Annotated in this window: 62 protein-coding genes and 5 pseudogenes (2 of these 67 running past the window's edge); 52 read left to right on the forward strand and 15 right to left on the reverse strand. The window is 52.0% G+C overall.

Translation table 11 applies throughout. The features are described from left to right. From E6P06_RS02185 to E6P06_RS02210, 6 genes are all read left to right on the forward strand, one after another. Positions 1–76, forward strand: the 3' portion of a protein-coding gene (locus tag E6P06_RS02185; protein WP_131777513.1) for a hypothetical protein. It extends 293 nt beyond the left edge of the window; the window shows 76 of its 369 coding nt (coding positions 294–369); its start codon lies off the left edge, out of view; it ends in the stop codon at positions 74–76. A gap of 129 nt (positions 77–205) precedes the next feature. Further along, entirely contained in the window at positions 206–655 is a 450-nt protein-coding gene (locus tag E6P06_RS02190; RefSeq protein WP_058662811.1) for a hypothetical protein, read from the forward strand. Further along, positions 637–945: a hypothetical protein gene (locus E6P06_RS02195; protein ID WP_000383038.1), complete on the forward strand. Its 309-nt coding sequence runs from the start codon at positions 637–639 to the stop codon at positions 943–945. Before E6P06_RS02190 ends, E6P06_RS02195 begins: the two co-directional genes overlap by 19 nt. Before the next feature lie 176 nt (positions 946–1,121). Next, on the forward strand, positions 1,122–1,907 hold the full coding sequence (locus E6P06_RS02200) for a ParA family protein (protein WP_001151303.1): 786 nt from the start codon (positions 1,122–1,124) through the stop codon (positions 1,905–1,907). Between the two features lie 3 nt (positions 1,908–1,910). After that, positions 1,911–3,089 carry a ParB/RepB/Spo0J family partition protein gene (locus E6P06_RS02205; RefSeq protein ID WP_058662810.1) on the forward strand — a complete coding sequence of 393 codons (1,179 nt, stop codon included), beginning with the start codon at positions 1,911–1,913 and terminating at the stop codon, positions 3,087–3,089. A 48-nt stretch (positions 3,090–3,137) separates the two neighbouring features. Beyond that, positions 3,138–3,410 (forward strand): helix-turn-helix domain-containing protein, encoded by a 273-nt coding sequence (locus E6P06_RS02210; RefSeq protein ID WP_000703826.1) that lies wholly within the window; start codon positions 3,138–3,140, stop codon positions 3,408–3,410. A 68-nt stretch (positions 3,411–3,478) separates the two neighbouring features. Here E6P06_RS02210 and E6P06_RS02215 read toward each other — a convergent pair. Together E6P06_RS02215 and E6P06_RS27570 are read right to left on the reverse strand one after the other, a co-directional pair. Then, positions 3,479–3,685 (reverse strand): annotated as a pseudogene (locus tag E6P06_RS02215) (restriction endonuclease subunit M); the annotation flags it as partial. Between the two features lie 87 nt (positions 3,686–3,772). Then, positions 3,773–3,916: a hypothetical protein gene (locus tag E6P06_RS27570; RefSeq protein WP_000939032.1), complete on the reverse strand. Its 144-nt coding sequence runs from the start codon at positions 3,914–3,916 to the stop codon at positions 3,773–3,775. A 317-nt stretch (positions 3,917–4,233) separates the two neighbouring features. On the opposite strand from E6P06_RS27570, the gene E6P06_RS02220 reads away from it, so the two are divergent. Genes E6P06_RS02220 through E6P06_RS02240 form a run of 5 tightly spaced genes read left to right on the forward strand, consistent with a single transcriptional unit; the run spans position 4,234 to position 7,426 of the window. Continuing rightward, positions 4,234–4,668, forward strand: coding sequence for a hypothetical protein (locus tag E6P06_RS02220; protein ID WP_039272498.1), 435 nt, complete (start codon positions 4,234–4,236; stop codon positions 4,666–4,668). A gap of 29 nt (positions 4,669–4,697) precedes the next feature. Next, entirely contained in the window at positions 4,698–5,372 is a 675-nt protein-coding gene (locus E6P06_RS02225; RefSeq protein WP_000344152.1) for a hypothetical protein, read from the forward strand. Next, positions 5,365–5,871 carry a hypothetical protein gene (locus tag E6P06_RS02230; RefSeq protein ID WP_001553030.1) on the forward strand — a complete coding sequence of 169 codons (507 nt, stop codon included), beginning with the start codon at positions 5,365–5,367 and terminating at the stop codon, positions 5,869–5,871. Before E6P06_RS02225 ends, E6P06_RS02230 begins: the two co-directional genes overlap by 8 nt. A 5-nt stretch (positions 5,872–5,876) precedes the next feature. After that, entirely contained in the window at positions 5,877–6,200 is a 324-nt protein-coding gene (locus E6P06_RS02235; RefSeq protein WP_001553028.1) for a hypothetical protein, read from the forward strand. Then, positions 6,197–7,426, forward strand: coding sequence for a DNA cytosine methyltransferase (locus tag E6P06_RS02240; protein WP_246862881.1), 1,230 nt, complete (start codon positions 6,197–6,199; stop codon positions 7,424–7,426). The genes E6P06_RS02235 and E6P06_RS02240 overlap by 4 nt, the downstream gene beginning before the upstream one ends. On the opposite strand, the pseudogene E6P06_RS27845 reads toward E6P06_RS02240, so the two are convergent. The 3 genes and pseudogenes from E6P06_RS27845 to E6P06_RS02255 form a co-directional block, all read right to left on the reverse strand. Beyond that, positions 7,347–7,535, reverse strand: a pseudogene (locus tag E6P06_RS27845) (hypothetical protein); the annotation flags it as partial. The gene E6P06_RS02240 and the pseudogene E6P06_RS27845 overlap by 80 nt on opposite strands. Then, a complete protein-coding gene (locus tag E6P06_RS02250) occupies positions 7,535–7,768 on the reverse strand; it encodes a hypothetical protein (RefSeq protein WP_039272424.1) in 234 nt (77 codons plus the stop codon). The gene E6P06_RS02250 and the pseudogene E6P06_RS27845, both read right to left, overlap by 1 nt. Further along, a complete protein-coding gene (locus E6P06_RS02255) occupies positions 7,750–8,367 on the reverse strand; it encodes a hypothetical protein (RefSeq protein ID WP_012766323.1) in 618 nt (205 codons plus the stop codon). Before E6P06_RS02255 ends, E6P06_RS02250 begins: the two co-directional genes overlap by 19 nt. Positions 8,368–8,534: 167 nt before the next feature. On the opposite strand from E6P06_RS02255, the gene mobH reads away from it, so the two are divergent. The 22 genes and pseudogenes from mobH (at position 8,535) to E6P06_RS02360 (ending at position 26,514) form a co-directional block, all read left to right on the forward strand. Then, positions 8,535–11,498 carry a MobH family relaxase gene (mobH, locus tag E6P06_RS02260; protein WP_058662807.1) on the forward strand — a complete coding sequence of 988 codons (2,964 nt, stop codon included), beginning with the start codon at positions 8,535–8,537 and terminating at the stop codon, positions 11,496–11,498. Beyond that, positions 11,495–13,360, forward strand: a complete 1,866-nt coding sequence (gene traD, locus E6P06_RS02265) for a conjugative transfer system coupling protein TraD (protein ID WP_000178858.1) — start codon at positions 11,495–11,497, stop codon at positions 13,358–13,360. The genes mobH and traD overlap by 4 nt, the downstream gene beginning before the upstream one ends. Positions 13,361–13,409: 49 nt before the next feature. Further along, positions 13,410–13,955, forward strand: a complete 546-nt coding sequence (locus E6P06_RS02270; RefSeq protein ID WP_023356350.1) for a hypothetical protein — start codon at positions 13,410–13,412, stop codon at positions 13,953–13,955. Further along, positions 13,912–14,541: a DUF4400 domain-containing protein gene (locus tag E6P06_RS02275; protein WP_000743448.1), complete on the forward strand. Its 630-nt coding sequence runs from the start codon at positions 13,912–13,914 to the stop codon at positions 14,539–14,541. The genes E6P06_RS02270 and E6P06_RS02275 overlap by 44 nt, the downstream gene beginning before the upstream one ends. 10 nt (positions 14,542–14,551) lie before the next feature. Next, entirely contained in the window at positions 14,552–14,998 is a 447-nt protein-coding gene (locus E6P06_RS02280) for a hypothetical protein (protein WP_039272421.1), read from the forward strand. A 9-nt stretch (positions 14,999–15,007) separates the two neighbouring features. Beyond that, positions 15,008–15,385, forward strand: a complete 378-nt coding sequence (locus E6P06_RS02285; RefSeq protein WP_000869260.1) for a hypothetical protein — start codon at positions 15,008–15,010, stop codon at positions 15,383–15,385. Further along, a complete protein-coding gene (locus tag E6P06_RS02290; protein WP_039272419.1) occupies positions 15,385–16,047 on the forward strand; it encodes a hypothetical protein in 663 nt (220 codons plus the stop codon). The genes E6P06_RS02285 and E6P06_RS02290 overlap by 1 nt, the downstream gene beginning before the upstream one ends. 178 nt (positions 16,048–16,225) lie before the next feature. Continuing rightward, positions 16,226–16,369 carry a hypothetical protein gene (locus E6P06_RS27575; RefSeq protein ID WP_168199038.1) on the forward strand — a complete coding sequence of 48 codons (144 nt, stop codon included), beginning with the start codon at positions 16,226–16,228 and terminating at the stop codon, positions 16,367–16,369. A 12-nt stretch (positions 16,370–16,381) separates the two neighbouring features. Next, on the forward strand, positions 16,382–16,729 hold the full coding sequence (locus tag E6P06_RS02295) for a hypothetical protein (RefSeq protein ID WP_039272417.1): 348 nt from the start codon (positions 16,382–16,384) through the stop codon (positions 16,727–16,729). Between the two features lie 142 nt (positions 16,730–16,871). Continuing rightward, on the forward strand, positions 16,872–17,153 hold the full coding sequence (gene traL / locus E6P06_RS02300) for a type IV conjugative transfer system protein TraL (protein WP_000805626.1): 282 nt from the start codon (positions 16,872–16,874) through the stop codon (positions 17,151–17,153). Continuing rightward, positions 17,150–17,776: a TraE/TraK family type IV conjugative transfer system protein gene (locus E6P06_RS02305; RefSeq protein ID WP_039272415.1), complete on the forward strand. Its 627-nt coding sequence runs from the start codon at positions 17,150–17,152 to the stop codon at positions 17,774–17,776. Before traL ends, E6P06_RS02305 begins: the two co-directional genes overlap by 4 nt. Beyond that, the gene (locus E6P06_RS27850) at positions 17,760–18,380 is read left to right on the forward strand and encodes a hypothetical protein (RefSeq protein ID WP_246862882.1); all 621 of its coding nucleotides are present in this window, start codon (positions 17,760–17,762) and stop codon (positions 18,378–18,380) included. Before E6P06_RS02305 ends, E6P06_RS27850 begins: the two co-directional genes overlap by 17 nt. Positions 18,381–18,452: 72 nt before the next feature. After that, entirely contained in the window at positions 18,453–19,007 is a 555-nt protein-coding gene (locus tag E6P06_RS02320; RefSeq protein ID WP_001093866.1) for a hypothetical protein, read from the forward strand. Positions 19,008–19,239: 232 nt separating this feature from the next. Continuing rightward, positions 19,240–19,626 carry a hypothetical protein gene (locus tag E6P06_RS02325; RefSeq protein WP_000042273.1) on the forward strand — a complete coding sequence of 129 codons (387 nt, stop codon included), beginning with the start codon at positions 19,240–19,242 and terminating at the stop codon, positions 19,624–19,626. A gap of 85 nt (positions 19,627–19,711) precedes the next feature. Then, complete coding sequence (locus E6P06_RS02330; RefSeq protein WP_058662802.1) at positions 19,712–22,165, forward strand: hypothetical protein; 2,454 nt, start codon at positions 19,712–19,714, stop codon at positions 22,163–22,165. A gap of 231 nt (positions 22,166–22,396) precedes the next feature. Beyond that, positions 22,397–23,329 (forward strand): annotated as a pseudogene (locus tag E6P06_RS02335) (toprim domain-containing protein); the annotation flags it as partial. Then, positions 23,316–23,594 (forward strand): hypothetical protein, encoded by a 279-nt coding sequence (locus E6P06_RS02340; protein WP_001144046.1) that lies wholly within the window; start codon positions 23,316–23,318, stop codon positions 23,592–23,594. The pseudogene E6P06_RS02335 and the gene E6P06_RS02340, both read left to right, overlap by 14 nt. Positions 23,595–23,666: 72 nt before the next feature. Beyond that, positions 23,667–23,906, forward strand: coding sequence for a hypothetical protein (locus E6P06_RS02345; RefSeq protein ID WP_000714161.1), 240 nt, complete (start codon positions 23,667–23,669; stop codon positions 23,904–23,906). Positions 23,907–23,915: 9 nt separating this feature from the next. After that, positions 23,916–24,032 carry a hypothetical protein gene (locus tag E6P06_RS27580; protein ID WP_000991086.1) on the forward strand — a complete coding sequence of 39 codons (117 nt, stop codon included), beginning with the start codon at positions 23,916–23,918 and terminating at the stop codon, positions 24,030–24,032. A 266-nt stretch (positions 24,033–24,298) separates the two neighbouring features. Beyond that, a complete protein-coding gene (locus E6P06_RS02350; RefSeq protein ID WP_058662801.1) occupies positions 24,299–24,910 on the forward strand; it encodes a hypothetical protein in 612 nt (203 codons plus the stop codon). A gap of 370 nt (positions 24,911–25,280) precedes the next feature. Beyond that, positions 25,281–26,006: a hypothetical protein gene (locus tag E6P06_RS02355; protein ID WP_001553093.1), complete on the forward strand. Its 726-nt coding sequence runs from the start codon at positions 25,281–25,283 to the stop codon at positions 26,004–26,006. A 55-nt stretch (positions 26,007–26,061) separates the two neighbouring features. Next, entirely contained in the window at positions 26,062–26,514 is a 453-nt protein-coding gene (locus E6P06_RS02360; protein WP_001553092.1) for a hypothetical protein, read from the forward strand. Positions 26,515–26,529: 15 nt separating this feature from the next. Here the strand turns inward: E6P06_RS02360 and E6P06_RS02365 are convergent, their stop codons facing one another. Then, a complete protein-coding gene (locus tag E6P06_RS02365) occupies positions 26,530–27,108 on the reverse strand; it encodes a hypothetical protein (protein WP_139934931.1) in 579 nt (192 codons plus the stop codon). Between the two features lie 337 nt (positions 27,109–27,445). Here E6P06_RS02365 and E6P06_RS02370 point away from each other — a divergent pair, with 337 nt between their 5' ends. Beyond that, positions 27,446–28,708: an IS1380-like element ISEcp1 family transposase gene (locus E6P06_RS02370; RefSeq protein WP_000608644.1), complete on the forward strand. Its 1,263-nt coding sequence runs from the start codon at positions 27,446–27,448 to the stop codon at positions 28,706–28,708. A 334-nt stretch (positions 28,709–29,042) separates the two neighbouring features. Further along, positions 29,043–29,918: an extended-spectrum class A beta-lactamase CTX-M-3 gene (locus tag E6P06_RS02375; RefSeq protein WP_011091028.1), complete on the forward strand. Its 876-nt coding sequence runs from the start codon at positions 29,043–29,045 to the stop codon at positions 29,916–29,918. 46 nt (positions 29,919–29,964) lie between these two features. Here E6P06_RS02375 and E6P06_RS02380 read toward each other — a convergent pair whose 3' ends face one another. The 3 genes from E6P06_RS02380 to E6P06_RS02390 form a co-directional block, all read right to left on the reverse strand. Next, positions 29,965–30,441 carry a WbuC family cupin fold metalloprotein gene (locus E6P06_RS02380; protein ID WP_013023839.1) on the reverse strand — a complete coding sequence of 159 codons (477 nt, stop codon included), beginning with the start codon at positions 30,439–30,441 and terminating at the stop codon, positions 29,965–29,967. Between the two features lie 258 nt (positions 30,442–30,699). Beyond that, positions 30,700–31,560 carry a broad-spectrum class A beta-lactamase TEM-1 gene (locus E6P06_RS02385; protein ID WP_000027057.1) on the reverse strand — a complete coding sequence of 287 codons (861 nt, stop codon included), beginning with the start codon at positions 31,558–31,560 and terminating at the stop codon, positions 30,700–30,702. 182 nt (positions 31,561–31,742) lie between these two features. Next, positions 31,743–32,300: a recombinase family protein gene (locus tag E6P06_RS02390; protein ID WP_001235713.1), complete on the reverse strand. Its 558-nt coding sequence runs from the start codon at positions 32,298–32,300 to the stop codon at positions 31,743–31,745. A 163-nt stretch (positions 32,301–32,463) separates the two neighbouring features. Here E6P06_RS02390 and E6P06_RS02395 point away from each other — a divergent pair, with 163 nt between their 5' ends. The 7 genes from E6P06_RS02395 (at position 32,464) to E6P06_RS02425 (ending at position 40,064) form a co-directional block, all read left to right on the forward strand. Continuing rightward, positions 32,464–35,469, forward strand: coding sequence for a Tn3-like element Tn3 family transposase (locus E6P06_RS02395; protein ID WP_001143760.1), 3,006 nt, complete (start codon positions 32,464–32,466; stop codon positions 35,467–35,469). Positions 35,470–35,769: 300 nt separating this feature from the next. Continuing rightward, positions 35,770–36,051 (forward strand): hypothetical protein, encoded by a 282-nt coding sequence (locus E6P06_RS02400; protein WP_000575656.1) that lies wholly within the window; start codon positions 35,770–35,772, stop codon positions 36,049–36,051. An 18-nt stretch (positions 36,052–36,069) separates the two neighbouring features. After that, entirely contained in the window at positions 36,070–36,633 is a 564-nt protein-coding gene (locus E6P06_RS02405; RefSeq protein WP_001132404.1) for a hypothetical protein, read from the forward strand. Positions 36,634–36,635: 2 nt separating this feature from the next. Continuing rightward, entirely contained in the window at positions 36,636–37,640 is a 1,005-nt protein-coding gene (locus E6P06_RS02410; protein ID WP_039272368.1) for a tyrosine-type recombinase/integrase, read from the forward strand. 364 nt (positions 37,641–38,004) lie between these two features. Beyond that, a complete protein-coding gene (locus E6P06_RS02415) occupies positions 38,005–38,256 on the forward strand; it encodes a helix-turn-helix domain-containing protein (RefSeq protein ID WP_039272366.1) in 252 nt (83 codons plus the stop codon). A 9-nt stretch (positions 38,257–38,265) separates the two neighbouring features. Further along, positions 38,266–39,573, forward strand: a complete 1,308-nt coding sequence (locus E6P06_RS02420; protein ID WP_024134513.1) for a type II toxin-antitoxin system HipA family toxin — start codon at positions 38,266–38,268, stop codon at positions 39,571–39,573. Further along, positions 39,570–40,064, forward strand: a complete 495-nt coding sequence (locus E6P06_RS02425) for a hypothetical protein (RefSeq protein WP_039272364.1) — start codon at positions 39,570–39,572, stop codon at positions 40,062–40,064. The genes E6P06_RS02420 and E6P06_RS02425 overlap by 4 nt, the downstream gene beginning before the upstream one ends. A gap of 174 nt (positions 40,065–40,238) precedes the next feature. On the opposite strand, the gene E6P06_RS02430 is transcribed toward E6P06_RS02425, so the two are convergent. Continuing rightward, entirely contained in the window at positions 40,239–41,177 is a 939-nt protein-coding gene (locus E6P06_RS02430) for a hypothetical protein (protein ID WP_044596315.1), read from the reverse strand. Positions 41,178–41,420: 243 nt separating this feature from the next. On the opposite strand from E6P06_RS02430, the gene E6P06_RS02435 reads away from it, so the two are divergent. Then, positions 41,421–43,016, forward strand: coding sequence for a PAAR domain-containing protein (locus E6P06_RS02435; protein ID WP_230122784.1), 1,596 nt, complete (start codon positions 41,421–41,423; stop codon positions 43,014–43,016). 371 nt (positions 43,017–43,387) lie between these two features. Here E6P06_RS02435 and E6P06_RS02445 read toward each other — a convergent pair whose 3' ends face one another. Next, the gene (locus E6P06_RS02445; protein ID WP_031611417.1) at positions 43,388–43,690 is read right to left on the reverse strand and encodes a hypothetical protein; all 303 of its coding nucleotides are present in this window, start codon (positions 43,688–43,690) and stop codon (positions 43,388–43,390) included. Between the two features lie 271 nt (positions 43,691–43,961). Between E6P06_RS02445 and E6P06_RS02450 the strand changes: the two are divergent. Next, positions 43,962–44,783 (forward strand): annotated as a pseudogene (locus E6P06_RS02450) (hypothetical protein); the annotation flags it as partial. A gap of 34 nt (positions 44,784–44,817) precedes the next feature. Here the strand turns inward: E6P06_RS02450 and E6P06_RS02455 are convergent. From E6P06_RS02455 to intI1, 4 genes and pseudogenes are all read right to left on the reverse strand, one after another. Further along, positions 44,818–47,784, reverse strand: a complete 2,967-nt coding sequence (locus E6P06_RS02455; protein WP_001138014.1) for a Tn3-like element TnAs1 family transposase — start codon at positions 47,782–47,784, stop codon at positions 44,818–44,820. Between the two features lie 3 nt (positions 47,785–47,787). Then, positions 47,788–48,348, reverse strand: a complete 561-nt coding sequence (locus E6P06_RS02460; RefSeq protein WP_001161490.1) for a recombinase family protein — start codon at positions 48,346–48,348, stop codon at positions 47,788–47,790. Between the two features lie 175 nt (positions 48,349–48,523). Beyond that, positions 48,524–48,874, reverse strand: a pseudogene (locus tag E6P06_RS02465) (DUF3330 domain-containing protein); the annotation flags it as partial. A 202-nt stretch (positions 48,875–49,076) separates the two neighbouring features. Continuing rightward, the gene (gene intI1, locus E6P06_RS02475) at positions 49,077–50,090 is read right to left on the reverse strand and encodes a class 1 integron integrase IntI1 (protein ID WP_000845039.1); all 1,014 of its coding nucleotides are present in this window, start codon (positions 50,088–50,090) and stop codon (positions 49,077–49,079) included. A gap of 166 nt (positions 50,091–50,256) precedes the next feature. Here intI1 and E6P06_RS02480 point away from each other — a divergent pair, with 166 nt between their 5' ends. The 8 genes from E6P06_RS02480 to E6P06_RS02520 all read left to right on the forward strand — a co-directional run. After that, the gene (locus E6P06_RS02480; protein WP_013263789.1) at positions 50,257–51,057 is read left to right on the forward strand and encodes a subclass B1 metallo-beta-lactamase VIM-1; all 801 of its coding nucleotides are present in this window, start codon (positions 50,257–50,259) and stop codon (positions 51,055–51,057) included. Between the two features lie 107 nt (positions 51,058–51,164). Further along, positions 51,165–51,719 (forward strand): aminoglycoside N-acetyltransferase AAC(6')-Ib4, encoded by a 555-nt coding sequence (locus tag E6P06_RS02485; RefSeq protein ID WP_003159191.1) that lies wholly within the window; start codon positions 51,165–51,167, stop codon positions 51,717–51,719. Between the two features lie 70 nt (positions 51,720–51,789). Beyond that, the gene (aph(3')-XV, locus tag E6P06_RS02490) at positions 51,790–52,584 is read left to right on the forward strand and encodes an aminoglycoside O-phosphotransferase APH(3')-XV (RefSeq protein WP_019407932.1); all 795 of its coding nucleotides are present in this window, start codon (positions 51,790–51,792) and stop codon (positions 52,582–52,584) included. A 116-nt stretch (positions 52,585–52,700) separates the two neighbouring features. Next, a complete protein-coding gene (aadA1, locus tag E6P06_RS02495; protein WP_001206317.1) occupies positions 52,701–53,492 on the forward strand; it encodes an ANT(3'')-Ia family aminoglycoside nucleotidyltransferase AadA1 in 792 nt (263 codons plus the stop codon). A gap of 52 nt (positions 53,493–53,544) precedes the next feature. Beyond that, positions 53,545–54,177 (forward strand): type B-2 chloramphenicol O-acetyltransferase CatB2, encoded by a 633-nt coding sequence (locus tag E6P06_RS02500; RefSeq protein ID WP_012477387.1) that lies wholly within the window; start codon positions 53,545–53,547, stop codon positions 54,175–54,177. Between the two features lie 168 nt (positions 54,178–54,345). Continuing rightward, a complete protein-coding gene (locus E6P06_RS02505) occupies positions 54,346–54,693 on the forward strand; it encodes a quaternary ammonium compound efflux SMR transporter QacE delta 1 (RefSeq protein ID WP_000679427.1) in 348 nt (115 codons plus the stop codon). Continuing rightward, complete coding sequence (sul1, locus tag E6P06_RS02510) at positions 54,687–55,526, forward strand: sulfonamide-resistant dihydropteroate synthase Sul1 (protein ID WP_000259031.1); 840 nt, start codon at positions 54,687–54,689, stop codon at positions 55,524–55,526. Before E6P06_RS02505 ends, sul1 begins: the two co-directional genes overlap by 7 nt. A 127-nt stretch (positions 55,527–55,653) precedes the next feature. Further along, on the forward strand, positions 55,654–55,782 hold the 5' portion of the coding sequence (locus E6P06_RS02520; RefSeq protein WP_000376623.1) for a GNAT family N-acetyltransferase. 372 nt of this gene lie beyond the right edge of the window; only the first 129 of its 501 coding nucleotides appear in the window; its start codon is at positions 55,654–55,656; the stop codon falls past the right edge of the window.

Here is a 55,782-nt window from a genome sequence, read left to right on the forward strand (position 1 = left end):
TTCGATGACCCCAGCGGACATGAAAGCCGCTCTGTCTGACATTGAGGACGAGATCTCCGCAGCCGAACTGCTGTGAGCGCGATATACGACCTATGGCTGAGGCAAAGCTTAGGGAGTTGCAGAAAGGAATAACCGGCGCTGGATAGCCTGTGACATCTTTCTTGTACTGTGGGTGGTGGAACGCTCAATTAAGAGAAGAATACCTATGAGTTTAAGTTTTATAGCAAGAGTCTTGCGCCAATTGGCAATTATGTTTGTCTTCACCGTGCTGGTGGGGGCCGGTTTTATCTACTATGTCGGTAAACAGCATCAGCAGGCAGCAATTGACTTTTGGGGGGAGCAATACCAGCCTGATGCCATCTCTACCCAAATTGATTGGGGGTTTATCGGTAACTTGGTTATTCCTCGCGGGGGGCCAATTATTTCTCCGAGCATTGCTGGAGTGTGCCCTAATACACCACTTCCCGTAGTGCCTCTTAAAATCGGTCCTGATGGCCGGAGCTACGTTCTTTGCGGCATTGGAAGTGAGGCCGTAGCTACCAGCTTTGATGTCAATGCCATCGAAGATGAAGAGATGCGGAAAACATTAAGAACGATGTTTGAGGAAGAATTAGAGAACGGCGTTAAGGGGGATAGATGGACGTCCAAGAGCTGAACCGGATGATAGCTGAGGCCTACAGCCGAGATCAGCAAAAGCCTGAGCTGGTTTCGTTCAAAGAAGTGAGTCGCTGGGGGCGTAAGTACGGTTTCCCCGTCGTATGCACACTAGCCGATCAAAGTGAGGAAAAGCAGATTCACTGGGCTGCCAGTTTGCTCATTCAAGTCGCCGGTACTTGGCCGCGTGAAGATATGCCGGAATTGCTAACACCGGAACGGGGGTCCGCCCTATTCAACGATGCCGAGCAGTTATTGGCGAACGGGCTTGGGGCAGCAAATCAATTGTAATGACAGCACAAACCTTGTCATCAAGCGGCCTTTATGGCCGTTTTTTTGTTTCAAGTTTGTTTTGACAGAACCATAATTAGATATTGCAGCATCATTTTATGATCGCTACAATCTTTCACATGTGAAAGTTTGGGGGTGGTCTGGATCACCTGCGAGAAACCAAAATAGAGGTGGGTATGGCAAAAGTAATCAGCTTCGCCAACCAGAAAGGCGGGGTGGGTAAGAGTACCCTCTGTATCCAGCAGGCCTTTTATCTGGCGTTACAGAAGAAAAAGAAAGTGCTGGTCTTGGATATGGATGGTCAGGGGAACACATCCTCTCGACTGGCCCCCAGACGAGAGCTTGAGGATGACGACTATGAACCAATCCTCACTGGAACCAAAACCGCAGAGCTGTTCGCTTACGAGCTGGATGGTATTGAGGTCATGCACTGTCCTTGCGGGGCTGACCTCATTCACACGCCGAAGAACGATCCGGATCTGTTTGAGATGGAGGCTGTGCCTCTTGACCAGGCTATGAATCCGGCTCGCCATTTGGCTGAGCTGTTTGAGAACTACGACTACGTGCTGATTGATTGCCCGCCTAGCCTTGGCAGAAAGCTGGTGGCTGCATTGGTGATGTCTACCCATGTGGCATGTCCAGTAAAACTCTCTGGCTTCGCTGTGGACGGCGTAGAAGGTCTCCTAAACACGATTATCGGTGTGCGCGAGGCATACAACCAGGATTTGGAGATCCTGGGCATTGTGATCAACGACATGGATCGCTCTGTCAATCACGACAAGGCCCTCAAGGCGCTGGAGAACACAGTTCCGGATCTGCTGTTTGAGAACAAAATTATGCACCGGCCTCCGCTCGATACGGCGACCACGGATGGCGTCCCTGTCTGGGAGCTTCGCTATGGACATGTCGCGGCCAAAGAGGTTGAGGCGGTGTTGGAAGAACTATTAGAGAAGGTGGGCTAAGCGATGGCATTGAACAATTTAAAAGGCCTGTCCGAACTTGCTAAAGCCGCCAAAGGCAAGAAAGGCAAAGAGGTTCTTACCGTCCCTGTTGACGACGTTGTTTCCAAGGTACAGGTGCGTAAGCGCTTCCGTAACATTGAAGATCTGGCGGCCACCTTGCTGACCGAAGGGCAGCAGTCTCCGATCATCGTGTTTCCGAAGAACGAAGAAGGCAAGTTCGTTATCCAGAAAGGGGAGCGGCGTTGGAGGGCTTGTAAACACGCTGGTATTGAGACTATCGACCTGGTGGTTAATGATAAGGTCCAGAACAACCTGGACGAGACTGCTGGTGAGTTGATCGAAAACATCCAGCGGGATGATTTGACTCCGGTAGAGATTGCCGAGGCGTTAAACCTGTTTGTTGAAGAAGGTTGGAAACAAAAGGATATTGCTGATCGTCTTGGTAAGAATATCACTTTCGTATCTACGCATCTGTCGTTGCTCAAGCTACCTGACTGTGTGCGCGAGTTGTACGATAATGAAGTATGTTCTGATACAGAAACCTTGAACAATCTCCGTCTTCTGTTTGAGCTTAACGAAGAAAGATGTCGCGCCGTCTGCGCTGTAGCTATGTCTGACGGGATTACCCGTAAACAAAGCCGTGAGATGTTGAATGATGCCAAACGCATCAAAGAAGAAATGGAAAAAGGTCCTCTGACGGGCTCCGACCAGAATGATAAACCTGGCGCTGGTAACACCGACGAGCAAGCCATTAACTCTGGGAGTGGCACATCGGTACATATCGGAAATGGCGACCAGAGCCCTGCCAACATGGAACTGGAAGGGGGGGCAAATCTCGGTGGTCAGGGCGATGATGACCAAGACCATTTTCTTGACGAAGAGGGTAAGGGCAAAACTCCTGTCCGGCAGCCAGTTAACAATGGTAAGAGCAAAGATGAAGAAGGTGGCGATGCTCTTCCTCCTCTGCCGAAGGATAAGGAATGGAAGAACGTCAGGGCTGATAGTTTGATTTTTGCTGTCAACGTTAATCTGGATGGCGAGACCAAACGTGGAGTCATCATGACCGACCGTGTTGCTCTGGTTCCGGCTACAGTCTGGGTTAAAACGCTCGATGGCGAAGGCAAGGAAAAGCACGTTCATGTGCCTGTGTCAGACATTGAACTTCTGAGTGTTGAAGGCTAATGAAGGAGGCTCAGCCGGATAGGTTGGGCCTGTCAAGAACAGGTGAATATGAAGATCTCACAGGACATGAAAAGAAAATTTGCTTTGGTGAATGCCCTGTCTAAAACGGAGAAGCCAAGTCTCCAGGACCTTCACAAGGCAACAGAAATTCCTGAATCAACGATCAAGAGACAGTTGTCTGCTCTGCGTGATGAGTTCGGAATGAATATATTGTTCGTCAGGGAGTCTACCGGCGAACGGGGGGCCACCGGCTACTATATGCTGACAGACTGGGGGATCTTAGACAGGTCTTCGTTCTTGAACCGGTACGGAAAGATGTAAGTTGCCATTGGGCTGCGCATTGAATGGAAAACCCGCCATCTGGCGGGTTTTTTTTATGCGGCTACGGTTGCGGCGGATACGGAGTGTTTCTCTGCGTAGTAGGCGACCGGTTGAAGTTCTGCCGGGATCTCCTCCTTGGCCGGGTATAGGCCAGTCTGTAAGTATGCCCATCGGTCAATAAAGGCCTCAACAAACCGAGAAGTGCCCATGCGGAATCGGGACTGCTCAATGAGAGATAAAGCCTTGGATATAAGTTGTTGTGTTTCTGGTGACATAAGCGCTCCAGTTTGTTCTGACGAAACATTCAAGAGGTAGAAACGAAGAACCCCGCCGAAGCGAGGTTCTTTGCTTTCCTGATCACCTTAATGGCGAAGCAAAGATGTCTTGATAAAGTCGGGGCAACCGGACATTTCCCGGTTGATGAAGTCCTGACGTTTCGCCAGCGGCCATTTCATGAACGCCGCGAGCGGGATGCGCTTATTCGTGTTAGCATTGCCTTGCAGCATAACAAAGCTCCTTAATTGCTTGATTGTGTTGTAAGGGCTGCAACGAAGGTCGAAGAGCGATGCGGCCCTTATTTATGATTATTACAGCATCATAAAGTAATATCAACAGATAATAAAATGGTGTCTAGAATCAAAACTTTCACATGTGAAAGTCTCTGCGCAGCTCACTACGGGCACCCCAACCTCCCAAATAACTTTCCAATCTGCCCAAAATGGGAACGCAAGCGCCCGATAGAAAGTAATTGTCAGTGAGATATTGACTGAGCGTAATATGGTTATATCATGGGGTCATAAAATGATGCTGTAAAGTGGTGCGTATGCCAAAGCCAAAGCAAGAGAATCACCTCCGTTTGAAGAAACCTTGCGCCAACTGTCCATTCAAGAAGGAAGGCGCTATCGAGCTGGCCCCTGGGCGATTAGAAGGCATCATCAACGACATTGTTGAAAACGACATGACGACGTTTCATTGCCACAAGACAGTGCATTCAAAGTCAGGTGGTGAATGGGATGAAGAGGGTAACTATGCGCCGTCTGGACAAGAGTCTATGTGTGCCGGTGCTGCGGCCTACTTGATGAAAATAGGCAGGCCGACAGTGGCGATGCGAATTGCCTTTGCGTTGGGTTATGCAAAGGTGTCCGACTGGGACGAGGCTCAAGCGCAGGTGATCGAACCTTTGGTACAAGGGGGCGGAGATGAGTCGGCGATATGCGGTAGTGCCGCATCCGAAACTGATCAGCATGGAATCCATTGAATTTATCGAACCTATCACTGAGGAAGAAAATGGACGAGAACAAGCTCAACATTGAGACGGTCGATGGGCACAACGAGCTGGTAGTCAGCATTCTGTCCAGAATGGTAGGCCTGAGTGACGAGGAGAAGCAGACAATGTTGTCCTGCCTTCCGGACACCGGCAAACAAACAATCACCCAACTCTATGAGACGCTGCGTTCTCAAGGGCACCTGGAGCTGGCTGAGAAAATCGAACCATGCGTCCAGCAGGGTGCCTATGGGCCGATCTTCGATAACGCTAACGCGAAGGTGTTCGTTCGGGACGAAGCGCCTTTTTTCTGTATGGATGAAAATCCGCTGAGCTGGAATGACGCTAAAGCAATCCATCGCTTACGGATGAGCGTGACATGTGTCTCAGGGGCAGGCGGCTGGATCATCGGTGAGCGCTTTGATGACCGCTTTGATACCGAAGTAGGCGGAACACAGCTTATCGTCACCCAGTCGCTCAATGAAAAAGGTGAGATCGAAGGCGGCCTTCCCTCCTCGATGTCGCTGAATGGCCTTGCCGCGTTCCCTAAACGGCCAAGGACTCCTCAAATCGTCGATTACCAAGAAGACAAGCGATACACGCTTGAGGAAGCGGAGGCTATCCCTGAGCTCGCTCCAGTTGTTCAGCGGCTGAAAGAGCGTGTTGCAGAGTATGAAGAGAGACGCGCCCATGATTGACCTGACGTGCCGCCGCTGTGCTGGTTCCGGTGTTTATGACTTGTCCCCTTCCAAAGAAACCTGCGGTATGTGCCAGGGGCATCGGAGATTTACTGATGCCAAGGCAATGCTGGTTGCTGCCATCGAGCTGGCGAAGAAGCAACGCGAACCTGTTATTGAAGTCGTGGTGGGGCTGGTACTCAAAGGGGTTGATGTTAGAGGGAAGGAGCCTGGAGAGCTGTTCAAAGCTGCACAGGCCTTTAATGCCCCAGGGCACAACTTATTGCGATACGGGTGGGATGCCTGGGAGCTCTATGCCCTCCATGAAGGAGTAAGCCCTGATCTTGCCTCACTTGGCCGAAGTGTGATGCGCGAGTGGTATAGCCATTCATGGGGCCGATTCAGTGAGGAAGTAGGTTTTAGCGCAGCCGAGAGCATGATCAAACAGGCCAAAGACAACCCGGAAAAAGCAGAAGAGCGCTGGGAGTTCCTACTTAGTGAAGAATGGATGGTGGAGTAATTGTCGTGACAGAACAAACCAATAAGAAGTTGATGCTGGATGAATCTCCAGATATGACCCTGCAATTCAAGTGGAGAAAGTTTGGTGGTGCGATTTTTACTGCCACGCAAGCAATGGAACACATCAGGGAAGGGCGTAAGATCGGGCCGACTCCAGCAGGGATGCTGCCCCAAGATGTGTGGCTGAATCGGCTGATCGCTATGGAAGAGACCCTGCCACGAGGGAAATTTTTCGACAGGTTCCGCCGCCGCGACAAGAGTGAGCAGTATGACTTGGCCGCCGATCATCTCCGCCTTGTCGGACAGAAAAGCGATAGAGGGGGGAGATGAAAGCCCAAGCGTTACCGATCGTCTCCCCCTCCGTAGTGACCAAACAACTTGCGTTCAATCGAGTAGGTGATAAACGCAAGGTTAGAGTTTCGTCCAACTTTTTGGATGTTATGGGGTTCAAGCCTGGGATGGGTATAGCCGTTGAGCCGGGGGAGAGAATGAGCGGTTTTTCGGTGATCCCGGCGACCGATGAACTACAGACACACCTGGTTTATCAGCGCCGGTATCAACCAAAGAGTCGCTCCAACAACCCGCTGGAAACCGTTATTGAGTTTTCGGGACAAGGGCTCATAGATAAGTGCTTCCCTCGCTATACAGAGCGTTTCCACGTCGAAATGCGAAAAGGCCGAGTAGTCTTCACTCCTGTCGCAAACAGGGTCTTTGCCATTGCGGATCGGTTCAGAAAAACCAGTCCTTTCCGTGCCTTTGTGGCATTGACTGGCGGGGTAGACATTCATGTTATGGAAGCGCTTGGCTGGAAGGCTGAGATTGTTCTGGAGCATCGTCCAGTTGAAGCCAGAGACAGAGCATCCGGGCGGAACCTGAGTGAAGTACATGCGCTCAATACGCTGGTGAACAGCTCCCCGCGTATCCTGCTGAATGAAGACATTCATCACCTGGAGCTGGATCGCCTTGGAGACTTGCTGGCGGAGTGCCCACCAATTGGTTTGGCCCATTACTCGTTGGGGTGTGATGACCACTCAAACGCCAAAAGTCCAAGGGACAAAGAGCGTTCTCTTGAAGATCTTTCCACCATGCTCGACATGGTTTACCCGGCACTAAAACAGATCGAGGTCATGAACCCTGCCGTCGTGCTGGTGGAAAACGTCCCGAACTTCAAAGCATCCGGGGCTGGGGCGATGATGGGAACGACACTGCGGCGGATGGGGTACTTCCTCACTGAGATGGTTTTGAACGGTCTGGATTTCGGCGCTTACCAGGGGCGAGAACGCTATTACATGGTGGCGTCGGTCTTCCCTGGGTTCGTTCCACCGAAACCTGAGCAGAGAGCTGGTGGAAGATTGTGGCCGGTGATCGAGAAGCACCTCGGGGATTGTGCAGACGTCACAGCGTTGAAGTCAATTCAGGCCAGAGAGTCAACTTCTCGCAGGATGCCTGCGTTCTTGACGAGAGAAAGCACCAGTTGTCCAGTGACCATGACTTGTAGCGTTCGTCATAATCGTCTGGCATATATAATTCCAGGAGGTGGCCGAACGCCCAGGTAATTACTCGGCTTCCTCCATCATGGAGAAACCCATCACCTCTTTGAGAGGCCTTCATTACGCCAGCCAGATCTTTGGCCTGAGAAGGCTTCTCACAGATATAAAGGTCCATTAAGCAGCTCCTTTCATCTTTAATTCCAGATTCGCCAGCTCAGTCCAGCTTTGTGCCATAACTTTTACCTCGGGGTAGTCTCTGGAAAGGTTATTCAGGACTCCAGAAATGACATAGGCCGCTTCGCGGGAATTACCCCTCGAACCGGCCTCCTGGAGCATGATTGATAAAGCGTCGAAGAGCTCAGCCTTACGGTCTGGCTCTGTGTAGTTTTTTATTTCAGAGCTTTGCATGGGTTCACCACTGAATAGGGACGCACTGATTCGCGCACAATGCGGCGGTCTGCGTCGGTTACAGACTGGCTGGTGCAAAAATGCGTCCAGGCATTCAGATAACCTTGATAGGTATGGGTGGGTGGAATGCAACCGGTCACAACGTCCTTGGGGATGTTTGTGGCCCCCTCGGCTTCTACAAAACGCCAGTCGTGCTCATCCATACCTTTGCCGCCATTGCAATAGCGTTCCCAGCGTGACAACTCGTACAGCGAATAGCCTTTGCCTTTATTCATGGACTTGAAGGTATTGATGGCTTCGTTCACATCCTCGTTCTGGTTGATCCACACTGGAGCCTTATCTGAACCAGTGGAGTCATCTTTGACCTTGTTCACCATTGCGCTGACATTACCGTCGCCCAGCACATGGATATAACCAGGTTGGCGTAATGCAGCGCCACCGCGCCCCATGTTGTCCCATGACATAGACAGTTCACGGCTAACTCGGGCCGGTTTGTCATTTTCGGCAGAGGCGATCTGGGGCTGAGTTTTTGGCTCGGAAGTGTTAGAGGCACACCCGGCCATAAGTGCCACTCCCAGAACTGCTATCAGTTGTCTCATCGTGTCGTTCCTCATCAAACATTGGCGATGAGCCCATTCTAAAAGGGGGGGAGTGGAAAGCTGGTTTCTCAAACTGCCCAAATTGGACAGATAGGCGTGTGTGAGATTTAAAGGTGTTTTGAGAGCATGTAGCGACGAGAAATACGATAGGAATATGGTCAACCTACATGCTGAAAGCCCTGCACAAATTATTTGGTGGGCGAAGTGGAGCGATCGAAACCGCGCCAAGCGCCAGAGTGTTGCCGCTTAAAGACGTGGAAGATGAAGAAATCCCTCGATACCCGCCTTTCGCCAAGGGCCTGCCAGTGGCCCCATTAGACAAGATACTGGCAACCCAAGCCGAACTGATTGAGAAAGTGCGGAACTCCCTCGGTTTCACAGTGGACGACTTCAACCGGCTTGTTTTGCCGGTGATTCAGCGGTATGCCGCGTTTGTTCACCTGCTACCTGCTTCCGAATCACACCACCACCGTGGTGCTGGTGGCCTATTCCGGCATGGGCTTGAAGTAGCCTTTTGGGCAACTCAGGCATCTGAGTCGGTAATTTTTTCAATCGAAGGGACGCCTCGGGAACGCCGCGACAATGAACCTCGTTGGCGACTGGCGAGCTGTTTCTCCGGGCTGCTGCATGACGTGGGTAAACCTCTCTCAGATGTGTCTATTACAGATAAAGACGGTTCGATCACATGGAATCCTTATTCAGAATCACTTCATGACTGGGCGTACCGTCACGGAATAGATCGTTACTTTATCCGGTGGCGCGATAAGAGACACAAAAGGCATGAGCAATTTTCCCTGCTGGCTTGGCATCGAATTATTCCGGCTGAGACGCAAGAGTTTCTTTCCAAGTCAGGTCCTTCCATCATCGAGGCAATGCTGGAGGCGATCTCGGGAACCAGCGTTAATCAGCCTGTGACCAAGCTGATGCTTCGTGCTGACCAAGAGAGCGTCTCTCGGGACCTTCGCCAGAGTCGTCTCGATGTAAACGAGTTCTCTTATGGTGTGCCTGTCGAACGGTACGTTTTCGATGCCATCCGCCGCTTGGTTAAAACCGGAAAATGGAAGGTCAATGAGCCAGGTGCGAAAGTTTGGCACCTGAACCAAGGTGTTTTCATCGCCTGGAAACAACTTGGCGACCTCTACGACTTGATCAGCCAAGACAAGATCCCCGGTATTCCACGAGACCCTGACACGCTGGCTGACATTCTCATCGAGCGTGGTTTTGCTGTACCAAACACGGTGCAGGAGAAGGGGGAGCGTGCGTATTACCGCTACTGGGAAGTTTTGCCTGAGATGCTCCAGGAAGCTGCTGGTCCGGTGAAGATCTTGATGCTCCGTCTCGAATCAAACGACCTGGTGTTTACGACTGAGCCTCCTGCGGCTGTTACTGGGGAAGTTGTTGGCGATGTTGAAGACGCTGAGATTGAGTTCGTTGACCCAGAGGAAGCTGACGAGGACCAAGCAGAAGGTGACGCTGGTCTGAACAATGACATGTTGGCCGCAGAGCTTGAAGCTGAGAAGGCTTTAGCTGGCCTTGGCTTTGGTGATGCGATGGCGATGCTGAAAAGCACCTCAGACATAGCCGAGGAAAAGCCAGAGCAAGAGGATACAGAATCAACTGAATTGCCTAAGCCTGACGCAAGCAAGAAGGGCAAGCAGCAGAGTAAACCGGGTAAAGCAAGAGCGGAGAAACAACCCCAGAAACCTGAGGTAAAAGAAGATTTGTCCCCTCAGGACATTGCCAAAAACGCACCTCCGTTGGCGAATGACGATCCGTTGCAAGCACTCAAGGATGTTGGGGGCGGGCTGGGAGACATCGACTTCCCATTTGACGTATTCAACGCATCGGCAGAAACAGCTTGCACTGACGCAACAAACCTTGCAATCCCAGATATAACAGAGCCCGTAAAGCAAGAGGAACAACCAAAACCGGACTTCGTTCCACAAGAACAAAACTCCCTGCAGAACGGTGACTTCCCAATATTCAGTGATTCTGATGAACCGCCATCGTGGGCAATTGAGCCGCTCCCGATGCTGACTGATACACCAGAACAAACAATACCCGCGCCAGATATGCAACATGCGGGCAAACCTAAGGAGCTTGAGAAAGACGCAAAGACCTTGCTCTCTGAGATGTTGGCTGGGTACGGGGAAGCATCGACGTTGCTTGAACAGGCGATCATGCCTGTTCTGGAAGGCAAAACGACGTTGGGAGAAGTCCTATGCCTGATGAAGGGGCAGGCAGTTATTTTGTACCCAGAAGGTGCCCGGTCGCTGGGGGCTCCGTCAGAGGTTCTCTCTAAGCTGTCCCACGCCAATGCGATTGTTCCTGACCCGATTATGCCAGGTCGCAAAGTTCGTGATTTCAGCGGGGTGAAAGCAATTGTGCTGGTGGATCAGCTTTCAGATGCGGTCGTGGCGGCCATTAAGGATGCTGAGGCTTCAATGGGGGGATACCAGGAGGCCTTTGAGCTTGTCTCTCCCCCTGGCTCGGGCGTAAGCAAGAACAAATCAGCCCCGAAACAGCAGAGCAGAAAAAAGACGCAGCAACAGAAGCCAGAGGTTGATGCCGGAGCCGGGTCTGAACAAAAGACGAAAGACAAGAGCCTCCAGCAACAGCCGAAAGAAAAGCAGGGCAACGTTGCTTCTTTGGTTGAAGAGCAGAAGCGCAAACCGGTCCAAGACCAAGAAAAACAGAACGTGGCTCGCCTTCCTAAGCGGGAAGCTCAGCCAGTGGCTTCTAAGCCAAAAGTTGAGCACGAGAGGGAATTGGGGCACGTCGAGGTGCGAGAAAGGGACGAGCCCGAGGTTAGGGAGTTTGAGCCGCCGAAGGCGAAAACAAACCCGAAAGACATCAACGAGGAAGATTTCTTGCCGTCTGGTGTTACCCCTGAAAAAGCGCTCCTGATGCTCAAGGATATGATCCAAAAACGCTCTGGAAGATGGCTCGTTACTCCGGTCTTGGAAGAAGACGGCTGCTTGGTCACTAGCGTCAAAGCCTTTGACATGATTGCCGGGGAAAACGTCGGGATCAGTAAACACATCCTCTATGGATTGCTGAGCAGGGCACAAAGACGCCCTTTGCTCAAGAAACGTCAAGGGAAATTGTATTTAGAGGTAGATAAAGCATGACAATGAGTTATGACCCGCTCGCCTACGAGATGCCGTGGCGGCCCAACTATGAAAAAAATGCTGTAGCAGGCTGGATGGCAGCTTCCTGCGCCGCTTTGGCCGTAGAGCAAGTCAGCACTATGCCTTCGGAACCCTTCTATTGGATGACCGGGATCTGTGGCGTGATGGCAATGGCTCGTTTGCCCAAGGCTATCAAACTTCACCTGCTCCAAAAGCATTTGAAAGGCCGCGACTTGGAGTTCATTTCCATAGCGGAGCTCCAGAAGTACATCAAGGACACGCCGGAGGATATGTGGCTTGGTAGTGGATTCCTGTGGGAAAACCGCCATGCTCAGCGCGTTTTTGAAATCCTGAAACGCGACTGGACTTCTATCGTAGGCAAAGAGTCTACGGTCAAGAAGGTTGTCCGGAAGATACAGGGTAAGAAAAAGGAACTGCCAATCGGACAGCCCTGGATTCACGGGGTAGAGCCAAAAGAAGAGAAGTTGATGCAGCCGCTCAAGCACACCGAGGGGCATTCGCTGATCGTTGGGACCACTGGCTCGGGCAAGACCCGTATGTTCGACATCCTGATTTCACAGGCCATTCTCCGTGGTGAGGCCGTAATAATCATAGACCCGAAAGGGGATAAAGAGATGCGGGACAATGCTCGACGTGCCTGTGAAGCTATGGGACAGCCGGAAAGGTTCGTCTCATTTCATCCGGCATTTCCAGAAGAATCGGTGCGTATTGACCCTCTGCGTAACTTCACCCGAGTGACTGAAATCGCTAGTCGTTTGGCCGCACTGATCCCGTCAGAAGCTGGGGCTGACCCGTTCAAGTCATTTGGCTGGCAAGCACTAAATAACATCGCGCAGGGTTTGGTTCTTACTCATGATCGCCCCAACCTGACAAAGCTCCGCCGCTTCCTTGAGGGAGGTGCTGCTGGCCTGGTTATCAAGGCTGTTCAGGCCTACTCCGAACGAGTGAAACCTGACTGGGAGGCAGAAGCAGCGGCCTATCTGGAGAAAGCGAAAAACGGTTCGCGTGAGAAGATTGCTTTCGCGTTGATGAAGTTCTACTACGACATCATCCAGCCTGAGCACCCGAACTCTGATCTGGAAGGCTTGCTGTCGATGTTCCAGCATGACCAAACCCACTTCTCCAAGATGGTGGCGAACCTTCTGCCGATCATGAATATGCTGACGTCCGGGGAGCTCGGCCCTCTGCTATCTCCAGACTCATCTGATCTGAGTGACGAACGCCAGATCACCGACTCCGCAAAAATCATCAACAACGCTCAAGTAGCTTATCTGGGGCTCGACTCCCTGACAGACAACATGGTTGGTAGTGCTATGGGGTCCATCTTCCTGTCAGATCTGACAGCGGTTGCCGGTGACAGATACAACTACGGCGTCAACAACAGACCCGTAAACATCTTTGTGGATGAGGCTGCTGAGGTGATCAACGACCCATTCATTCAGCTTCTGAACAAAGGTCGCGGGGCGAAACTTCGTCTCTTCGTGGCGACTCAGACTTTTGCCGACTTCGCTGCCAGATTGGGCAGCAAAGACAAAGCGCTCCAGGTGCTGGGGAACATCAACAACACTTTTGCTCTGCGTATTGTCGATGGTGAAACCCAGGAATATATCGCGGATAACCTGCCAAAGACCCGGCTCAAGTACGTCATGCGGACTCAAGGCCAGAACACGGATGGTAAGGAGCCCATCATGCACGGAGGCAACCAAGGTGAGCGTTTGATGGAGGAGGAGGCGGATCTGTTCCCTGCCCAGTTGCTGGGGATGCTTCCGAACCTGGAATACATAGCCAAGATTTCAGGCGGAACAATCGTAAAAGGCCGTCTGCCCATATTGACCCAGTAAGAGCAGAGCTATGTGTGACAAGAAGTATAGAGATTATGAGGTAGCCATCATGGTCGATGTGAACCCGTTTGACCGGGTTATGAATGAGTTGAAAAGTCGTGGCCGCAAGAACGCTCATATCCTGAGCATCCTTCAATTCGACTGGCCCGCATCGGAGGTCATCATCGAGAAGCTGAGCTGTTACATCACAGATGGGATTAAGGCCAATCAGCAGCCTGTGATTTACCCGATCATTGAAGAAGCTCTGCATCGCTACAGCCAGCTCGTGTTTCATGAGCAGAGAGAAAAGTATGAGGACCCGGCCAGAATAGGGGCATTTCTGGAAACCCTGATCACTGAAACTTGCCGGGCGTTGGAAGTGCAAATTGTCGATAGTGGTGGCGATTCATGGTCTGTCGATTCAGGAGAGTCGTTCTCACTTTGGCTTTCTTCCCATCCAGGAGAACTATCCATTAACCCGCAGCCTCATGAGGATGAGACCTCTTTGCGTGGCTTGCTGTATGAGCTCATCACCTGTGAGAGTGTGAAAACTGTTTTAAGGAGAACCGACTATGAAGAAGCCGTGGTTACTGGTCGCATGGCTGCTGGTTATTGAGCTGCTGGCGATATTGCTGTTGATCCCTGGCGACTGGACAGACAAAGCCATCAAAAGGGAATCCGTGCTGGTGGAGCAGAGTCTTGGGGTCGAAGCAAGAGACTGGATACAGAGCAAAGCATCTACCTGGTTTAGATCGAGCGTTATTGATTCCGGTTTCTATGAGGGGATGTACCAAACGCTGATCCCATCAGAAGAGGAACGCCAGAAGTCCAAGGGAATGCAGGATATGGGGCAGGGCTGGTTTGTTTGGGTCAAAGGCCGCATGGAAGCTTTTGTCAACGTCATTTACCAGTTCTACACACGGTTAGCGCTATTGTCCGCGTGGGCTCCCTATATGCTGATCCTGTTCGCGCCTGCGGTATATGACGGGATGATGACATGGCGAATTAAGCGGACCAACTTCGATTATGCGAGTCCGGTTCTCCATCGTTATAGCGTTCGCGGAACGATGTACCTGATGGTCGGATTGTTCATCGCGTTCTTCATCCCCATAGCGCTCGATCCGGTTGTCATTCCGATAACAATGATGACGTGCTGTGTCCTCATTGGCCTGACGTTCGGCAACCTCCAGAAACGGGTATAGGGAGGGGGAGATGAGCTACTCCGTTATGAATCAAGATGGGGTGCATATGTGCGACATCCCATTGAGCGTCTACCAGGTGATACGTCGCCAATCCCTATCTGCGGGGTGGCTTTACTGGGAGCAGGGCTTGAATTTGGTGAAGGTGCTCATTGCTTGCGTCGTCAAAATGTTCTTTGTGATGCCGGTGATCTGGTTCTGGGTGCTGGTGGCGTGCCGCCTAATTGAACCTGAACGCATCTCTGACGTGTCAGGACTTTTATCTCCGGACGTGATCGGGTGGGCCGCTGGCGCGGCCATCACCCTCATTATCTTTTCCGTTTTTACACGCCCTGCTATGTACGGATACCACAACTATTTCAAGCAGCATATTTGCTCAAGAATAAAGCAAGTAACGCCGGAACTCAGGACAGTCACTGGGCCACTGTTCTTCTACCGAAACGAAATTGGAACGATATAGAGAGGAACCATGAAAGTAACCAATAAATTCCAACTGCTGGCACTGGGGCTGTTTATGGCCGGTAGTGCCATAGCATCTCCCGATGTACTGAATGACGACGCAAAGCTCAAGAACCTTGAGAAGGTGTGTCCTGACTGTGAGATGGTTGCAAGAGATGTACTCAACCTTCGGGTTGAAAACTGCCAGCTAAAAAACACCTCCAGTGCAATGATGATAGCCACTATGCAAAGTGATCCCATGTTTTCGTTTATGCTGGCGGTACACACGGCGGCTGGTGGAGATGCCTATAAAACAGTGCTGGGGGCTGCTGCCGCCCATGTTGACTGCGAAAACCCGTTGAGCTGGGTCAAGTTGACCCAACAAGCAATTAAAGGAGGCAAAGCCTAATGAGCAAAAGCGATTTCTTTTTTGGCAAAGTGTATAACGGAAGCGATGGAGCCACTCTAGGACTTAGTGATTTGGAACCTCTGACGCGAAAGGTGTCAGCAGCGTTCTTCACCGCACAACTGAATAGAATGTTGAAAGAGCATGGTGGCCGGTTAACGATCAGCGATGGAACCTCATATCCCCGCTTTTGGAGCTTCATCGACAAGGTTGATCCGGAGCAGGTTGGTTTCGTCGAGATCTACGCTCGTCAGGATGTTAACGATAGTGTTGAAGCAACACTGGCGTGTGACATCGTTTTGGTAAATGGTGTAATAACCGTTAAATCTCACTGGTGTGCCTACAAAGACGTCCGAGCTGGCGAAGTGATCTCCACATTACTCGTCCCTTTGCATTTGAAAGCCCTACAGGACAAGGCTTATATCCGTTGGGATAATGGCGAAACGGAACCGCTGCTTCAAGATGACGATCACAAGGCTGAGCTTGAGAGGGTATTTAAGGTTTCCAAGTACCCATCGGCTATGACCTGGGGCGATACGGTTGACCAAAATGCCAAGGCGTACATGATGGACCTTGAGTGCGCTACGGACGTTGGTCGTCGCGGTGTCTCGTCAGAACAAGCATGGGATGCTTATCAGGAACTCCGACACAACAAAACAATGTGAAACAAGCGGCCATTGGCCGCTTTAAACTTTCACATGTGAAAGTTTTTCGCCCTTCTTTCCTACCCCGCACGAATAAACCTTATCGCGGTGCCCAAAATGGGCAGCAACAGCACTGTGCCAAGATTGTTCAATTAAGAGACGATTGCTCCGGGATAATGACAAGTTATTTGGAGGGTCTATGTCCGCACATGCTCATGCCAGAGAAAGTGAAAGCTCATCTGGTTCATTCGTCTCCTGGCAACTCCTTGTCTGGCAGGTGATGTTCGCTATCGGTGTCGTTGCTGGGGTTAACCTGGAACACACCTACAATTTTCTTGGTTAAGGGGAGGGTGGTGTGAACGTAAATAAACAGTTTTTTTGGTTCCTGATGAATGCGGTACTGATGTGCATCTTCATCATTCCTGTAGCAGTCGCGTTTTGGTTGTCAGCTTTTGCGGCAGGTTTCGACTGGGGTCAGTGGGTTAACCTGGCTGCTGATGCAGCCAGCCGAGCTGCAAGTGACCCGGCCAAGGCTTTGGGAACGGTTCAGACCTACTGGGGCATCCTCAGTTTCTTCCTATTGGCTGCGTACAGTCTGCTGTTCAAGTTTAGAGCCAATGCCAACGAGTCAGTCGAGCTTGCTGCTGTGGTTGGCGTTTCGGCTTCGAGAAAAGACTCGGAAGCAACTCCTCAAAATCAATAACCGCTCCAGTAAACGCAAAAGAGGTGGCTCAGGCCGCCTTTTTTATTTGTCGCTGGAAGTGCCCGAAAAGGGCGCGAAGCCGTGGCAGAAAATCAGTGACCCTGAATGAAAATACAGGCCACAAGGAAAAAAGAGGGTTGCTATGAAGCCTGTAAAGATACCGCGTCGGGTCGATGAGCCCCCGCATCTGCTGTTGTGGAGCGCAGATGAGCTGGCCCCGATGCTTTTGGGGCTAACGATAGGAGTCGTCATCGGTAAAGCTCTGGTCTGCTTTTTAGGGGGGTTGCTTGTAACCAACCTTTATCGCCGGTTCAGAGATAACCATCCGGATGGATACCTGCTCCACATGATCTACTGGGCCGGGTTTATCGTGACCAAGGCCAAATCTCTCAAGAACCCGTTTGTCCGGAGGTATTTGCCTTGAACCTGAAAAAGTATCTCAAGACCTGGGAAGGAACCCAAACAGAAAATAAGTGGGGTCGAATCTTCCAGGGTGGTCTTATCGTTATCGTTTTCCTGCTGGTGATCCAAGTATTTAGCAAGGAAACCATCGTCACTCTCCAGCCTTTCACGCTTACGGAAGAAGCCTGGGTGACGAAAAGCAATGCCTCTCAGTCATACAAGGAGGCTTGGGCCTTCGCTTTTGCTCAGCTCCTTGGCAACGTGACTCCCGGAACCGTGGACTTTGTGAAGGAGCGGATCACCCCGCTACTCTCCCCGAGCATCTATCAGGACGTGATTGATGCCATCGAAATTCAAGCTCAACAAATCAAGAACGACCGCGTAACTATGCGGTTCGAGCCTCGTTTTGTTGAGTACGAGCCCAAGAGCGACAAAGTGTTTGTCTACGGATATTCCTATGTCAAGGGGGCTTCTTCTAATGAAGATCGTAGCGAACGCACCTATGAGTTCGCTCTCAAGATTTCAAACTACGCGCCAGTGCTGGACTACATCGAAACCTATGTGGGAAAGCCACGCACCAAAACTGTTTTGGAGCAACTCCAGCGTAAAGAAGAGAATCGGAGAAAGCATGAAGAGCAACGCTAAACTTTCGCTCCTGGCGCTGTCCTTGGCGCTCGGAACATCACTGGCTTATGCCTCGGATGACATTCCTATTGTTCCGGCAAGCGTTATGAAAAAAGACGTCCCAGCATATGTTTCGTCAGGGCAAGTCACAAATGAAGTAATGGGGAGTGTGAATGAAAACCCCGTGCTGACCATGAAGCCTGGAGTGAACCAAATAATCCCGATTGCAATTGGTCATCCGAATCGTGTGGTCACACCGTTTGGCAACCGCAATATGGATTCCAAGCGAAAAGACACAGCCCGTTTTTTCAGGAGGGAGCCGGTTATGATCGTAAATCCAGAGACCAAAGCAAAGGTTCTCCGATATGCGATGGGCAACCCAGGGAATTTATCCATCACCAAGCTGGCGGTCGCGCTGGATTACGATGCGGTTGATGTCCTGGGGGTTCGTTTTAAAGACACTGTAAATCTTGAGGTTCGCAGAGCCAGGCGCTGGGAAGTCTGGCAGTGGTTCTGGAACCATCCGGATCAAAGTGTTCAACTGTCAATCAAACTGGGCGTGGTTGGCGCTGTGTTAGGAGTCATGGGCTTCTTGACCGGCGTAGCCCCGTTTCTCTTGGGATAAACCAATAAGCCGTTAACGGGCAATGTAAGCCCGGAGACGGCTTACATTGCTCTCTCGTAAGTGGAGAGTTAAATGAACACATTAGAACAACTTGTAAATCAGAGGGTGCTTGAGGAAGGCCTGAAAAAGGCGAAGCCATTGGCCGCGCAAATGGGGCTTGAATCAGTGCCTGATGAGATGCTTGAGATGATCTGCCCGAACTTGAACTACTCTGGGCAATTTACGCCAGCTCTTTACGCAAGGTTCCAAAGCGTAAAGCAATTGCTGAAAGAGCTGTCGGAACAAACCTCACCTAAGCACGGGCATATTGTAAAGTTTACCAACCAATATGGGAGCTACGATGAGTCAGCTTTGCTGTTCAAAGAGGGCGATGTCAGAAACCAGAACTTGGTTGCTTGTGTGGGCGGGAAAACGCTAAACCTCGGAGAGCTAGAGCTTCAAGATTACGGGCTCAATATGCACATCGGTTGCGGTGGGCCATTTGAGCCGGTCTCAGAAGCGCAGATTCAGTCTTTGTCTGAGTTTGACCTCTATGAGACGACTTACAGGTTCTGGGGCCAGAGTCCATGTGGAAACGGAATGTTAGACATCACCGTACCTATGAAGCGCTGGTTCTTGACTGTGTAGATTCAATCTGAGTGCGCCGAGAAATCGGCGTACCGTTCCCTTGAGAAGGGTAATCGGCGCAGGGGGAAACCCCGCGCTTTCCCAAGTTTCTCGGATTCCCAGGATGCTTCGGAAAGTGCCTTAGGCGCTCAAGTGCGGTAGCTGGCTGCCAAAAACAAACAGCAAATTATCAACCCTGACGGGAGCACCTCCTGTTAGGGGGTCTCCGTCATAAACTGAATGGAGATATAGCATGTCTAAAAACGTCAATGATGTTTTTTCAAACCGATCTTCCTTGGAGTGTACTGTGAATGCAGCGCTGGACCGTCGTATTGGTCTGCGTGTCGGGTTCCCTCATTACCGAGAAGGAGCAAACGGTGTGGTTTGTGAGATCGAAGCAGAGTACCCATTGCTGAACACTCATTCGGGTGTTGTATGGACTCAGCTCGATGAACTCAACAGTTACACCATCAAAAAAAACCAATCACTCATTGATCACATTGATAATGCGATCGCTGAACTGTTGAAACACAAGGCTCGTCTACAGCTTGATATTCAAAAGCTGCGAGACGGTGACATTGATCTGGTGAAACAGGCCAAGCAGCAATACGAAGACAACCAGATGTCGAGTACCCGCTAGTAAGGTCTGATAGCCAGATTCAATTTTAACCCTACCGGGGTGCTTTCCCGGAAGGGATGGGCACCCTGCTTATCCAGGAGGCCCTATGCAACAAGCATTAAACTTTGACCTACCAGAACAACCAACCCCAGTGCTCTTGCGAGGGGATAAGTGGGACTCTGTTTGGTCAGAACTGACTGATAACGAGGATTTGAACTTCGTTGATGCCAGTAGAGGAACCAGCTTGTCATCGTTGATCACGTCATCGGTTGAAGCCATTCACACGGCCTTGAACGATGGGTGGACCATGATGGTCGGCTATTCCAGTGGTAAGGATTCTGAAACGGTTTTGCATCTGTTTCTGATGGCTCTTGTCCGGGCGGTTAGGAGTGGAGCAACCATCAGCCAACACCACTTCATCTTGCACACTGACACACTGATAGAAAGCCCAGAAGTAAGATGGCTGGCGGATCAGAAACTGGCCGAGTTGGAGCGTTTCATTGTGAAGGAAAACCTTCCTCTGACCATCGTTCTGGCAAAGCCGGGGATCACGCAGAGTTGGACGGGCCGAATCCTTACGGGGAGGGGGTTGCCTACATTTTCCAACTCTTCGGCCCGTCAGTGTAGCCAAGAACTCAAAATCACCTCAGCCAAAAGAGCGAAGGCGGCTTATATGCGAGAACTCCCCAAGGATGTTCGGCAGAAAGTGTGCCTCCTGTTGGGGAGCCGTGATGCTGAAAGCGCTATTCGTGCAGCCAACATTGCAAAGCAGCGAGGAAGCTCAAATCGCGTCATTAAGACGAAAGATGGGGGGGAGCTGTATGTGGTGAAAAACTGGTTGGCGAGTGATGTCTGGGAGTTCTTGCTATCTGCTGGCATGGGCTCACCATACCCCCTGCCAAGTTACCTAGAGAGCAATGTCACTACGGCAGAGCTCTACAAGGCAGCGACGGGGGAGTGCGTGTGGTCGGCAACAGAGAAAAAGGCCAGTGATGCGTGTGGTGCTCGCTTCGGTTGCTGGGCCTGCCAAGCTGTAGGGTTGGATAAGTCGATGGAGACATTGCTTGCCACAGACCCTGAAAGGCATGGCTACATGTCTGGGCTGAACCGCATCCAGCGCTACCTGGCAAAACGCCGGTACGCTTGGGAAGATCGCCATCCCGTAGGTCGAACGATTTATGAGGGGGGTTACATCAAAATACAGCCGGACGTTTACAGTCCTGTTTTCCTTGAGCGATTGCTTCATGTCTGTTGCAGCATGGACTACATGGAGCAAAAAAGAGCTGATGAGCTTGCTTACAAGCTGGCTACTGGGCAAGCCGAGGATAACGACTGGAACCGTCGAATGGCAGAGCCGCAATTCCGGATCATATCGGAAGAAGCTTTAGTCCATATCGACTTCATGTGGGCCTTCCATCATTTCAATGATAAGCCTTTCCATGCCCTGGAGATTTACCACAGGGTTTGGTCGATGGGTGATCTGGATTTGCTGGAAGATGAGCCGCAGTGCGAAACCGTTCCTCAGTCACCAATTCCGAAACCATTGTGGTTGAGAGTTGGGCGCTGGGGCGATGGTTCGCTGTCTGATGGCTTGGCCGACCCGTTAGCGGAAATGGCTTACTTTGACGGCGGGGATGACCCGTTGGCAGTGAAAGTTATCAATACCGCAGATGGAAAGAGAAGGGTGGTTTGTTTCGCAGAGGATGATGAGGTGAAGGTCGATCCCGACTCCGCTGCATTCATCATCTGGAATGAATACCCGCGACTTAGGGAGTCGGTACTAAAGGGAAATTATACGCCCGGTAGTGCTGCTCAGTTCTACCTTCGGTTCGGAGCCATCCAGCTTGCGAAAGGAAAAGGCGCTTTGTATCACCGCATGATGCAAAGAGGTCAAACCTACCACCAGATGGGCCTTACAGGGCTACAGACGATGGAAGGAATCCAACAGCGCAAGGACCTCAAAGTGCTTTGTGATGACAAGTACAAAGATCTGGTGAAGCGAAAAATCAAGGGAAGACTGGCTACGGTACGCTGGTGGATCAACTTGCACTTAACGTTCAAGTACCACCTGCACCACCGGACTCCGACGGGGTTATTCGTCGAGAGGCAACTTGACCAGGAAGCAATGGAAGAGCAGAAACGGCACCAGGAGCGATGGTTTAACTACGTGACTGACGCGATGCTCTGTTACTCCAGCGCATTCTGTATGAGCGTCATGGAGGGGCGAGAGGGAAGCGGAAACGCCAACATCCGTCGTTACATGGCTGCGACCAGAAGAAAGGCTTATACGGCCCTCTGTGAGCTCCTACGCCACACTAACGCCCTCTGGGCGACAGATGTGGCCTTGAGTGCTGTAGGGAAGTATGAGGAGATACAGGCAGCCCTAACCGAAGGTTCCGCGCTGGCTACCTACCTCGACTGGATCAACCTACTATCAAAACGTCATCCAGCCTCTTTGAAGCGACATGTCAGAACGATGATCAAAGTGGTTCAACGACTACATCGCCGCGACGACACAATGTTGCAAAGAGGACAGCAAGGCTTGTCCTTGGCCGCATAAAAGGCCCTCCTTCGGGAGGGCTTTTTCTTTTGCACCCCAAAAGGGCAATTACAGCGTTTTACCCTTTTAAGGTGGCTGTCATACTCTTTGCTCATTGTCAGCGCTTGCTGGCTATAACGGTAGCTGGCCCAAAACAGCAATAACCTAACCCCTCGGGAGGCAACCCTCCTGGGTTCTCTCCCATAACCAAAGGAGAGAAGCATGAGCCTAGACAAGTTAAGTCGGCTGCCCCCTGTGGTCAACCGCACGGTAGAAGCTCCGGCACCGCAAGCACAAGCTTCGGCCATACAACTGGAAGGGCAAAGCAGCGAAAACAAGCCGAAAGTTGTTCCAATGTTTCGTGAACAACCCAAGCCTTGGTTGCTTGAGCTCCAAGAGGAAATGGAGAAGAGAATGGAGCGTGAACGCGCTTACAGCGCTCGCCTCCGTGAGAAAATTGAGAAGGTATGGAACGAGTGTTTGCCGTTCTCTAGTCGTGTGACTGAACCAATGCGTCTGTATTTCAAAAACCGCGAGCTGCTGTTCAACGTTGATGAAGTAGAAAAAACAGACTGTTTGCGGTTCAATCCGGCTATGCCCTACTACGACGAAGATGGCAATGAAGTTGGGAAATTCCCGGCTATCGTCTGCGCTATCCGAGATGTGGAAGGCAACCTGGTAACGCTCCACCGCACCTATCTCACCCAAAACGGTAAAAAAGCCAAGGTTGGCAACGCCAAGAAAATGATGCCCATTCCTGACGGCTTGGATGTTAATGGCGCGGCCATCCGCCTCGGTGAACCGAGTGAGGGTATCCTGGGTGTTGCAGAAGGGCTGGAAACGGCTCTGTCCGCTTATCGAGTCACTCAAATTCCGGTTTGGTCAACGGTCAATGCGACCCTGATGGAGTCCTTCGAGGTTCCAGAAGGTGTTCACACAGTATTGATCTGGGCTGACAAAGATAAGTCTGTGACTGGTGAAAAGTCAGCTAACGTGCTGAAAGCCAAGCTGGAGAAGCGCGGCATTCGTGTTTACGTCCTGCTGCCTAAACTCCCAATCCCACCCAGAGCGAAAGGGATTGACTGGAACGATGTCCTGATGAGTCAGGGAAGCCTCGGTTTCCCAAATGCTCGCTACCTGCGCGATTTTATTGCGAGAAGGAGAGCTGAGTATGCCCGTCATTGATGTCACGAAGGTTGATACGACGCCTGGTAACGACGCAGTATGCCCCTTCTCTCCCCCTGAGGGGTGGGGGGGGGACTCTGCGGCCTATGTTGAGCTTATGCGGTCTCGGTATCGCCATCTGATGCACGGCCAGAGAATGATGGTGACAGCCTCCTTCGCAAGAAGGGAGCCTATCCAAGTTACCGGTCCGTTCGCTGATGAGGCGATGAAGATCATTAGCTCAATGAAGATGAACAAGGCGAAGCCTACAGCTTTGTCTGTCTAAAACCTTAACCCGGAGGGGGTGTTCATGCCCTCTCGGGCATGATTCGCCTCCTCTTCAACTATGGAGGTAATCATGAAAAAGTTTTTGCGTATTAAGACGTGGTTTGTGCGCCTGTTCTCTCCTGACAAGAAGACGCTGGGAGCTATCGGTGAAGACCTGCGCAAGGTCGCCGTAACAGCTATCGGTGTTGGTATTGTAGGATTGGCTGTATCTGGGGACACCATAACCGTCGAAGAAGCCGGTTTGGTGTTGGTCATTGGGGTTATCCTGTGGATCTATGGTATAATCTTAACCAAGGTCAGCAATTCCTAAGGGGGTCGAATGAACGCATTCACATTAGGCATGTTGGGGTTGCTCATATTTTTCACTGCCGTCACTGGCGGTAGCCTGTATCTCTACCATGAGAGACAGAAAGAAAAAAAGCATCACAACGCCTGAGTCATAATCGCGAACATGAAACAAAGGGCCAGCAATAGCTGGCCCTTTTTTTATGCCTGGCGTTTATGTTTTTTGGTGGGTAGGTAAGTTCCTCAGCAGCGACCAGCAGGTCATGTTGGATAAAAATAAAGTGCCACCCCTGAAAATAGAGTTTCATTCTTCAAAATAAAGTTTCATCCTAACTTTAGTGGGATTCGTGGCTTGTATTCAGGTGTAGATCTGCCAAACAATAGCAACGAACGAATCTACCCTAGAAGGACAACGGAATGAGTTTTGCTAGCTTAATGAGAGACAAGGTTAACGTGTTGAAAGCTGATGGCACCAAACACGAGGGGATCAAGTGTTCAGTGTCAGGTAGTGACACCATCATGATTATGAGCCCTACGTTTGCTGTTGATCATGATGACCTGGTTGTGAGAACAACCAGCCTTGGCCAAGATGAAACCTATAAAGTTATTGATCCTAAGTTCAGTGAAGGGAGCGGCAGTGGCGCTATTCCTCCACACTACAAGTTGAAGGTCAAAAAGCTAGGTATCCCAGAAGCCAAAGCAGCCGTCCAGAGCATCACCTATAACTTCAATGGCCACAACGCTCGGGTCAATAACAGCAGCGTAGACAACTCCGTGAACACTGTGCAGATAGACAACCGTGCGCAGACCTATATCAATGAGCTACGCGAGGTATTGAAGACTGCTCCGTTGAGCGATTCTGAACGTGAAGAGGCTCTTGAAGTAGCTGATGCGATAGAGGCTCAATTTGAATCTGGAAAGCCCAAGAAAAGTGTTATAGGTGCATTGCTAGCTGGTCTCCCGTCCATTGAATCTGTTTTGTCTATCGCTGCAAGTATCGCTGAACTTGTGCAACAACCCGTCGCTTGATGAAAAATTGAGCAATAGGATGAAACTATATTTTCATCTGAATGGGATGAACGATACCATCGCTTCAATGTAAGGATGATAGTTTACACTCGAATGGGAACCCAAAGTCGCCACTATTGGCGGCTTTTGTCTATATGTGGGATGTAACTTTATTTCCATCCCACAGGTCAAGCTGGCGACGTCTATCCGGCAGAACCATTGGCGGGGGGGGAGGGGCGTTTGATCCGGGCCTACCACCTATCAGGGGATGCTAAATAGACAGTCACCAAGGTTGCATTTTAAAATCCCGTGATAGCATCTAAATGAACCCTATCGAACAGGGGTGCTGGCGGCGATGCCGACCACTATCCCAGCAACGGAGAAATTTGCCATGATGATATTGACCACCGTCTCTAAAAAAACATCAAACAACTCAGCTCTTGTTTTTTGGCGCGTCGGCACAAAGCGAAAAGGCATCCTCGATGTTCATATTGATTTTGATCACGAGGAAGCTGACCTATTGGCTGAGCTCGTAGCCATTCGCTATCTGGCCTTGGATAAGCAGGTTTTTTGCCGCGAACCTGGTGCCGGTTCTGGTTACAAGCTGGTGGTGTCTAAAGGCGCAATCAAGAAGCTGGCGATGGGCAAATCCAGCAAGAAGTTTGCTTTCAAGTTTGCTTCTTGCCTCACCGGTCGTCTGAAAGGCGCAACCATTGAGGTCTCGCAGAGCATGGAGTTTATGGATGAGCCAGGGGAGGGTAATGTCGAGCTCCTCGATGTGGACAAGCAGGCCTATACCCAGACCCATGAGGAAATCTCTACACCGGCCATTGGCCCCGTCCTGGTTACTCAACATGCTATCGATCAGTATCAGGCCCGGATAACCTCTGGAGACCCCAAAAAACCGTGGGCCTCACTGGTTGGCCGCCTCCAGCATCCGGAGCTACAGGTCCAGCCTTTTGACGAGAAGGTTGCTCGCCATAAAGCCAGAAAGTATGGCCGCGTCGATAACGTGGAAGTCTGGGGCCACCGCGATTCCAAGTTCAAGTACCTAATGGTGATCAACGATGACAACAAGAAGCGCGTTCTCGTGACGGTGTTTGAGCGCAATGAATGATGTATTGACCTGGAGCGGGGATATTCACGATATATTTAAAAGGGAATCAAGGGAAATGAAAAATAAGAAGTTGATAGCTTTGATAATATCCGCTGCCACATCATGCTCGTCAGTTTACGCAGCTACATTACCGGCCAATGAGGTGGGCTCATATATACTTGCAATGAACACTATGTCACCGATCACTGCAAAGTACACCATCCAGTACAAGCAAGCAGTTGAGCAGAAATGCAATACGGTTCTTGGTGTTGAACAACTCAACTCGACGGCATTCACCAATGTTGTTCAGGCAATGGTGAGTAGTGAGACTGTCGATAGAATGGGGCTGGATGCTGCTGGTGGCTCTCTCCAAGATACTTTGTCTATGATCGGGAAAAACGTCACTTGTAGCGACCTGAACGCGCCATTTAAAGCTCTTCTGGATGATAAAGACTTCACTAGCAAGCATCAGCACTTATCGAAGGTTTTGCATACATGGGATGATGTGGTTTCGCAAAGCAAACCATGAATAATAAAAAGGAGCCTAACTGGCTCCTTTTTTAATGGGGATAATATTGCTTTCATGGATGTTATTTTCACTCGGGATGTGTAACGTTGAAAATGGGGTTCCAAAAAGAGAGTGATCACACAGCTCCCCATAATAAATAAGCGACAAGATTTCTTGTTCATTTATTTTACCCACCTTGGAGAGGTAGTTAATTATTGCTGTATCCAGCAAGTCGTGACACCCATTAAGCAAGTCCACGATACTGGCCGCAGCCTCATTTTCCTCTTCGTCATCTCGACCGGCCAATACCAATTCAAGCCAAGCCTCAAGGCTAGGATGTCCTTCGGCAAGCTGTATTTGACGGCACTCATTCTCGATCAACTTAGTGATTGCTTCGTTGAGGGTTCCGCCATAAGTCGGCATGTTTAGAACGACACCGAATCCGGGGATTTCTTTTTGGATTGGCTTTGCATCCTTGGGGGCTGATTTAAGCCATAGAAAAAACCAGATCCCGGAGCTTATGTCTTCTGGCTTGACCTGGTTGGCCGCAAGGAACTTGGAAACCTCGTTACAGATGATGCCATGTGGTGCGGCCATCTCGTAAATACCCGCCATCAGCTCTTCAAGGCTCTTATACGGGGTCTGACGCTCAGTGGAACGAAAACTCACGTTAAGGGATTTTGGTCATGAGATTATCAAAAAGGATCTTCACCTAGATCCTTTTAAATTAAAAATGAAGTTTTAAATCAATCTAAAGTATATATGACCTAGATTCTACGTCAGTACTTCAAAAAGCATAATCAAAGCCTTGATAAATATGCATTCCTTCGAAATTCAGCTTTCACCCATTGGGTGAAAGAAAAGTGCTCAAAAATATGTTAAATTATCAGCTTTTATGACTCGATATATGGTAAAATAATAGTAAGAAAAGTAGTAAAAAGGGGTTCTAATTATGATTAATAAAATTGATTTCAAAGCTAAGAATCTAACATCAAATGCAGGTCTTTTTCTGCTCCTTGAGAATGCAAAAAGCAATGGGATTTTTGATTTTATTGAAAATGACCTCGTATTTGATAATGACTCAACAAATAAAATCAAGATGAATCATATAAAGACCATGCTCTGCGGTCACTTCATTGGCATTGATAAGTTAGAACGTCTAAAGCTACTTCAAAATGATCCCCTCGTCAACGAGTTTGATATTTCCGTAAAAGAACCTGAAACAGTGTCACGGTTTCTAGGAAACTTCAACTTCAAGACAACCCAAATGTTTAGAGACATTAATTTTAAAGTCTTTAAAAAACTGCTCACTAAAAGTAAATTGACATCCATTACGATTGATATTGATAGTAGTGTAATTAACGTAGAAGGTCATCAAGAAGGTGCGTCAAAAGGATATAATCCTAAGAAACTGGGAAACCGATGCTACAATATCCAATTTGCATTTTGCGACGAATTAAAAGCATATGTTACCGGATTTGTAAGAAGTGGCAATACTTACACTGCAAACGGTGCTGCGGAAATGATCAAAGAAATTGTTGCTAACATCAAATCAGACGATTTAGAAATTTTATTTCGAATGGATAGTGGCTACTTTGATGAAAAAATTATCGAAACGATAGAATCTCTTGGATGCAAATATTTAATTAAAGCCAAAAGTTATTCTACACTCACCTCACAAGCAACGAATTCATCAATTGTATTCGTTAAAGGAGAAGAAGGTAGAGAAACTACAGAACTGTATACAAAATTAGTTAAATGGGAAAAAGACAGAAGATTTGTCGTATCTCGCGTACTGAAACCAGAAAAAGAAAGAGCACAATTATCACTTTTAGAAGGTTCCGAATACGACTACTTTTTCTTTGTAACAAATACTACCTTGCTTTCTGAAAAAGTAGTTATATACTATGAAAAGCGTGGTAATGCTGAAAACTATATCAAAGAAGCCAAATACGACATGGCGGTGGGTCATCTCTTGCTAAAGTCATTTTGGGCGAATGAAGCCGTGTTTCAAATGATGATGCTTTCATATAACCTATTTTTGTTGTTCAAGTTTGATTCCTTGGACTCTTCAGAATACAGACAGCAAATAAAGACCTTTCGTTTGAAGTATGTATTTCTTGCAGCAAAAATAATCAAAACCGCAAGATATGTAATCATGAAGTTGTCGGAAAACTATCCGTACAAGGGAGTGTATGAAAAATGTCTGGTATAATAAGAATATCATCAATAAAATTGAGTGTTGCTCTGTGGATAACTTGCAGAGTTTATTAAGTATCATTGCAGCAAAGATGAAATCAATGATTTATCAAAAATGATTGAAAGGTGGTTGTAAATAATGTTACAATGTGTGAGAAGCAGTCTAAATTCTTCGTGAAATAGTGATTTTTGAAGCTAATAAAAAACACACGTGGAATTTAGGTTTCATTCTGGCGACGTCCGTATTTGCCTTTCGGAAGCATAAAATCGGACGCGTTGTGGCTCGCTTCAGGTAAAATATTGACTATTCATGTTGTTGTTATTTCGTCTCTTCCAGAATAAGGAATCCCATGGTTAAAAAATCACTGCGCCAGTTCACGCTGATGGCGACGGCAACCGTCACGCTGTTGTTAGGAAGTGTGCCGCTGTATGCGCAAACGGCGGACGTACAGCAAAAACTTGCCGAATTAGAGCGGCAGTCGGGAGGCAGACTGGGTGTGGCATTGATTAACACAGCAGATAATTCGCAAATACTTTATCGTGCTGATGAGCGCTTTGCGATGTGCAGCACCAGTAAAGTGATGGCCGCGGCCGCGGTGCTGAAGAAAAGTGAAAGCGAACCGAATCTGTTAAATCAGCGAGTTGAGATCAAAAAATCTGACCTTGTTAACTATAATCCGATTGCGGAAAAGCACGTCAATGGGACGATGTCACTGGCTGAGCTTAGCGCGGCCGCGCTACAGTACAGCGATAACGTGGCGATGAATAAGCTGATTGCTCACGTTGGCGGCCCGGCTAGCGTCACCGCGTTCGCCCGACAGCTGGGAGACGAAACGTTCCGTCTCGACCGTACCGAGCCGACGTTAAACACCGCCATTCCGGGCGATCCGCGTGATACCACTTCACCTCGGGCAATGGCGCAAACTCTGCGGAATCTGACGCTGGGTAAAGCATTGGGCGACAGCCAACGGGCGCAGCTGGTGACATGGATGAAAGGCAATACCACCGGTGCAGCGAGCATTCAGGCTGGACTGCCTGCTTCCTGGGTTGTGGGGGATAAAACCGGCAGCGGTGACTATGGCACCACCAACGATATCGCGGTGATCTGGCCAAAAGATCGTGCGCCGCTGATTCTGGTCACTTACTTCACCCAGCCTCAACCTAAGGCAGAAAGCCGTCGCGATGTATTAGCGTCGGCGGCTAAAATCGTCACCGACGGTTTGTAATAGCGGAAACGGAATGGGGAAACTCATTCCGTTTTTGTTTATCGCCTTAGACGGCAAAAGTGCTGTCGCCCACCTGCGCTTGCGCATACCAGGCCATAAGCTCCGTGGTTCCTGGTTCTCCTTCCGCTGGAGCCCAGTGCGCATAGTCATCGGCAGCCACGGGTTGATAGCCACCGTGTTTTACTTCAAAAATTATGCCACCGGTATCCAGCGACAGCACGGCATGCCAGGTTCCTGCGGCCATCTCCAGCACCGTACAGGTTTCCCCCAATATCGCCCGATGGGTGACGGTACCCCGATCGTCAAAATTCAGCACCACGAAACGACCCCTTAATGGCAACAGTAGCTCGAAGGTGTGAGGGTGTCGGTGCGGGCGCACGTAGGTCCCAGGTTCCATGGCAATAGCCAGACGTTGGACCGAATCGCTTAATTCTGGATGGAAATTACGGTGCGCGCGGAGCCGAGGCGATTGCACAGCCGCTGCGCTCTGTTGCTGCATATCGCTCATGGTAATTTGTTTCATCAGGATGACCTTGTCGATTAATGAATTGGGGGGGATTACCGTATGACGTCAGGGTGACAGAACCCGCAGAGCAAGTGAAGAACTGGGTTTGCCAATTTTTCCCTATCCTGATTTACTGAAATGGTATTGACGGTAGTGCTGATATTCAGGCCACTTTTTTAGTTGATAAAAGTCTGTAATTCTTTTTACCGTCTGGGAAAAATTTACGGTGGTAATCACCCCCCAATTATTTCAGTATGAGTAAACTTGGTCTGACAGTTACCAATGCTTAATCAGTGAGGCACCTATCTCAGCGATCTGTCTATTTCGTTCATCCATAGTTGCCTGACTCCCCGTCGTGTAGATAACTACGATACGGGAGGGCTTACCATCTGGCCCCAGTGCTGCAATGATACCGCGAGACCCACGCTCACCGGCTCCAGATTTATCAGCAATAAACCAGCCAGCCGGAAGGGCCGAGCGCAGAAGTGGTCCTGCAACTTTATCCGCCTCCATCCAGTCTATTAATTGTTGCCGGGAAGCTAGAGTAAGTAGTTCGCCAGTTAATAGTTTGCGCAACGTTGTTGCCATTGCTGCAGGCATCGTGGTGTCACGCTCGTCGTTTGGTATGGCTTCATTCAGCTCCGGTTCCCAACGATCAAGGCGAGTTACATGATCCCCCATGTTGTGCAAAAAAGCGGTTAGCTCCTTCGGTCCTCCGATCGTTGTCAGAAGTAAGTTGGCAGCAGTGTTATCACTCATGGTTATGGCAGCACTGCATAATTCTCTTACTGTCATGCCATCCGTAAGATGCTTTTCTGTGACTGGTGAGTACTCAACCAAGTCATTCTGAGAATAGTGTATGCGGCGACCGAGTTGCTCTTGCCCGGCGTCAACACGGGATAATACCGCACCACATAGCAGAACTTTAAAAGTGCTCATCATTGGAAAACGTTCTTCGGGGCGAAAACTCTCAAGGATCTTACCGCTGTTGAGATCCAGTTCGATGTAACCCACTCGTGCACCCAACTGATCTTCAGCATCTTTTACTTTCACCAGCGTTTCTGGGTGAGCAAAAACAGGAAGGCAAAATGCCGCAAAAAAGGGAATAAGGGCGACACGAAAATGTTGAATACTCATACTCTTCCTTTTTCAATATTATTGAAGCATTTACCAGGGTTATTGTCTCATGAGCGGATACATATTTGAATGTATTTAGAAAAATAAACAAATAGGGGTTCCGCGCACATTTCCCCGAAAAGTGCCACCTGACGTCTAAGAAACCATTATTATCATGACATTAACCTATAAAAATAGGCGTATCACGAGGCCCTTTCGTCTTCAAGAATTTTATAAACCGTGGAGCGGGCAATACTGAGCTGATGAGCAATTTCCGTTGCACCAGTGCCCTTCTGATGAAGCGTCAGCACGACGTTCCTGTCCACGGTACGCCTGCGGCCAAATTTGATTCCTTTCAGCTTTGCTTCCTGTCGGCCCTCATTCGTGCGTTCTAGGATCCTCCGGCGTTCAGCCTGTGCCACAGCCGACAGGATGGTGACCACCATTTGCCCCATATCACCGTCGGTACTGATCCCGTCATCAATGAACCGGACTGCCACGCCCTGAGCGTCAAATTCCTTTATCAGTTGGATCATATCGGCAGTGTCGCGGCCAAGACGGTCGAGCTTCTTAACCAGAATGACATCACCTTCCTCCACCTTCATCCTCAGCAAATCCAGCCCTTCCCGGTCTGTTGAACTGCCGGATGCCTTATCGGTAAATATACGGTTTGCTTTCACACCTGCGTCTTTGAGTGCTCTGACCTGAAGATCAAGAGACTGCTGACTGGTTGAGACCCGAGCGTAACCAAAAAGTCGCATAAAAATGTACCTTAAATCGAATATCGGACAACTCATGTCTATTATTACAAATTTACGATTTAATAGACATATTAATGTAACAGTTTTACGATGTCCGATAATTTATAACATTTCGTACGGTTGCAAAAATGTTACTAAATGCCCGTCAGGCAGGGAGGCCGATATGCCCGTTGACTTTCTGACCACTGAGCAGACTGAAAGCTATGGCAGATTCACCGGTGAACCGGATGAGCTTCAGCTGGCACGATATTTTCACCTTGATGAAGCAGACAAGGAATTTATCGGAAAAAGCAGAGGTGATCACAACCGTCTGGGCATTGCCCTGCAAATTGGATGTGTCCGTTTTCTGGGCACCTTCCTCACCGATATGAATCATATTCCTTCCGGCGTCCGGCATTTTACCGCCAGACAGCTCGGGATTCGTGATATCACCGTTCTTGCAGAATACGGTCAGAGGGAAAATACCCGCCGTGAGCATGCAGCGCTGATACGTCAGCACTATCAGTATCGTGAATTTGCCTGGCCCTGGACATTTCGCCTTACCCGTCTTTTATATACCCGGAGCTGGATAAGCAACGAACGTCCTGGCCTGCTTTTCGATCTGGCGACAGGGTGGCTTATGCAACATCGTATTATTCTCCCCGGAGCCACTACGCTGACCCGGTTGATTTCAGAGGTAAGGGAAAAGGCGACGTTGCGCCTGTGGAACAAACTGGCACTGATACCGTCAGCCGAACAGCGTTCACAGCTGGAGATGCTGCTGGGGCCAACTGATTGCAGCCGCCTGTCTTTACTGGAATCACTGAAAAAGGGCCCTGTGACCATCAGTGGTCCGGCGTTTAATGAAGCAATTGAACGCTGGAAAACTCTGAACGATTTTGGCCTGCATGCTGAAAACCTGAGTACACTCCCGGCTGTGCGCCTGAAAAATCTCGCACGTTATGCTGGTATGACTTCGGTGTTCAATATTGCCAGGATGTCACCGCAGAAAAGGATGGCGGTTCTGGTTGCCTTTGTCCTTGCATGGGAAACGCTGGCGCTGGATGATGCATTGGACGTTCTGGACGCCATGCTGGCCGTTATCATCCGTGACGCCAGAAAGATTGGGCAGAAAAAACGGCTCCGCTCGCTGAAGGATCTGGATAAATCTGCATTGGCGCTCGCCAGCGCATGTTCGTACCTGCTGAAAGAAGAAACACCGGACGAATCGATTCGTGCTGAGGTGTTCAGCTACATCCCAAGGCAAAAGCTGGCTGAAATCATCACGCTTGTCCGTGAAATTGCCCGGCCCTCAGACGATAATTTTCATGAAGAAATGGTGGAGCAGTACGGGCGCGTTCGTCGTTTCCTGCCCCATCTGCTGAATACCGTTAAATTTTCATCCGCACCTGCCGGGGTTACCACTCTGAATGCCTGTGACTACCTCAGCCGGGAGTTCAGCTCACGGCGGCAGTTTTTTGACGACGCACCAACGGAAATTATCAGTCGGTCATGGAAACGGCTGGTGATTAACAAGGAAAAACATATCACCCGCAGGGGATACACGCTCTGCTTTCTCAGTAAACTGCAGGATAGTCTGAGGCGGAGGGATGTCTACGTTACCGGCAGTAACCGGTGGGGAGATCCTCGTGCAAGATTACTACAGGGTGCTGACTGGCAGGCAAACCGGATTAAGGTTTATCGTTCTTTGGGGCACCCGACAGACCCGCAGGAAGCAATAAAATCTCTGGGTCATCAGCTTGATAGTCGTTACAGACAGGTTGCTGCACGTCTTTGCGAAAATGAGGCTGTCGAACTCGATGTTTCTGGCCCGAAGCCCCGGTTGACAATTTCTCCCCTCGCCAGTCTTGATGAGCCGGACAGTCTGAAACGACTGAGCAAAATGATCAGTGATCTACTCCCTCCGGTGGATTTAACGGAGTTGCTGCTCGAAATTAACGCCCATACCGGATTTGCTGATGAGTTTTTCCATGCTAGTGAAGCCAGTGCCAGAGTTGATGATCTGCCCGTCAGCATCAGCGCCGTGCTGATGGCTGAAGCCTGCAATATCGGTCTGGAACCACTGATCAGATCAAATGTTCCTGCACTGACCCGACACCGGCTGAACTGGACAAAAGCGAACTATCTGCGGGCTGAAACTATCACCAGCGCTAATGCCAGACTGGTTGATTTTCAGGCAACGCTGCCACTGGCACAGATATGGGGTGGAGGAGAAGTGGCATCTGCAGATGGAATGCGCTTTGTTACGCCAGTCAGAACAATCAATGCCGGACCGAACCGCAAATACTTTGGTAATAACAGAGGGATCACCTGGTACAACTTTGTGTCCGATCAGTATTCCGGCTTTCATGGCATCGTTATACCGGGGACGCTGAGGGACTCTATCTTTGTGCTGGAAGGTCTTCTGGAACAGGAGACCGGGCTGAATCCAACCGAAATTATGACCGATACAGCAGGTGCCAGCGAACTTGTCTTTGGCCTTTTCTGGCTGCTGGGATACCAGTTTTCTCCACGCCTGGCTGATGCCGGTGCTTCGGTTTTCTGGCGAATGGACCATGATGCCGACTATGGCGTGCTGAATGATATTGCCAGAGGGCAATCAGATCCCCGAAAAATAGTCCTTCAGTGGGACGAAATGATCCGGACCGCTGGCTCCCTGAAGCTGGGCAAAGTACAGGTTTCAGTGCTGGTCCGTTCATTGCTGAAAAGTGAACGTCCTTCCGGACTGACTCAGGCAATCATTGAAGTGGGGCGCATCAACAAAACGCTGTATCTGCTTAATTATATTGATGATGAAGATTACCGCCGGCGCATTCTGACCCAGCTTAATCGGGGAGAAAGTCGCCATGCCGTTGCCAGAGCCATCTGTCACGGTCAAAAAGGTGAGATAAGAAAACGATATACCGACGGTCAGGAAGATCAACTGGGCACACTGGGGCTGGTCACTAACGCCGTCGTGTTATGGAACACTATTTATATGCAGGCAGCCCTGGATCATCTCCGGGCGCAGGGTGAAACACTGAATGATGAAGATATCGCACGCCTCTCCCCGCTTTGCCACGGACATATCAATATGCTCGGCCATTATTCCTTCACGCTGGCAGAACTGGTGACCAAAGGACATCTGAGACCATTAAAAGAGGCGTCAGAGGCAGAAAACGTTGCTTAACGTGAGTTTTCGTTCCACTGAGCGTCAGACCCCTATACATATTATTTCTCGCACCCGCACATTATGTATTTCACTATCGCTGTTATGCCGACCCCTCGCAAGTATGTTCCAGCGCGACAATATACCAATTTGCTACAACACCCCAAATTACCGTATTACGGTAATTATGATGATTACCGTAAATCTGGCGCGATCTCTGTGTGATTGCCTCTACTTATTAAAATGACGCTTTGAAAAAGTAGTGTTTTTGAAATAGGATAGGTGGTAGCGAATACCCACTTTTTACGAGGAGCGCGATCAGTGATTTTTGATGTAAGAGCGACCTTCGAGATAGCACTCCAGACGGACACCAACCTGATACTTATCGATCTGGATCAAGGAGCATCAGTTACGAGCGATGCTGATGCGGTGATCTCCTGGTTGGCCGCAAACCTCGAAGGTGGAATTGGAAAGCGTAAGGTTTACTACCGGGATACCGACGGACGCTTTGATGAGCTCAAGGTTAATGCCGGTGCATTCGTCGGTTTCGCACCTTGTAGCGAAGGCCAGCAGACCGCCTTTTCTAAGATGCTAGGTCAGTAACCCTGAGTGGAGAACTCGATGCCAAACGAAAACAAATTGTGGGAGAGGCCCACGAAAAATGTCATCTTCATCAGCCAGTCTGAGGCCGAAAGGCTGGAGCCAGTAGCCGGTGCGGCCATGATCTCCATAACTGATCCTGATAAGTCCCCTGCCACTCTCGGTCCGTGGGAGCTGCTGTACCGCGATAGCTTCTATGATGGCGGCTATTCTGAGAGCACTATCCACACGATGAAGGCTGCGTTCCGGATGAATTACGCCTCCTATATCGACTCTTCTCAGGCTGAAAGGCTGTCCACCTTCCTGGATGGATTGGCTGGTAGTGGTATCGATCAGATCTTCGTTCATTGCTATTACGGCGAATCAAGAAGTGGCGCGATAGCGCTGTACCTCCAGAACAAACATGGATTCACCCCGAACAAGCCAATCACCAAGCCCAACCGAACAGTTTACGAGTTGCTGTGCAACCCAGCCAAGTTTGAACCGCTGATACAAAGCTACGAAACGCAAGATATAGAGGAGGATCCACCTCTCCACCTCAAAATATGGGATTTGCTTCTCGTTGCGGTGGGGCTTAGGAGGTAACTTTGCACGATACGAACAACGACCGAGAAGGCTCGCTTTCACATGTGAAAGCGAGCGTTCCGTCAGAACAAACCGTCCGCAGTGAACTGCTGCCGTCATCGAGCTCGCTCCGAAACATCCAGGACAACCCTGCCGTCGCCTATCTGATGAGTCTCGGGTCAAAGCGAAGCAGGCAGACAATGGGGTCATTCCTCAACATTGTCGCCAAGATGATCGGGTTTCAGAACCTTCGTGACTGTGCCTGGAGCTCAATGAGGCGGCATCATGTCCAAGCTGTGATCCAAATACTCAGCGACTCTGACCGCGCTCCAGCCACGATCAATACCTACTTGGCTGCACTGAAAGGAGTTGCCCTGGAAGCGTGGACAATGAAGCAGATTGATACCGACAGTTACCAGCATATCAAGCAGGTGCGTTCGGTGAGGGGCTCTCGCTTACCCAACGGGCGAGCCCTCGAAAAGCACGAGGTCAGAGCCCTTTATTTCACATGTGAAAACGATCGGAGCTCCAAAGGGTTGCGTGACGCAGCCATCCTTGCTGTTTTAGTCGGGTGCGGGCTTCGGCGCTCGGAGGTTGTCGCCCTCAATATGGAATGCGTCATCACCAGGGAGCAGGCGCTTCGGGTGCTGGGTAAGGGTAACAAAGAGCGCATCGCTTATGTGCCTGACGGGGCTTGGCAGCGGCTTATGCGTTGGGTGAATGAGGTTCGTGGTGAGCAGCCCGGAGCTCTGTTTCAGCGGATCAGGCGGTTTGATGATGTCACCGCCGACAGAATGACGGACCAGGCTATCTATCACATTCTTGAAACCAGGAGAATTGAGGCAGGGTTGGAAAAATTCGCTCCACATGATCTTCGCCGAACCTTTGCATCGGCCATGCTGGACAATGGTGAGGACATCATCACGGTCAAGGATGCGATGGGCCATGCCAGTGTCACGACCACGCAGAAGTATGATCGCCGGGGAGATGAGCGCTTGAAACAGGCCAGTCGGCGTCTCGAATTCTGAATTATCCGCACATGCCTTAATCATGTGGCACATGATTAAGTGTTGCATATGAAGTGGGTCGTTGAGCGTCCCCCCCCCAAACTCAAGAGCTACTACCGGCTCACCGTGGGCCTCTGAGCGGGATCCCCCCTGCTGGCAGCCGAGCTCCAGGGCCCACCCCACACCCGCCACCGACAACAGTCCATCGAGCCCCAAGGCACCGAGGGCCCCCGACCATGCACCTACGATGGCAGGCAAGCTTCGGGGCGCTCACCTTGATATATAACCTCTATAGAGGTTATTATCTAAATAACCCTTGCGGGGGTTAAAATGAAATTAACCCCTGTAGGGGATATAGTTAGAATAACCTCTAAAGGGGGTAAGAATGAAAGTGACATCTCCATCCTTGCTTGCGGCTGCGGTGCGTGACCAGCGCAAGCTCAGCAAACTAACGCAGTCAGAGGCGGCGAAACAGGTCGGAATCAAGCAGACGACCGTCTCTGATTTTGAACTACGGCCAGAATCTACCAAGCTGGAGACGCTATTCAAGCTCCTTTCTGCACTGGATCTGGAGCTTCATGTCGTGAAGCGGGGTTCAACATTGGACGATAGTAAAGTCTGGGATAGGGAGTGGTAAGCCATGAAAATGCAGACGCTAACAGTGGCGATGAATGGTGAGGTCGTAGGAACACTGTACCGAGATAACAAAGGGGCCATGTCATTTCAGTATGCCCCGGAGTGGATCTCGGAACCAGGTTCACGCGCCATTTCCATGTCACTGCCTTTGGGTCATGGCAGGATCACAGGAAGTGAAGTCTTCAATTTCTTTAGCAACCTCCTACCCGACTCAGAGGCAATTATTGCCAGGATGCAGGCTAGGTTCAGAGTTGAGACAACACATCCATTTGATTTGCTGGCGAGTGTTGGCCGGGATTGTGTTGGAGCTATCCAGCTCTATTCCCCCGATGCGGACATCCCAACTGTAATGGAGACGCTTGCAGAGCCTCTGGATGAAGCTCAGATTGAGCAACTGCTTGAAGGCTACCAGGAAGCGCCCCTTGGGATGGCAGAGGATGCTGATTTTCGGATCTCGATTGCCGGAGCCCAAGAGAAAACTGCACTGCTTTGGTATCAGGACCGCTGGCAACGCCCCCTGGGCAGCACCCCAACAAGCCATATTTTTAAGCTACCCATTGGTAAGATTGTTCAAAATAACATCGATCTCAGTGAGAGTTGTGAGAATGAATGGCTCTGTTTGCGCATTGCAAAGGCCTTCGGTTTTGACGTCGCCAATGCGGACCTAGCAACGTTCGGCAAGAAGAAGGTGCTTGTCGTTCAGCGTTTTGACCGGCGCTGGTCTAAATCCGGCGAATGGCTTCTACGATTGCCCCAAGAAGACTTCTGCCAAGCTCTTGGGATCGCTCCTGCGCTCAAATACGAGTCACATGGAGGGCCAGGTATTGCTGACGCAATGAAGTTGTTGTTGGGGTCCAGACTTGCGGCTAAGGATAGAGAGCAATTTTTCAAGTCGCAGATCCTATTCTGGATGTTGGCCGCGATTGATGGGCACGGGAAGAACTTCTCCATCTTCATTGAGCCTGCATCGTCATTTAGGATGACCCCCCTCTACGATGTCATGTCTGCTTTTCCTATCTTCAAAAGCGGGGGAATTGCTGCTCAAAAGGCCAAGATGGGGATGGCGCTCCAAGGCAAAAACCGCCAATACCATTTTGCGATGATCCAGCCTCGTCATTTTATCAGTACCGCCGCCCATGTCGGGTTCCCACAAGATACCGCCGCTCAACTTATGTTCGACATGGCTACCAAGACAGAGGAGGTGGTTGCCACAGTAGCGGCTGAGCTGCCAGCCGGTTTCCCAGAGCACATCAGTAGCGCCATCTTCGAGGGGCTGTCCAGCCAGGCGGCTAAGATCTTGAAGGGAGTAGCCAAATGAGCGAAGAAAACGATTTTGGTGAAAGCATCAAGTTCTACTCTGATGGGCAACAGGATCCAGTCAAGCGGACAGGCCTGAACGCCCAGTACACCATGACGAAGGCGAACTACCCGACAGTCAGCATCGAGGTTGCTCCGATCTCGAAGCCACGTTCTTCCCCAAACTGGGAGAAAAAAATAACAGTGCAGCTTACCAAGGGAGAGTTGAACGCCGTCTGTGGTGTGTTGTTTGGTCTCCGAAAGGAGGCTGCTGGGTCTTACCACGGGGACGCCAATAACAAGAGCTTTGCGGTTTACAACAATGGTAAAGCAGGGGTGGCTCTTATTGTGAGTCAGCGAGGAGAGCAGCTTCACCATTTCCTGTCTGCCGATGATCGGATGGAGGCCGCCGTATTTTTTATCCGGCGTTTGGCGGAAGCTTGGAAAGTGAGCTCATCTGATGCGATTGCGTTGTTACGACAGGCGGCCTGGATGGATAAGCACCTCATTTAAACCCATTAAGGAGGGAGTGACATGAGTCCTTTTTTGCGAGAAGATAGGGCGCGTTGGTTGCTACCCGATGTGACCACCATGCTCTTCTTGCCGCTCCCGTAGCGGCTTTTTTTAAACTTAGAAAAAGCCCCACCGGGGAGGCAGGGCTATGAGGTTTTATACAAGCAATCAGCGCTATAAGAATTTTTCCGCAATAGCTCTTTTTCCTTTGGGATCCGATGATTCCAAACAGTCATTTTCCCGGTAGTAAAAGCCACTTACTACTAGGTCACTATTACCAATTGTGACCTGAATAAACAATTCGGCGCCATCACTCCATGTGTCTCGCACTTCGGCTTGGCATACCTCTCCATTTAGTTCAAATTCAAATGCTTGGTGATTGACATCATAGTTTTTGAGTGCTGTGCGGAGCAGGGTCTCAGCTATCAGAACTCTCTTTTTCTTCGAGAGCATTTCCAGAGACCATTCTTTAACTGGGCCGTACATACCACTGCTGTTTAAAGCGTCCAAGATTTTTCGCATGTGCCCACCAGTGAACTGATTAACCAGCAGTGATGAACGCGAACCATGTGGTTCACCAAGAATTTCACTTTTGAGGTTCCACCATGTTTCAGCCACTTCTGCTTGGCGAGCATTTCTAACTAGCTCTTGAACGCACCATGCGATGGCATCACGACTGCGGATTGTTCCATCCGCCTCAAGGGTGACTTCGGTCGCCACCACAACGACCGGATAAGCGTTGTCATGGTAAAGTGGTTTATCAAGACGATACGCATCTAAACCTGGAACATTGCGCACTTGCTCTACTAGCGAATTTGCAGCCTCTTCACTATAAGGGCATGAAACAAAGCCTTTGACGAACTTGACTACATGATCGAGGCCTTTGTATAGACGGAACAAATCACCAGCTCGATCTTCATTTGGCCTTAGTCTATCTCTAGGGATCGTTAGCACCGGATGCCAAGTCGCATATCCGTCTATTGAGTTACCCAGTTCTTTCGTCAGGCGCTCAAATTCATTTTTTCCCGAGATAGGGTCGCTCAAATTCTTTGTCAGATATTTCAGCTTGGCTGCATTAACTTCTGCCGCTGCCGTTGGATAGCGAAACTCCATGAATACCCCTCGTTGCGTAAGTTGGTGTGTTTACGTAGATTGTTGATCGAGCGAAATGTGTAGTCAATGCGTATTTTGGTGTTTTCGACTCTCCTTGGGCGCGACAGAAGTCGGCGCTTATCGCTTACAATTTCATCTCATTCAGCTTTCGTAAGCTTCATTTGAAGTATCATTCCTATCCCAAAATGGAGGTATTTGATGAGAAATGTGGCAAGGAAAGGTGATCCGACTAGCACGGGTGGGATGATCCAAGAGGGAGACAGCAGTTGGCTCAGCGAAGGCTCTCCAACAACATATATCGGAATGATAGCGACTTGCCCTGCTTGCAAAGTAGGACAGGGCCCTATCGTTGCCGTTGGCCCTCGCTCCATCATCGGTCCAGGTGGGCCTGTGGCGCTGCAAGGAGACTATGTTGCCTGCGGTTGCCCATCAATGAGCAATGTAATTCTTCCAGCACAAGGAACAACCGTTGGCGATAATATGGGGCCCCGAGCCAAAACAGCCAGCACACCAGTAGAACCACCGGCTTCCACACTAGCAGACTCACAGCCAGCTTCTGCACTCGCTGACTCCGTAACAACTCCTCTCGTTCCGAAACCCCTTCCGCTGGTGGATCTCTTAGAGACCCGGATCGGCGTCTTTTTCGATGGCACCCAGAACAACATGCACAACAGCAAGCTCAGGGAGCAATGCGAGAGAGCCAGTGATGCCGTGTGTTCGTCAATAGAGAAGTTGATTGGCGCTGGAACGTCATACGATAACGGCCTTACCAATGTGGCACGTCTACACAATGCCTACACGGGGAAGGCCATCTACATCGAGGGGATCGGAACCCAATCCGGTTTGGCGGACGACACAAAGGGCCTAGCTCTTGGTATCGGTGGAACCGGTGTGATCATGAAAGCGCAAATGGGCCTGGATCAGCTCACTGCCCATGTTCAATCCCTCCCCCCCGGCAGTGTTGTCGTTGATGTATTCGGGTTTAGTCGCGGCGCAGCCGCTGCGCGGCACTTCATCAACAAGCTGCTCGCACTAAACCTGGGAAGGCCTCTTCGAGTGGGGTTTGTCGGCCTGTTCGACACTGTAGCGGCTATCGGCTCTGCGGCAGATGGTCTGGATACCTCCGATGACAACAATTTGGGGGTGTCACTCTACCTGGCCCCCGGATGTGCCGATCAGGTGGTTCAACTCACCGCGCACCACGAATACCGGGTCAACTTCGCCCTCAACTCAATCAGCTCGACCCATCGTGAGATCCCTCTATACGGAGCCCATAGCGATATAGGTGGCGGGTATCTTGCCGGTGAAGAGCGGATCCCCATAGCTAGACCCTATGAGGTCACTATGATGGTGGGTGATCAAGAAGCCTTGAAGGCATTCAAGTCCGAAGCCTCCAAGCGCTACTATGAAGCTCAGAAGGTCTATCAGGCCTATCTGGCAACACCGTCACAACTCAAAGACGAGCTCCACCAATACTCGATCCCTACACCGTCGGGCGGCAGAACTGGCTACATTGCAAACACGGTTATGACCCGGTACGTCAAACCAGAGCTGCAATTGCTTGCAGGCCACCTCATGCGACAGCTTGCCGCAGAGTCAGGCGTTCCGATCCTGGAGCTTACGGAAACCATTCCAGACGAGCTTGCGGCAATATTTACTGCCTACCAGGCAGCGGCTACAACGGGTGGGCTGCCGACGCTGACTCCAGAGCAGGAACACCTGATCATGACTCAGTATGCCCACTGCTCCGACAGTTGGGTTACATCGGCAGGGATCTTCGTTAACGCACCAGCGCCATCCAGAATACGTCGGGTCTACCAGCAACAGCAGGGGAAGTAGGAATGAGGAGACTGTGGGCTATCGCGCTCGTAGGCGCAATTGTGATACTCGTCGCAGTGATGATCCTCAGCGACAAAGCACCAGACAAACCGAAAGAGGGTGAGTTGAGGAGCATCAACACCCCCAGTCATGGAGTGGGGGTTCTCTTCGGCTCACCTAAGTATGAAGCCAAAGGTGAGCCAGTGGATGGAGGTTTCCTTGATAAGAAGGGTGCTGGTGAGCCAATGGCCCCTCTCCCTGGCGCTCCTAGCGATGGACGTGCCATCGAGGAATAGCCCCGTCTAGTGTTGCAGATATGAAAAGAGCCCCTGGATGAGGGGCTCTTTAAATTCGACAAGGAGCAAATCGGCTGTCACCGGCAATGGACGCCTTCACTTCTTGTTGAGATTATCGCGAACTGTCTTGAAGGTGTCTTGGCCTTTGACCAACTCCAAGGCTGCACGGACACGATTACCAGCGTCCACGGAAGCCTCCGCATAAGAGCAATGGTAACGTTCCTTCAAAACCCTCGCGGTCTCTTGGACGACAGTCTCCTCACCATGTTCATTAACCGCCTTCTGGAAATGGTACAGATCCTTAGAGGCGTTGAGGCCTATTTTGGCAGCCTCAACCGTATCGAAAGCATCATCCACGAGGCTTTGGATAACGTCAGGGAAAGAAATAATACCTTGCATGAGTAACTCCGGTGGATAAAGGGTAATCACACTTTAAGTCTAATTCTGCATCAGGGCAATGTACGAACGGAACGCGAGCCGCGTAACGCCACAGTGCGAGCTGGCGGGCGGCCATAACCCCATCCGAACGACCGGCGAGGAGTCGCCACACTAAGCGTGGGCTCTTTGTGTTTTCAGTGCGACCAAACCGGCAGATGTCAGATCTCCTTGTGGTAGCGAATTGATATTCCACCGGGTTAGTCTCTCCATACAACAACTTGGAGAAATCGTAATGGATGTCGTCAGCCGGATTGAGCGCGCAAGAACCAAAGCTTTTTATCAGTTGCTCGTGGACAGGCTCGGAGTAGAGGCCTGGACTGTGCGAAAAGATGCCTATTTGAAGCGCATACGTGCTCAGGAGTCGAGGTTTAATATCAAGCTGCCGATAGAGCCTCAGCTCTTCTCTCCAGCAGAGGATGACATCGACTGGTATATCCTGATGTCGTATCTGTCTCATGATTTTCCGTTGAGCGACTCGGCCTACAGCAGTAGACGGGTCTGTCCCTATGCAATGGCTATCGGAGCTGTTGCAGATCAACTGCGCAAAGTCCCCAACGTTGAAGGTGTCCTGGACAAAATGCTGGCGAATAACAACAAGCCTGAAACCCAGCTTTTCGAGCTGCTGACGGCTTCGTTCTACTTAAAGAACGGCTACGAGGTCGCCTTCATTCCGGAAAACAGCATTGTCTGGCCCGACGGGAAAACCAAGAAATCTCCCGACATGCTAGTCAAGTCAGGAGAGCTGGAGTTCTACGTTGAATGTAAACGGGCGGATAAGCAAACCAGGTACTCAAAGAGCGAAGAGCAGGCATGGGCCAATATCTGGCATGAGTTAAGCGAACACATGCACGAAGTTGCACCGTGGAACATCATCAACTTGGTTTTCCATGAGCAGGTTGCTGACGTGACGCCGGAAGAGGTAATCCAAGTGGTTAATCTCGCCCTCAAAGGAGGAACAGGAAAAGCAAAGGAGAGGGCTATCAGTGTCGAAATCCGGGCCATCGACAAGTTAGGACTCCTGCGTCACTATCGAGAGTTTTCGGTTAGACCCAATAGGGGAGCCCGCAGAATTCGGAAAAAATCGTACGCTAAGGTTTTCCGGGCATCCGTAAGGGCCGAAACTTCCCGTCTTCCAGTCTGCGGCTCTGCCGCCAGACGTAATCGCCGGTTAGGTTGATGTGCTCCCAGCCCAGCGGCGACAGGAATTGCAGCAGCTCGCCGTCCACCGGCTTGCCGGCCTCGACCAACCCCTGGGTGGCGCGTTCCAGGTACACCGTGTTCCACAGCACGATAGCCGCCGTCACCAGGTTGAGGCCGCTGGCCCGGTAGCGCTGCTGCTCGAAGCTCCGATCCCTGATTTCCCCAAGGCGGTTGAAGAACACCGCCCTGGCCAGCGAGTTGCGCGCCTCACCTTTGTTCAGGCCGGCATGCACGCGGCGGCGCAGTTCAACACTTTGCAGCCAGTCCAGGATGAACAGCGTGCGCTCGATCCGGCCCAGCTCGCGCAGGGCCACGGCCAGTCCGTTCTGGCGCGGGTAGCTGCCGAGCTTGCGCAGCATCAGCGAGGCGGTGACGGTGCCCTGCTTGATCGAGCTGGCCAGGCGCAGGATGTCGTCCCAGTGGGCACGCACGTGCTTGATGTTCAGGGTGCCGCCGATCAGCGGGCGCAACGTCGGGTAGGCTTGCACGCCCTGCGGCACGTACAGCTTGGTTTCGCCGAGGTCGCGGATGCGCGGCGCGAAGCGGAAGCCTAGCAGGTGCATCAGGGCAAAGACGTGATCGGTGAAGCCGGCCGTGTCGGTGTAGTGCTCCTCGATCCGCAGGTCGGACTCGTGGTACAGCAGGCCGTCGAGCACATAGGTGGAATCGCGGACGCCGACATTCACCACGCGGGTGCTGAACGGCGCGTACTGGTCGGAGATATGGGTATAGAACAGCCGTCCCGGCTCGCTACCGTACTTCGGGTTGACGTGCCCGGTGCTCTCGCCCCGGCCACCCGCGCGGAAGCGCTGGCCATCGGAGGATGAGGTCGTGCCGTCGCCCCAGTGGGCGGCAAAGGCGTGGCGATACTGGTGGTTGACCAGCTCGGCCAAGGCCGCCGAATAGGTTTCGTCGCGGATGTGCCAGGCTTGCAGCCAGGACAGCTTGGCGTAGGTCAGGCCGGGGCTCGACTCGGCCATCTTGGTCAGCCCGAGGTTGATCGCATCACCGAGGATTGCGGACAGCAGCAACGTCCTGTCTTTGGCCTCGGCCCCGTCCTTCAAGTGGGTGAAGTGGCGGCTGAAGCCCGTCCAGTCGTCCACGTCCATCAGCAGTTCGGTGATCTTGATGCGCGGCAGTAACTGGCTGGTTTGGTCGATCAGCGCCTGCGCCCGATCCGGCACCGCCGCATCCAGCGGGGTGATTTTCAGCCCTGACTCGGTGAGGATGGCATCGGGCAGCTCGTTGTCCTTGGCCAGGCGGGTGACGGTGGCCAACTGCTCGTCCAGCAGCTGCAAACGCTCTTCCAGGTACTGGTCGCTGTTCGGGTTGATCGCCAGGGGCAGGGCCTGCTCGCGCTTGAGTGCGGCGAACTTCTCGGCCGGCAGCAGGTAGTCGTCGAAGTCGCGGAACTGCCGCGAGCCCTTGACCCAGATGTCGCCGGAGCGCAGGGCGTTCTTCAGCTCGGACAGGGCGCAGATTTCGTAGAATTTCCGGTCGAGGCCTTCCGGGGTGATCACCAGCGGCTTCCAGCGCGGCTTGATGAAGGCCGTGGGTGCATCGGCCGGCACCTTGCGCAGGTTGTCGGCGTTCATCTCACGCAGGGTCTGCACGGCTGCCAGCACGCCTTGCGCGGCCGGCGCGGCGCGCAGTTCCAGCACCTCCAGCAAGGCCGGCGTGTAACGGCGCAGGGTGGCGAAGTTCTCGCCGACCAGGTGCAGGTGGTCGAAGCCTTCCGGCCGGGCCAGCAGCTCGGCCTCGCTGACGCTCTCGGTGAACTCGTCCCAGGGAATCACCGCCTCGATGGCGGCATAGGGGTCGCTGCCGCTTTCCTTCGCTTCCAGCAGCGCCTGGCCGATCCTGGAGTACAGGCGCACCTTGTCGTTGATCGCCTTGCCCTGCTTCTGGAACTGCTGCTGATGCTTGTGCTTCGCGCCGCTGAACAGCTTGACCAGGATGCGGTCATGCAGATCGACCAGCTCATCGATCACGGTCGCGGTGCTCTCCAGCACCACGGCGGCCAGGGTCGCGTAGCGGCGCTGCGGCTCGAACTTACCGAGGTCTTTGGGCGTCATCTGCCCACCCTCGCGGGCCAGCTTGAGCAGGCGGTTCTGGTGGATGTGCCGGCCCAGGCCTTCGGGCAAGTCCACCAACTGAAATGTCTTCAGCCGCTCGATGTGTTCCAGCATGTGCCGAGAGTTGGGTTTCAGCGGTGCCTGGCGCAGCCAGGTCAACCAGGTGATGCTGCTGCCGGCCTTGAGCTTCAACAGCTCGTCCAGCTTGGCCCGATGCGAGTCCGTGAGTGGTTCGACCAGGGCGCGGTAGACCCGCCGATTGGCTCGCGCAATGGCTTCCGAGCAGGCCCGGTCAATCACGCTCAGCGCCGGCAGGATGCGTCGTTTCTGCCGTAGGCTCTCCAGGGCCTGACCGGCCAGCAGCAAGCCTTTGTCGGTCTGCTGGGCCAGCTCGGTTAGCTCGCGCACCAGGGCGCGGAAGTCGGACAGGCCGAACGGGGCCAGTTGCAGGTAGGTGCGCAGTTCCTGGGCATGCTCGCGACGGGTCACGTCGCGCTCGCCGTACTTTGCCCAGCTCGCCGGCTCGGCCTGGACTTGCTTCGCCACCCACAGGATGACCGGCTCGGGCAGCTCGCTGTCGGTTCCCAGCGCGTAACCGGGGTAGCGCAGCAGGCAGAGCTGCACGGCGAAGCCGAGGCGGTTGGCGTCGCCGCGTCGCTGGCGGATCAGCGACAGGTCGGAGTCGTTGAAGGTGTAGTAGCGGATCAGGTCATCCTGGCTTTCCGGCAGCGCAAGCAGGGTGTCCCGCTCCGTGGCCGAGAGGATCAAGCGACGCGGCATGTGTCAGTCGTCCGTGCGGAGGTACTGGTAGAGGGTTTCCCGGCTGATGTTGAACTCGCGGGCAAGCTGCGCCTTGGGCTCGCCGGCCGTCGCTCGCTGCCGCAGGGTAGCAGCCTGCTCATCGGACAGGGCTTTCTTGCGGCCCCGGTACGCGCCACGCTGCTTGGCCAAGGCGATGCCCTCACGCTGCCGCTCGCGGATCAGGGCGCGCTCGAACTCAGCGAAGGCCCCCATCACCGACAGCATCAGGTTGGCCATCGGCGAGTCCTCGCCAGTGAACACCAGGCCCTCCTTCAGGAACTCGATGCGCACGCCGCGCTGAGTCAGCTTCTGTACCAAGCGACGCAGGTCATCGAGGTTGCGGGCCAGCCGATCCATGCTGTGCACCACCACTGTATCGCCTTCGCGGACGAAGCTCAGCAGCGCTTCGAGCTGGGGGCGCTGGGTGTCCTTGCCCGATGCCTTGTCGGTGAACACCTTGCTCACCTGGGTTTGTTCCAGCTGGCGTTCCGGGTTCTGGTCAAAGCTGCTGACCCGGACGTAGCCGATGCGGTGCCCCTGCACGATGTCTCCTTGGTTGAAGGCGGCTTAAGTGCACTTTCTGTTCCGTTGTGCCTCAAAGCCCATTTCTGTCAGGCTGAAATCTATAACCTTCGCGGGCATGTGTCAAAAAATGGGAAAGCAGACTCTATTCTGACGAAGCGGCGCGGCCCTGCCTGACATCAAGTTAGGGTATGCCTCAACCTGACGGCGGCGAATCACAAGCGTCCGGTTTGACGCTGGTTTCGGTCGCAGTGCTGGCCCGCGCCTGGAAGCGCTGATAGCACTCCAGCCCGCAGAAATGCTCCACGTACTCGGCCCCTTCCGGCGTGAAGGCGGCATCGAGCGGGATTTCCTTGCAGCACACGCAGCAACTGGTGCTCGGTTCATTGGCGTTCATGGTGGTGTTCCTCCATTGGTTGACGAAGCCGACGAAGGCCGCCGCCGGCATCGGCCTGGCGAACAGGAAACCCTGCACCGTGTCGCAACCCGCCTGCCGCAACCACGCAAGGCAGTCGGGTGTTTCCACACCCTCGGCTACCACCTCCATTGTCGTTTTCAGAAGACGGCTGCACTGAACGTCAGAAGCCGACTGCACTATAGCAGCGGAGGGGTTGGATCCATCAGGCAACGACGGGCTGCTGCCGGCCATCAGCGGACGCAGGGAGGACTTTCCGCAACCGGCCGTTCGATGCGGCACCGATGGCCTTCGCGCAGGGGTAGTGAATCCGCCAGGATTGACTTGCGCTGCCCTACCTCTCACTAGTGAGGGGCGGCAGCGCATCAAGCGGTGAGCGCACTCCGGCACCGCCAACTTTCAGCACATGCGTGTAAATCATCGTCGTAGAGACGTCGGAATGGCCGAGCAGATCCTGCACGGTTCGAATGTCGTAACCGCTGCGGAGCAAGGCCGTCGCGAACGAGTGGCGGAGGGTGTGCGGTGTGGCGGGCTTCGTGATGCCTGCTTGTTCTACGGCACGTTTGAAGGCGCGCTGAAAGGTCTGGTCATACATGTGATGGCGACGCACGACACCGCTCCGTGGATCGGTCGAATGCGTGTGCTGCGCAAAAACCCAGAACCACGGCCAGGAATGCCCGGCGCGCGGATACTTCCGCTCAAGGGCGTCGGGAAGCGCAACGCCGCTGCGGCCCTCGGCCTGGTCCTTCAGCCACCATGCCCGTGCACGCGACAGCTGCTCGCGCAGGCTGGGTGCCAAGCTCTCGGGTAACATCAAGGCCCGATCCTTGGAGCCCTTGCCCTCCCGCACGATGATCGTGCCGTGATCGAAATCCAGATCCTTGACCCGCAGTTGCAAACCCTCACTGATCCGCATGCCCGTTCCATACAGAAGCTGGGCGAACAAACGATGCTCGCCTTCCAGAAAACCGAGGATGCGAACCACTTCATCCGGGGTCAGCACCACCGGCAAGCGCCGCGACGGCCGAGGTCTTCCGATCTCCTGAAGCCAGGGCAGATCCGTGCACAGCACCTTGCCGTAGAAGAACAGCAAGGCCGCCAATGCCTGACGATGCGTGGAGACCGAAACCTTGCGCTCGTTCGCCAGCCAGGACAGAAATGCCTCGACTTCGCTGCTGCCCAAGGTTGCCGGGTGACGCACACCGTGGAAACGGATGAAGGCACGAACCCAGTGGACATAAGCCTGTTCGGTTGGTAAGCTGTAATGCAAGTAGCGTATGCGCTCACGCAACTGGTCCAGAACCTTGACCGAACGCAGCGGTGGTAACGGCGCAGTGGCGGTTTTCATGGCTTGTTATGACTGTTTTTTTGTACAGTCTATGCCTCGGGCATCCAAGCAGCAAGCGCGTTACGCCGTGGGTCGATGTTTGATGTTATGGAGCAGCAACGATGTTACGCAGCAGGGCAGTCGCCCTAAAACAAAGTTATGCCGCACCCACCCCTATGGAGTCTTGATGTTAAAAGTTATTAGTAGTTTATTGGTCTACATGACCGCGTCTGTCATGGCTGTCGCAAGTCCGTTAGCCCATTCCGGGGAGCCGAGTGGTGAGTATCCGACAGTCAACGAAATTCCGGTCGGAGAGGTCCGACTTTACCAGATTGCCGATGGTGTTTGGTCGCATATCGCAACGCAGTCGTTTGATGGCGCGGTCTACCCGTCCAATGGTCTCATTGTCCGTGATGGTGATGAGTTGCTTTTGATTGATACAGCGTGGGGTGCGAAAAACACAGCGGCACTTCTCGCGGAGATTGAAAAGCAAATTGGACTTCCCGTAACGCGTGCAGTCTCCACGCACTTTCATGACGACCGCGTCGGCGGCGTTGATGTCCTTCGGGCGGCTGGGGTGGCAACGTACGCATCACCGTCGACACGCCGGCTAGCCGAGGCAGAGGGGAACGAGATTCCCACGCATTCTCTAGAAGGACTCTCATCGAGCGGGGACGCAGTGCGCTTCGGTCCAGTAGAGCTCTTCTATCCTGGTGCTGCGCATTCGACCGACAATCTGGTTGTATACGTCCCGTCAGCGAACGTGCTATACGGTGGTTGTGCCGTTCATGAGTTGTCAAGCACGTCTGCGGGGAACGTGGCCGATGCCGATCTGGCTGAATGGCCCACCTCCGTTGAGCGGATTCAAAAACACTACCCGGAAGCAGAGGTCGTCATTCCCGGGCACGGTCTACCGGGCGGTCTAGACTTGCTCCAGCACACAGCGAACGTTGTCAAAGCACACAAAAATCGCTCAGTCGCCGAGTAGCAGATGCGGCATAACAAATCGTTGGAGCGGGACTTTTGCTACGCAGGCTGCGCCTACTCCGCAAAAGCCCCTCAACTCAGGCGTTAGGCATCACAAAGTACAGCATCGTGACCAACAGCAACGATTCCGTCACACTGCGCCTCATGACTGAGCATGACCTTGCGATGCTCTATGAGTGGCTAAATCGATCTCATATCGTCGAGTGGTGGGGCGGAGAAGAAGCACGCCCGACGCTTGCTGACGTACAGGAACAGTACTTGCCAAGCGTTTTAGCGCAAGAGTCCGTCACTCCATACATTGCAATGCTGAATGGAGAGCCGATTGGGTATGCCCAGTCGTACGTTGCTCTTGGAAGCGGGGACGGATGGTGGGAAGAAGAAACCGATCCAGGAGTACGCGGAATAGACCAGTCACTGGCGAATGCATCACAACTGGGCAAAGGCTTGGGAACCAAGCTGGTTCGAGCACTGGTTGAGTTGCTGTTCAATGATCCCGAGGTCACCAAGATCCAAACGGACCCGTCGCCGAGCAACTTGCGAGCGATCCGATGCTACGAGAAAGCGGGGTTTGAGAGGCAAGGTACCGTAACCACCCCAGATGGTCCAGCCGTGTACATGGTTCAAACACGCCAGGCATTCGAGCGAACACGCAGTGATGCCTAACCCTTCCATCGAGGGGGACGTCCAAGGGCTGGCGCCCTTGGCCGCCCCTCATGTCAAACGTTAGACCGCTATGACAGTCGCCCTCGACGAAGTATCTGAACTAAAGAATTTGCTTTCACCCTTGTTGGATGAATGCACTTTTGAAGAAGTTGAGTATGGTCAGTCAGATGCTCGAGTGATTCGAGTTCTATTTCCTGATCGCAATACCGCGTATCTAAAGTACGCCTCCGGATCTTCTGCTCAAGAAATTCTTCAAGAGCATCAGCGCACTAGATGGCTCAGAACACGAGCTCTCGTACCGGAAGTGATCTCATATGTCTCGACTTCAACTGTCACCATCCTGTTGACAAAAGCATTGATTGGCCACAATGCCGCTGACGCCGCAGATGCAGATCCAGTTATTGTTGTTGCAGAGATGGCACGAGCGTTACGCGACCTCCATTCGATCTCGCCTGACGATTGCCCATTCGACGAAAGGCTCCACCTGCGACTGAAGCTGGCTTCGGGCCGTTTGGAAGCCGGGTTAGTTGATGAGGAGGACTTTGATCACGCAAGGCAAGGCATGCTGGCGCGGGATGTTTACGAGCAACTTTTTATACAAATGCCTGGAGCGGAGCAGCTGGTAGTCACACATGGCGACGCCTGTCCCGAGAACTTCATCTTCCAAGGTAATGCCTTCGTCGGCTTCATAGACTGCGGTCGGGTCGGGCTTGCCGATAAGTATCAAGACCTGGCGCTTGCATCGAGAAACATTGACGCGGTATTTGGACCAGAACTCACTAACCAGTTCTTCATCGAGTATGGAGAGCCAAATCCGAACATAGCTAAGATTGAGTACTACCGGATCTTGGATGAGTTCTTCTAAGCGCGGTCTAACAATTCGTTCAAGCCGAGATCGCTTCGCGGCCGCGGAGTTGTTCTGTAAATTGTCACAACGCCGCGGCCGCAAAGCGCTCCGGCTTAACTCAGGCGTTAAACATCATGAGGGAAGCGGTGATCGCCGAAGTATCGACTCAACTATCAGAGGTAGTTGGCGTCATCGAGCGCCATCTCGAACCGACGTTGCTGGCCGTACATTTGTACGGCTCCGCAGTGGATGGCGGCCTGAAGCCACACAGTGATATTGATTTGCTGGTTACGGTGACCGTAAGGCTTGATGAAACAACGCGGCGAGCTTTGATCAACGACCTTTTGGAAACTTCGGCTTCCCCTGGAGAGAGCGAGATTCTCCGCGCTGTAGAAGTCACCATTGTTGTGCACGACGACATCATTCCGTGGCGTTATCCAGCTAAGCGCGAACTGCAATTTGGAGAATGGCAGCGCAATGACATTCTTGCAGGTATCTTCGAGCCAGCCACGATCGACATTGATCTGGCTATCTTGCTGACAAAAGCAAGAGAACATAGCGTTGCCTTGGTAGGTCCAGCGGCGGAGGAACTCTTTGATCCGGTTCCTGAACAGGATCTATTTGAGGCGCTAAATGAAACCTTAACGCTATGGAACTCGCCGCCCGACTGGGCTGGCGATGAGCGAAATGTAGTGCTTACGTTGTCCCGCATTTGGTACAGCGCAGTAACCGGCAGAATCGCGCCGAAGGATGTCGCTGCCGACTGGGCAATGGAGCGCCTGCCGGCCCAGTATCAGCCCGTCATACTTGAAGCTAGACAGGCTTATCTTGGACAAGAAGAAGATCGCTTGGCCTCGCGCGCAGATCAGTTGGAAGAATTTGTTCACTACGTGAAAGGCGAGATCACCAAGGTAGTCGGCAAATAATACATGTTAGGCGACGCGTGGAGTCGCTCTAGAATTTTCGGGTACAAATTTTATGACGAATTATTTTGAGAGTCCCTTCAAAGGGAAGCTTCTGACTGAGCAGGTGAAGAATCCGAACATCAAGGTAGGGCGGTATAGCTACTATTCCGGCTATTACCATGGGCACTCGTTTGATGATTGTGCTCGCTACCTTCTACCAGACCGTGATGACGTTGATCAGCTGATTATCGGCAGCTTCTGCTCCATCGGATCAGGCGCAGCTTTTATTATGGCTGGGAATCAAGGCCACCGATATGATTGGGTCTCTTCTTTCCCTTTCTTCTACATGAACGAGGAGCCCGCGTTTGCAAAATCAGTCGATGCATTCCAGCGGGCTGGCGACACAGTTATAGGAAGTGATGTGTGGATCGGTTCGGAGGCCATGATCATGCCCGGGATCAAGATCGGGCATGGAGCGGTGATAGGTAGCCGCGCTTTGGTTGCCAAAGACGTGGAACCCTACACCATAGTGGGGGGAAACCCTGCAAAGTCGATTAGGAAGCGCTTTTCTGAAGAAGAAATTTCTATGCTTTTAGATATGGCTTGGTGGGATTGGCCGCTGGAACAAATCAAGGAAGCAATGCCTTTTCTTTGTTCGTCTGGCATTGCCAGCCTGTATCGTCGCTGGCAAGGCACAAGCGCCTAACAATACGCTACACACGGACAAATTACTCGCTGCGCTCCTAATTTGCCGGTGAGCGTGGCGTTAGATGCACTAAGCACATAATTGCTCACAGCCAAACTATCAGGTCAAGTCTGCTTTTATTATTTTTAAGCGTGCATAATAAGCCCTACACAAATTGGGAGATATATCATGAAAGGCTGGCTTTTTCTTGTTATCGCAATAGTTGGCGAAGTAATCGCAACATCCGCATTAAAATCTAGCGAGGGCTTTACTAAGCTTGCCCCTTCCGCCGTTGTCATAATCGGTTATGGCATCGCATTTTATTTTCTTTCTCTGGTTCTGAAATCCATCCCTGTCGGTGTTGCTTATGCAGTCTGGTCGGGACTCGGCGTCGTCATAATTACAGCCATTGCCTGGTTGCTTCATGGGCAAAAGCTTGATGCGTGGGGCTTTGTAGGTATGGGGCTCATAATTGCTGCCTTTTTGCTCGCCCGATCCCCATCGTGGAAGTCGCTGCGGAGGCCGACGCCATGGTGACGGTGTTCGGCATTCTGAATCTCACCGAGGACTCCTTCTTCGATGAGAGCCGGCGGCTAGACCCCGCCGGCGCTGTCACCGCGGCGATCGAAATGCTGCGAGTCGGATCAGACGTCGTGGATGTCGGACCGGCCGCCAGCCATCCGGACGCGAGGCCTGTATCGCCGGCCGATGAGATCAGACGTATTGCGCCGCTCTTAGACGCCCTGTCCGATCAGATGCACCGTGTTTCAATCGACAGCTTCCAACCGGAAACCCAGCGCTATGCGCTCAAGCGCGGCGTGGGCTACCTGAACGATATCCAAGGATTTCCTGACCCTGCGCTCTATCCCGATATTGCTGAGGCGGACTGCAGGCTGGTGGTTATGCACTCAGCGCAGCGGGATGGCATCGCCACCCGCACCGGTCACCTTCGACCCGAAGACGCGCTCGACGAGATTGTGCGGTTCTTCGAGGCGCGGGTTTCCGCCTTGCGACGGAGCGGGGTCGCTGCCGACCGGCTCATCCTCGATCCGGGGATGGGATTTTTCTTGAGCCCCGCACCGGAAACATCGCTGCACGTGCTGTCGAACCTTCAAAAGCTGAAGTCGGCGTTGGGGCTTCCGCTATTGGTCTCGGTGTCGCGGAAATCCTTCTTGGGCGCCACCGTTGGCCTTCCTGTAAAGGATCTGGGTCCAGCGAGCCTTGCGGCGGAACTTCACGCGATCGGCAATGGCGCTGACTACGTCCGCACCCACGCGCCTGGAGATCTGCGAAGCGCAATCACCTTCTCGGAAACCCTCGCGAAATTTCGCAGTCGCGACGCCAGAGACCGAGGGTTAGATCATGCCTAGCATTCACCTTCCGGCCGCCCGCTAGCGGACCCTGGTCAGGTTCCGCGAAGGTGGGCGCAGACATGCTGGGCTCGTCAGGATCAAACTGCACTATGAGGCGGCGGTTCATACCGCGCCAGGGGAGCGAATGGACAGCGAGGAGCCTCCGAACGTTCGGGTCGCCTGCTCGGGTGATATCGACGAGGTTGTGCGGCTGATGCACGACGCTGCGGCGTGGATGTCCGCCAAGGGAACGCCCGCCTGGGACGTCGCGCGG

Source organism: Citrobacter sp. CF971 (assembly GCF_006385635.1).
Classification (GTDB): domain Bacteria; phylum Pseudomonadota; class Gammaproteobacteria; order Enterobacterales; family Enterobacteriaceae; genus Citrobacter; species Citrobacter freundii.

Bases quoted from the DNA above. Each gene is read 5' to 3' on its own strand.
- E6P06_RS02190 (WP_058662811.1), top strand. From the start codon at position 206: ATGAGTTTAAGTTTTATAGCAAGAGTCTTGCGCCAATTGGCAATTATG.
- E6P06_RS02195 (WP_000383038.1), top strand. From the start codon at position 637: ATGGACGTCCAAGAGCTGAACCGGATGATAGCTGAGGCCTACAGCCGA.
- E6P06_RS02200 (WP_001151303.1), top strand. From the start codon at position 1,122: ATGGCAAAAGTAATCAGCTTCGCCAACCAGAAAGGCGGGGTGGGTAAG.
- E6P06_RS02205 (WP_058662810.1), top strand. From the start codon at position 1,911: ATGGCATTGAACAATTTAAAAGGCCTGTCCGAACTTGCTAAAGCCGCC.
- E6P06_RS02210 (WP_000703826.1), top strand. From the start codon at position 3,138: ATGAAGATCTCACAGGACATGAAAAGAAAATTTGCTTTGGTGAATGCC.
- E6P06_RS27570 (WP_000939032.1), bottom strand. From the start codon at position 3,916: ATGCTGCAAGGCAATGCTAACACGAATAAGCGCATCCCGCTCGCGGCG.
- E6P06_RS02220 (WP_039272498.1), top strand. From the start codon at position 4,234: ATGCCAAAGCCAAAGCAAGAGAATCACCTCCGTTTGAAGAAACCTTGC.
- E6P06_RS02225 (WP_000344152.1), top strand. From the start codon at position 4,698: ATGGACGAGAACAAGCTCAACATTGAGACGGTCGATGGGCACAACGAG.
- E6P06_RS02230 (WP_001553030.1), top strand. From the start codon at position 5,365: ATGATTGACCTGACGTGCCGCCGCTGTGCTGGTTCCGGTGTTTATGAC.
- E6P06_RS02240 (WP_246862881.1), top strand. From the start codon at position 6,197: ATGAAAGCCCAAGCGTTACCGATCGTCTCCCCCTCCGTAGTGACCAAA.
- E6P06_RS02250 (WP_039272424.1), bottom strand. From the start codon at position 7,768: ATGCAAAGCTCTGAAATAAAAAACTACACAGAGCCAGACCGTAAGGCT.
- E6P06_RS02255 (WP_012766323.1), bottom strand. From the start codon at position 8,367: ATGAGACAACTGATAGCAGTTCTGGGAGTGGCACTTATGGCCGGGTGT.
- mobH (WP_058662807.1), top strand. From the start codon at position 8,535: ATGCTGAAAGCCCTGCACAAATTATTTGGTGGGCGAAGTGGAGCGATC.
- traD (WP_000178858.1), top strand. From the start codon at position 11,495: ATGACAATGAGTTATGACCCGCTCGCCTACGAGATGCCGTGGCGGCCC.
- E6P06_RS02270 (WP_023356350.1), top strand. From the start codon at position 13,410: ATGGTCGATGTGAACCCGTTTGACCGGGTTATGAATGAGTTGAAAAGT.
- E6P06_RS02275 (WP_000743448.1), top strand. From the start codon at position 13,912: ATGAAGAAGCCGTGGTTACTGGTCGCATGGCTGCTGGTTATTGAGCTG.
- E6P06_RS02280 (WP_039272421.1), top strand. From the start codon at position 14,552: ATGAGCTACTCCGTTATGAATCAAGATGGGGTGCATATGTGCGACATC.
- E6P06_RS02285 (WP_000869260.1), top strand. From the start codon at position 15,008: ATGAAAGTAACCAATAAATTCCAACTGCTGGCACTGGGGCTGTTTATG.
- E6P06_RS02290 (WP_039272419.1), top strand. From the start codon at position 15,385: ATGAGCAAAAGCGATTTCTTTTTTGGCAAAGTGTATAACGGAAGCGAT.
- E6P06_RS27575 (WP_168199038.1), top strand. From the start codon at position 16,226: ATGTCCGCACATGCTCATGCCAGAGAAAGTGAAAGCTCATCTGGTTCA.
- traL (WP_000805626.1), top strand. From the start codon at position 16,872: ATGAAGCCTGTAAAGATACCGCGTCGGGTCGATGAGCCCCCGCATCTG.
- E6P06_RS27850 (WP_246862882.1), top strand. From the start codon at position 17,760: ATGAAGAGCAACGCTAAACTTTCGCTCCTGGCGCTGTCCTTGGCGCTC.
- E6P06_RS02320 (WP_001093866.1), top strand. From the start codon at position 18,453: ATGAACACATTAGAACAACTTGTAAATCAGAGGGTGCTTGAGGAAGGC.
- E6P06_RS02325 (WP_000042273.1), top strand. From the start codon at position 19,240: ATGTCTAAAAACGTCAATGATGTTTTTTCAAACCGATCTTCCTTGGAG.
- E6P06_RS02330 (WP_058662802.1), top strand. From the start codon at position 19,712: ATGCAACAAGCATTAAACTTTGACCTACCAGAACAACCAACCCCAGTG.
- E6P06_RS02340 (WP_001144046.1), top strand. From the start codon at position 23,316: ATGCCCGTCATTGATGTCACGAAGGTTGATACGACGCCTGGTAACGAC.
- E6P06_RS02345 (WP_000714161.1), top strand. From the start codon at position 23,667: ATGAAAAAGTTTTTGCGTATTAAGACGTGGTTTGTGCGCCTGTTCTCT.
- E6P06_RS27580 (WP_000991086.1), top strand. From the start codon at position 23,916: ATGAACGCATTCACATTAGGCATGTTGGGGTTGCTCATATTTTTCACT.
- E6P06_RS02350 (WP_058662801.1), top strand. From the start codon at position 24,299: ATGAGTTTTGCTAGCTTAATGAGAGACAAGGTTAACGTGTTGAAAGCT.
- E6P06_RS02355 (WP_001553093.1), top strand. From the start codon at position 25,281: ATGATGATATTGACCACCGTCTCTAAAAAAACATCAAACAACTCAGCT.
- E6P06_RS02360 (WP_001553092.1), top strand. From the start codon at position 26,062: ATGAAAAATAAGAAGTTGATAGCTTTGATAATATCCGCTGCCACATCA.
- E6P06_RS02365 (WP_139934931.1), bottom strand. From the start codon at position 27,108: ATGGCGGGTATTTACGAGATGGCCGCACCACATGGCATCATCTGTAAC.
- E6P06_RS02370 (WP_000608644.1), top strand. From the start codon at position 27,446: ATGATTAATAAAATTGATTTCAAAGCTAAGAATCTAACATCAAATGCA.
- E6P06_RS02375 (WP_011091028.1), top strand. From the start codon at position 29,043: ATGGTTAAAAAATCACTGCGCCAGTTCACGCTGATGGCGACGGCAACC.
- E6P06_RS02380 (WP_013023839.1), bottom strand. From the start codon at position 30,441: ATGAAACAAATTACCATGAGCGATATGCAGCAACAGAGCGCAGCGGCT.
- E6P06_RS02385 (WP_000027057.1), bottom strand. From the start codon at position 31,560: ATGAGTATTCAACATTTTCGTGTCGCCCTTATTCCCTTTTTTGCGGCA.
- E6P06_RS02390 (WP_001235713.1), bottom strand. From the start codon at position 32,300: ATGCGACTTTTTGGTTACGCTCGGGTCTCAACCAGTCAGCAGTCTCTT.
- E6P06_RS02395 (WP_001143760.1), top strand. From the start codon at position 32,464: ATGCCCGTTGACTTTCTGACCACTGAGCAGACTGAAAGCTATGGCAGA.
- E6P06_RS02405 (WP_001132404.1), top strand. From the start codon at position 36,070: ATGCCAAACGAAAACAAATTGTGGGAGAGGCCCACGAAAAATGTCATC.
- E6P06_RS02415 (WP_039272366.1), top strand. From the start codon at position 38,005: ATGAAAGTGACATCTCCATCCTTGCTTGCGGCTGCGGTGCGTGACCAG.
- E6P06_RS02420 (WP_024134513.1), top strand. From the start codon at position 38,266: ATGCAGACGCTAACAGTGGCGATGAATGGTGAGGTCGTAGGAACACTG.
- E6P06_RS02425 (WP_039272364.1), top strand. From the start codon at position 39,570: ATGAGCGAAGAAAACGATTTTGGTGAAAGCATCAAGTTCTACTCTGAT.
- E6P06_RS02430 (WP_044596315.1), bottom strand. From the start codon at position 41,177: ATGGAGTTTCGCTATCCAACGGCAGCGGCAGAAGTTAATGCAGCCAAG.
- E6P06_RS02435 (WP_230122784.1), top strand. From the start codon at position 41,421: ATGATCCAAGAGGGAGACAGCAGTTGGCTCAGCGAAGGCTCTCCAACA.
- E6P06_RS02445 (WP_031611417.1), bottom strand. From the start codon at position 43,690: ATGCAAGGTATTATTTCTTTCCCTGACGTTATCCAAAGCCTCGTGGAT.
- E6P06_RS02455 (WP_001138014.1), bottom strand. From the start codon at position 47,784: ATGCCGCGTCGCTTGATCCTCTCGGCCACGGAGCGGGACACCCTGCTT.
- intI1 (WP_000845039.1), bottom strand. From the start codon at position 50,090: ATGAAAACCGCCACTGCGCCGTTACCACCGCTGCGTTCGGTCAAGGTT.
- E6P06_RS02480 (WP_013263789.1), top strand. From the start codon at position 50,257: ATGTTAAAAGTTATTAGTAGTTTATTGGTCTACATGACCGCGTCTGTC.
- aadA1 (WP_001206317.1), top strand. From the start codon at position 52,701: ATGAGGGAAGCGGTGATCGCCGAAGTATCGACTCAACTATCAGAGGTA.
- E6P06_RS02500 (WP_012477387.1), top strand. From the start codon at position 53,545: ATGACGAATTATTTTGAGAGTCCCTTCAAAGGGAAGCTTCTGACTGAG.
- E6P06_RS02505 (WP_000679427.1), top strand. From the start codon at position 54,346: ATGAAAGGCTGGCTTTTTCTTGTTATCGCAATAGTTGGCGAAGTAATC.
- sul1 (WP_000259031.1), top strand. From the start codon at position 54,687: ATGGTGACGGTGTTCGGCATTCTGAATCTCACCGAGGACTCCTTCTTC.